At 70.5% G+C, this 57,671-nt stretch carries 45 protein-coding genes (1 of these 45 running past the window's edge); 25 read left to right on the top strand and 20 right to left on the bottom strand.

Annotation, left to right across the window (positions count from 1 at the left end; all coding sequences use genetic code 11):
• From ACFYMC_RS22365 to ACFYMC_RS22340, 6 genes are all read right to left on the bottom strand, one after another.
• A protein-coding gene (locus ACFYMC_RS22365; RefSeq protein WP_388528137.1) for an amino acid adenylation domain-containing protein crosses the window boundary here: on the bottom strand, nucleotides 1-246 show its 5' portion. 1,287 nt of this gene lie to the left of the window's left edge; only the first 246 of its 1,533 coding nucleotides appear in the window; the start codon lies at nucleotides 244-246; its stop codon lies beyond the left edge, outside the window.
• Between the two features lie 408 nt (nucleotides 247-654).
• Entirely contained in the window at nucleotides 655-1,728 is a 1,074-nt protein-coding gene (locus tag ACFYMC_RS22360) for a C40 family peptidase (protein ID WP_388528119.1), read from the bottom strand.
• 57 nt (nucleotides 1,729-1,785) lie between these two features.
• A complete protein-coding gene (locus ACFYMC_RS22355; protein ID WP_388528117.1) occupies nucleotides 1,786-2,268 on the bottom strand; it encodes a poly-gamma-glutamate biosynthesis protein PgsC/CapC in 483 nt (160 codons plus the stop codon).
• A complete protein-coding gene (pgsB, locus tag ACFYMC_RS22350) occupies nucleotides 2,265-3,812 on the bottom strand; it encodes a poly-gamma-glutamate synthase PgsB (protein ID WP_388528115.1) in 1,548 nt (515 codons plus the stop codon). Before pgsB ends, ACFYMC_RS22355 begins: the two co-directional genes overlap by 4 nt.
• 6 nt (nucleotides 3,813-3,818) lie before the next feature.
• Nucleotides 3,819-6,089, bottom strand: coding sequence for a cache and HAMP domain-containing protein (locus ACFYMC_RS22345; RefSeq protein ID WP_388528135.1), 2,271 nt, complete (start codon nucleotides 6,087-6,089; stop codon nucleotides 3,819-3,821).
• A gap of 180 nt (nucleotides 6,090-6,269) precedes the next feature.
• A complete protein-coding gene (locus ACFYMC_RS22340; protein WP_388528113.1) occupies nucleotides 6,270-7,553 on the bottom strand; it encodes a CapA family protein in 1,284 nt (427 codons plus the stop codon).
• 316 nt (nucleotides 7,554-7,869) lie between these two features.
• Here ACFYMC_RS22340 and ACFYMC_RS22335 point away from each other — a divergent pair, with 316 nt between their 5' ends.
• Entirely contained in the window at nucleotides 7,870-8,556 is a 687-nt protein-coding gene (locus ACFYMC_RS22335) for a hypothetical protein (protein ID WP_388528111.1), read from the top strand.
• 87 nt (nucleotides 8,557-8,643) lie between these two features.
• The gene (locus ACFYMC_RS22330) at nucleotides 8,644-8,844 is read left to right on the top strand and encodes a hypothetical protein (RefSeq protein WP_388528110.1); all 201 of its coding nucleotides are present in this window, start codon (nucleotides 8,644-8,646) and stop codon (nucleotides 8,842-8,844) included.
• A gap of 216 nt (nucleotides 8,845-9,060) precedes the next feature.
• Here the strand turns inward: ACFYMC_RS22330 and ACFYMC_RS22325 are convergent, their stop codons facing one another.
• The gene (locus ACFYMC_RS22325; RefSeq protein ID WP_388528109.1) at nucleotides 9,061-10,884 is read right to left on the bottom strand and encodes an MFS transporter; all 1,824 of its coding nucleotides are present in this window, start codon (nucleotides 10,882-10,884) and stop codon (nucleotides 9,061-9,063) included.
• Between the two features lie 113 nt (nucleotides 10,885-10,997).
• Nucleotides 10,998-13,466, bottom strand: coding sequence for a D-alanyl-D-alanine carboxypeptidase (locus ACFYMC_RS22320; protein WP_388528108.1), 2,469 nt, complete (start codon nucleotides 13,464-13,466; stop codon nucleotides 10,998-11,000).
• A 187-nt stretch (nucleotides 13,467-13,653) separates the two neighbouring features.
• Between ACFYMC_RS22320 and ACFYMC_RS22315 the strand changes: the two genes are divergently transcribed.
• From ACFYMC_RS22315 to ACFYMC_RS22305, 3 genes are all read left to right on the top strand, one after another.
• Nucleotides 13,654-14,418: a GPP34 family phosphoprotein gene (locus tag ACFYMC_RS22315; RefSeq protein ID WP_388528107.1), complete on the top strand. Its 765-nt coding sequence runs from the start codon at nucleotides 13,654-13,656 to the stop codon at nucleotides 14,416-14,418.
• 290 nt (nucleotides 14,419-14,708) lie between these two features.
• A complete protein-coding gene (locus ACFYMC_RS22310; protein WP_388528106.1) occupies nucleotides 14,709-15,611 on the top strand; it encodes a helix-turn-helix domain-containing protein in 903 nt (300 codons plus the stop codon).
• A gap of 228 nt (nucleotides 15,612-15,839) precedes the next feature.
• Nucleotides 15,840-16,052 (top strand): DUF397 domain-containing protein, encoded by a 213-nt coding sequence (locus ACFYMC_RS22305; protein WP_388528104.1) that lies wholly within the window; start codon nucleotides 15,840-15,842, stop codon nucleotides 16,050-16,052.
• 144 nt (nucleotides 16,053-16,196) lie between these two features.
• Here the strand turns inward: ACFYMC_RS22305 and ACFYMC_RS22300 are convergent, their stop codons facing one another.
• Nucleotides 16,197-17,042, bottom strand: a complete 846-nt coding sequence (locus tag ACFYMC_RS22300; RefSeq protein WP_388528102.1) for a hypothetical protein — start codon at nucleotides 17,040-17,042, stop codon at nucleotides 16,197-16,199.
• Nucleotides 17,043-17,228: 186 nt separating this feature from the next.
• Between ACFYMC_RS22300 and ACFYMC_RS22295 the strand changes: the two genes are divergently transcribed.
• The 3 genes from ACFYMC_RS22295 (at nucleotide 17,229) to ACFYMC_RS22285 (ending at nucleotide 22,242) form a co-directional block, all read left to right on the top strand.
• Nucleotides 17,229-18,413: a PLP-dependent aminotransferase family protein gene (locus ACFYMC_RS22295; protein ID WP_388528101.1), complete on the top strand. Its 1,185-nt coding sequence runs from the start codon at nucleotides 17,229-17,231 to the stop codon at nucleotides 18,411-18,413.
• Between the two features lie 162 nt (nucleotides 18,414-18,575).
• The gene (locus tag ACFYMC_RS22290) at nucleotides 18,576-19,358 is read left to right on the top strand and encodes an SDR family oxidoreductase (RefSeq protein ID WP_388528099.1); all 783 of its coding nucleotides are present in this window, start codon (nucleotides 18,576-18,578) and stop codon (nucleotides 19,356-19,358) included.
• Between the two features lie 283 nt (nucleotides 19,359-19,641).
• Complete coding sequence (locus ACFYMC_RS22285; RefSeq protein ID WP_388528097.1) at nucleotides 19,642-22,242, top strand: bifunctional FO biosynthesis protein CofGH; 2,601 nt, start codon at nucleotides 19,642-19,644, stop codon at nucleotides 22,240-22,242.
• Between the two features lie 172 nt (nucleotides 22,243-22,414).
• Here the strand turns inward: ACFYMC_RS22285 and ACFYMC_RS22280 are convergent, their stop codons facing one another.
• Nucleotides 22,415-23,062 carry a DUF5701 family protein gene (locus ACFYMC_RS22280; RefSeq protein ID WP_388528095.1) on the bottom strand — a complete coding sequence of 216 codons (648 nt, stop codon included), beginning with the start codon at nucleotides 23,060-23,062 and terminating at the stop codon, nucleotides 22,415-22,417.
• A gap of 213 nt (nucleotides 23,063-23,275) precedes the next feature.
• Between ACFYMC_RS22280 and ACFYMC_RS22275 the strand changes: the two genes are divergently transcribed.
• Nucleotides 23,276-24,403 (top strand): ADP-ribosylglycohydrolase family protein, encoded by a 1,128-nt coding sequence (locus ACFYMC_RS22275; RefSeq protein ID WP_388528093.1) that lies wholly within the window; start codon nucleotides 23,276-23,278, stop codon nucleotides 24,401-24,403.
• Between the two features lie 42 nt (nucleotides 24,404-24,445).
• Here the strand turns inward: ACFYMC_RS22275 and ACFYMC_RS22270 are convergent, their stop codons facing one another.
• A complete protein-coding gene (locus ACFYMC_RS22270; RefSeq protein ID WP_388528091.1) occupies nucleotides 24,446-24,952 on the bottom strand; it encodes an acyl-CoA carboxylase epsilon subunit in 507 nt (168 codons plus the stop codon).
• A 7-nt stretch (nucleotides 24,953-24,959) separates the two neighbouring features.
• Nucleotides 24,960-26,258, bottom strand: a complete 1,299-nt coding sequence (locus tag ACFYMC_RS22265) for a cytochrome P450 (protein WP_388528089.1) — start codon at nucleotides 26,256-26,258, stop codon at nucleotides 24,960-24,962.
• 253 nt (nucleotides 26,259-26,511) lie between these two features.
• Between ACFYMC_RS22265 and ACFYMC_RS22260 the strand changes: the two genes are divergently transcribed.
• The 4 genes from ACFYMC_RS22260 to ACFYMC_RS22245 all read left to right on the top strand — a co-directional run bounded on the left by ACFYMC_RS22260 (nucleotide 26,512) and on the right by ACFYMC_RS22245 (nucleotide 30,497).
• A complete protein-coding gene (locus ACFYMC_RS22260) occupies nucleotides 26,512-27,612 on the top strand; it encodes a type III polyketide synthase (protein WP_388528087.1) in 1,101 nt (366 codons plus the stop codon).
• Nucleotides 27,612-28,871 (top strand): cytochrome P450, encoded by a 1,260-nt coding sequence (locus tag ACFYMC_RS22255; RefSeq protein ID WP_388528133.1) that lies wholly within the window; start codon nucleotides 27,612-27,614, stop codon nucleotides 28,869-28,871. The genes ACFYMC_RS22260 and ACFYMC_RS22255 overlap by 1 nt, the downstream gene beginning before the upstream one ends.
• Nucleotides 28,868-29,467 carry a cupin domain-containing protein gene (locus tag ACFYMC_RS22250; RefSeq protein ID WP_388528131.1) on the top strand — a complete coding sequence of 200 codons (600 nt, stop codon included), beginning with the start codon at nucleotides 28,868-28,870 and terminating at the stop codon, nucleotides 29,465-29,467. Before ACFYMC_RS22255 ends, ACFYMC_RS22250 begins: the two co-directional genes overlap by 4 nt.
• A gap of 169 nt (nucleotides 29,468-29,636) precedes the next feature.
• Entirely contained in the window at nucleotides 29,637-30,497 is an 861-nt protein-coding gene (locus tag ACFYMC_RS22245) for an LLM class F420-dependent oxidoreductase (protein WP_388528085.1), read from the top strand.
• A gap of 73 nt (nucleotides 30,498-30,570) precedes the next feature.
• Here the strand turns inward: ACFYMC_RS22245 and ACFYMC_RS22240 are convergent, their stop codons facing one another.
• From ACFYMC_RS22240 to ACFYMC_RS22210, 7 genes are all read right to left on the bottom strand, one after another.
• On the bottom strand, nucleotides 30,571-32,829 hold the full coding sequence (locus ACFYMC_RS22240) for a LamG-like jellyroll fold domain-containing protein (protein WP_388528083.1): 2,259 nt from the start codon (nucleotides 32,827-32,829) through the stop codon (nucleotides 30,571-30,573).
• Nucleotides 32,830-33,143: 314 nt separating this feature from the next.
• Complete coding sequence (locus ACFYMC_RS22235; RefSeq protein ID WP_388528082.1) at nucleotides 33,144-33,635, bottom strand: VOC family protein; 492 nt, start codon at nucleotides 33,633-33,635, stop codon at nucleotides 33,144-33,146.
• Between the two features lie 166 nt (nucleotides 33,636-33,801).
• A complete protein-coding gene (locus tag ACFYMC_RS22230; protein WP_388528080.1) occupies nucleotides 33,802-34,092 on the bottom strand; it encodes a hypothetical protein in 291 nt (96 codons plus the stop codon).
• A gap of 164 nt (nucleotides 34,093-34,256) precedes the next feature.
• Nucleotides 34,257-35,738, bottom strand: coding sequence for an aldehyde dehydrogenase family protein (locus tag ACFYMC_RS22225; RefSeq protein ID WP_388528078.1), 1,482 nt, complete (start codon nucleotides 35,736-35,738; stop codon nucleotides 34,257-34,259).
• Nucleotides 35,735-37,474, bottom strand: coding sequence for an amidohydrolase family protein (locus ACFYMC_RS22220; protein ID WP_388528076.1), 1,740 nt, complete (start codon nucleotides 37,472-37,474; stop codon nucleotides 35,735-35,737). Before ACFYMC_RS22220 ends, ACFYMC_RS22225 begins: the two co-directional genes overlap by 4 nt.
• A gap of 240 nt (nucleotides 37,475-37,714) precedes the next feature.
• Nucleotides 37,715-38,836: an LLM class flavin-dependent oxidoreductase gene (locus tag ACFYMC_RS22215; protein ID WP_388528074.1), complete on the bottom strand. Its 1,122-nt coding sequence runs from the start codon at nucleotides 38,834-38,836 to the stop codon at nucleotides 37,715-37,717.
• A 252-nt stretch (nucleotides 38,837-39,088) separates the two neighbouring features.
• Nucleotides 39,089-40,036 carry an LLM class F420-dependent oxidoreductase gene (locus ACFYMC_RS22210; protein WP_388528073.1) on the bottom strand — a complete coding sequence of 316 codons (948 nt, stop codon included), beginning with the start codon at nucleotides 40,034-40,036 and terminating at the stop codon, nucleotides 39,089-39,091.
• 251 nt (nucleotides 40,037-40,287) lie between these two features.
• On the opposite strand from ACFYMC_RS22210, the gene ACFYMC_RS22205 reads away from it, so the two are divergent.
• The 9 genes from ACFYMC_RS22205 (at nucleotide 40,288) to ACFYMC_RS22165 (ending at nucleotide 53,268) form a co-directional block, all read left to right on the top strand.
• A complete protein-coding gene (locus tag ACFYMC_RS22205) occupies nucleotides 40,288-42,732 on the top strand; it encodes a BTAD domain-containing putative transcriptional regulator (RefSeq protein ID WP_388528071.1) in 2,445 nt (814 codons plus the stop codon).
• An 81-nt stretch (nucleotides 42,733-42,813) separates the two neighbouring features.
• The gene (locus tag ACFYMC_RS22200; RefSeq protein ID WP_388528069.1) at nucleotides 42,814-44,331 is read left to right on the top strand and encodes an IS701 family transposase; all 1,518 of its coding nucleotides are present in this window, start codon (nucleotides 42,814-42,816) and stop codon (nucleotides 44,329-44,331) included.
• A 112-nt stretch (nucleotides 44,332-44,443) separates the two neighbouring features.
• Complete coding sequence (locus ACFYMC_RS22195; protein WP_388528067.1) at nucleotides 44,444-45,073, top strand: NAD(P)H-dependent oxidoreductase; 630 nt, start codon at nucleotides 44,444-44,446, stop codon at nucleotides 45,071-45,073.
• 376 nt (nucleotides 45,074-45,449) lie between these two features.
• Nucleotides 45,450-46,622 carry a 3-deoxy-7-phosphoheptulonate synthase gene (locus ACFYMC_RS22190; RefSeq protein WP_388528065.1) on the top strand — a complete coding sequence of 391 codons (1,173 nt, stop codon included), beginning with the start codon at nucleotides 45,450-45,452 and terminating at the stop codon, nucleotides 46,620-46,622.
• Nucleotides 46,623-46,643: 21 nt separating this feature from the next.
• Entirely contained in the window at nucleotides 46,644-47,414 is a 771-nt protein-coding gene (locus ACFYMC_RS22185) for a 2,3-dihydro-2,3-dihydroxybenzoate dehydrogenase (protein WP_388528063.1), read from the top strand.
• Between the two features lie 96 nt (nucleotides 47,415-47,510).
• The gene (locus ACFYMC_RS22180) at nucleotides 47,511-48,134 is read left to right on the top strand and encodes an isochorismatase family protein (protein ID WP_388528061.1); all 624 of its coding nucleotides are present in this window, start codon (nucleotides 47,511-47,513) and stop codon (nucleotides 48,132-48,134) included.
• Entirely contained in the window at nucleotides 48,131-50,083 is a 1,953-nt protein-coding gene (locus ACFYMC_RS22175; RefSeq protein WP_388528060.1) for an anthranilate synthase family protein, read from the top strand. The genes ACFYMC_RS22180 and ACFYMC_RS22175 overlap by 4 nt, the downstream gene beginning before the upstream one ends.
• Nucleotides 50,084-50,132: 49 nt before the next feature.
• Entirely contained in the window at nucleotides 50,133-51,713 is a 1,581-nt protein-coding gene (locus tag ACFYMC_RS22170) for a class I adenylate-forming enzyme family protein (protein ID WP_388528058.1), read from the top strand.
• Nucleotides 51,706-53,268: an FAD-dependent monooxygenase gene (locus ACFYMC_RS22165; RefSeq protein ID WP_388528056.1), complete on the top strand. Its 1,563-nt coding sequence runs from the start codon at nucleotides 51,706-51,708 to the stop codon at nucleotides 53,266-53,268. Before ACFYMC_RS22170 ends, ACFYMC_RS22165 begins: the two co-directional genes overlap by 8 nt.
• A gap of 111 nt (nucleotides 53,269-53,379) precedes the next feature.
• Here ACFYMC_RS22165 and ACFYMC_RS22160 read toward each other — a convergent pair whose 3' ends face one another.
• Nucleotides 53,380-54,954 (bottom strand): PLP-dependent aminotransferase family protein, encoded by a 1,575-nt coding sequence (locus tag ACFYMC_RS22160; RefSeq protein ID WP_388528054.1) that lies wholly within the window; start codon nucleotides 54,952-54,954, stop codon nucleotides 53,380-53,382.
• A gap of 46 nt (nucleotides 54,955-55,000) precedes the next feature.
• On the opposite strand from ACFYMC_RS22160, the gene ACFYMC_RS22155 reads away from it, so the two are divergent.
• From ACFYMC_RS22155 to ACFYMC_RS22145, 3 genes are all read left to right on the top strand, one after another.
• A complete protein-coding gene (locus tag ACFYMC_RS22155; RefSeq protein WP_388528051.1) occupies nucleotides 55,001-55,453 on the top strand; it encodes a carboxymuconolactone decarboxylase family protein in 453 nt (150 codons plus the stop codon).
• A 136-nt stretch (nucleotides 55,454-55,589) separates the two neighbouring features.
• The gene (locus tag ACFYMC_RS22150) at nucleotides 55,590-56,822 is read left to right on the top strand and encodes an MFS transporter (protein ID WP_388528048.1); all 1,233 of its coding nucleotides are present in this window, start codon (nucleotides 55,590-55,592) and stop codon (nucleotides 56,820-56,822) included.
• Nucleotides 56,823-57,113: 291 nt separating this feature from the next.
• Complete coding sequence (locus ACFYMC_RS22145) at nucleotides 57,114-57,518, top strand: hypothetical protein (protein ID WP_388528045.1); 405 nt, start codon at nucleotides 57,114-57,116, stop codon at nucleotides 57,516-57,518.
• The last annotated feature ends 153 nt before the right edge of the window (nucleotides 57,519-57,671 follow it).

The raw sequence follows: 57,671 nt of genomic DNA, 5'->3' as shown, positions 1-57,671 counted from the left end.
GAACAGGCCCACCCGGTCTCCGGGTTTCACGCCGAGGGCGATGAGGTGGGTGGCGAGCCGGTTGGCCTGGCGGTCCAGCTCCCGGTAGGTGAGGGCATCGCCCCGGTGTTCGGCGGCTACGGCCTCGGGGTGCGCTGCTGCCTGCTCCTCGAAAGCCCGGTGGACGCTCTGATGGGACGGCGCCTGGGTGGGGCCCTGTCCGAACAGCTGCACCAGGCGGCGCTCCTGGTCCGAGAGGTGCGTCATCGGCTCGGTGTTCCAGCGTCTCGCCGGTGCCGGGGGCAGGACGGTCGCCGTGGTGGGGACGACACTCACCGGGCGGGGCGCGTCCGCGGCTGTGTCTCCCGGAGTTGGTGGCGTGAACAGCTGACGGGTCATCCTGGCTCCCAGACACTGAGGGGTGGCAGCGGCGGCCGTGCGGGGCCGCCTTCTTCCACTCCGAGCTAACCCCGGCGAGGGCGCATACGTGTGCGAAGACTCGACGGCGTCACAGTTCGGTAAGGAAACGGCGGGCGCCCACCGGCCTCACGGGCGGTGCTCCGCGCAGGGGGCGCGTGCGTCGGGGGCGGGCTGCGGAGGGCGTGTCCGGGCAAGCACGAAGCCCCTCAGGTCCACCTGAGGGGCTTCGTTGGGTAGGGGCCGGAGCCCTCCTGCTCAGAGTCGCTTGGCGCTGCGCAGGGTCGTCGCGTAGTAGCCGTTGCCGTCGAGTCGGGAGGTGCCGCCCTTGTCCCCGATGGTGGGGCCGTTGGCCTCTTCCCGGCTCGATATGAAGATCTTGTGGCCGTCGGTGTCGGCGCCCATGTAGATGCCGGTGTGGTCGAGACGCTCCTTGGTACGTGCGTCCAGCTTGAAGAACACCAGGTCGCCCGGCTGGAGAACGTCGATGTTGGTCGGCCGGTCGTCCGGGGTGATTCCCTTGAGCGGCAGGATGTCGGCTCCGACGTCGGAGCGGGCCATGCCGTTGGCGGTGCGCGGCAGGCCGTCGCCGGCGCCGTCCTTCGGCGCCAGGGGGTAGCGGGCGCGGTAACCGAAGACCGTGCGGACGAAACCGGAGCAGTCCATCGAGCGGTAGCGCATCTGCTCCGGCTGCAGCGTGGTGCCGTTGCGGAAGTTGTAGGGAATGCCCAGGTAGTCGAAGAAGTCGGACTCCTCCAGGCGGAGGTCGTTGCCGACACTGCCGTTCGGGTTCAACGGGCCGAAGTTGGCGTCACCGGCGTAGGGGACGCCGTCCGCGTCCTTCTTCACCGGTGCCTGGTCCCCGTATTGGAAGGCCATCGCGAAGATGTCGTCCTCTTCGCTGCCCTGGTACTCCTTGAACCAGTCCTTGAACCACTGCTCGCGTTCGGCACCCTCCCGCCACTCCTCCGGCATCAGGCGCACCCAGTTCTCCGTGACCACCCGGGCCTTGGTGTTGGCGGGCTCGGTGAACGTGCGGCTGGGGCCGGTGAGGGTGGCGGTGCGAGCGCCGTCGGTGAAGGTGGCCAGTACCTCGCCGCCACCACCACGGAGCACCGAACGCCCCGGGGAGTTCAGCCGCTCCCACTTCTGCTCGCCGCTCTGGGCTTTGGCCCCACCCTCGGCGGGCCGGTCGGTGATGGCCTGGATGGCCGGCGCCTTGGCCTGCTCATCTTTACGCAGCTCGACGGTGAAGTACGCGCTGCCGGCCAGCAGCGCGAGCACGGTGGCGGCGTGCAGGACGGGACGCTTGCGTTTGGGCGAGGCGGTCATCGGATGCTCCGGACGGTGGCGGGACTGGCGGGTCGGTGTCAGGGGGTTGTGGCGGGATCAGGCCTGCGGCATGACGCCGAGCAGGATGCCGGCGGTCAGCACGACATAGGTCATGAGCGTCGCGGAACCAGTGGCGATCAAGGTCGCGCCCTTGGGCTGGCGGACCAGCTGGTAGGCGATCAGGCCGGGGACGATGAAGCCGAGCGTCTGGTTCGCGTACAGCAGCGGGAACTCCATCTGGAGGACGATGACGAGCGTGCCCTGCAACAGGACGCCGATGAGTACGACGGCGGCGAACAGCCGCTTGCCGTAGAGGATCACGAACCGCTGGACGAGCAGCGTCGACACGTAGGTCAGGACGGTGACGCCCACGACCATCGCGGCGCGCTGAAGGTCCTCGACCAGGGTCAGCGCGAGCCAACCGGGGGTGATCATGCCGCCCGGCGAAAGGTTGGTGGTCAGGTAGCAAATCAGCGAGAAGAGCAGGCCGAGCGCGATGCCGATCGCGGCGATCTCAGGGGTGAGGACGGCGGGGATCAACGGGGCTCTCCTGGGTTCTGCCACTGTTGCGGGTACGGGTCTTGTGCGTACTGCTCGTTGGGGTGCTGCTCGTTGGGGTACGGGGCGTTCGGGTGCTGCTGCGGCTGCCCCTGCTGGAACGGCGGCCACGGGGCGGGCGGACGCTGCTGCGGCACCTGGGCCTGCGGGTACCCCGGCTGCCGCGGGGGCAGCTGCTGGGCGTACTGCTGCTGTGGTGCGTACTGCTGCTGGACCATCGGGATGCCGGCGGTGGTGAGCATCCGCTCCCGCGCCGCCGGGATGTTCGCGTACGGGTCGACGTGCCTGACGTACAGGGCCATCGTCTGGTCGTGGCGCGGGTGGTCGGCAGCGTTGGGCTCCTCCTCGAAGGAGGGGAGCTCGGCGAGGTGCTCCAGCAGGATCTCGCCCTGGCCGTGGATGTTGCCGATCGCCACCAGGGAGGAGTCGGCACCGAGGTGGCCGAGCAGTTCGTGCATGAACTCCTCGCCGTCGCGGCCGTCACCGCCGAGGTCCACGGCCCGGTCACGCCATTCGGCGGGGATGGCGTCGATGGCGCTCTTGGCCGGGTGGCCGATGACGAACACCTTGTCCGGCTTGAGGTCGGGCACGATCTGGCCCATCTGGCCGTTGCGCTCCACCCGGTCGGGGCGGCAGTTGATCACCACGTTCAGCGGGCGGTTGATCGCGCCGAGGTCGAGCAGCTGGTTGATGTTCATCAGCGTCGACTCGGGGTCGTTGGCGGCGAAGACGTTGGCGAATCGCAGTCGCTTCTCACCGGGGGCGATGTAGCGCTCGACGGAGAGCACGCCGGGGTCCGGCGGAGCGTCGTACATGCCCTGCATGGCGGTTTTGCGGTCCACCCCGAGGAGCTCGGCCACCACCAGGGCGATCGCCACGTTCTCCTTGAAGGTGAACCAGCTGAAGCCACGCAGTTCCTCGTCGGTGACCATGTCGGGGTCCGCGTAGATCAGCTTGCAGTCCCGGGCGTCCGCCTCCTGCTGGAGGATGTGGAAACGGTCCTTCTCGGCGGTGACGCAGATGCCCCCGTGCGGCATCGAGCGGGACAGCGAACGGCCGATGTCATCCAGGGTCGGCCCCATTTCGGCGACGTGGTCCTCACGGACGTTGCACAGCACGCCGATGGTCGACTGGATCAGCTTGGACTGGTTGATCTCCTGGAGCGCCGGCATCACGGCCATGCACTCCATCACCAACGCGTCCGGGTGGTAGGCGGCGGCCCGGCGCACGATGCCGATCTGTTCCACCACGTTGGCGATGCCGAACTTGCGGTAGACCGGCTCCTCGGTGGCGTCCGGGTGGATGAAGCGGGCCGCGGTGCCGGTGGTCTTGGCCACCGTCACGAGCCCGCCACCGCGCAGGGCGCCCGCGCACAGGCGCGTGATGGAGCTCTTGCCGCGGATCCCGTTGACCAGCACCCGGGTCGGGATCTCTTCGAGGTTGGCGAAGTGCCGTCGCTGTTCCACGATGCCCGCGGTCAGCAGGATCACGCAGCAGACGACCAGCACGGAATAGAGGAAGAGCACGGCGGTTCAGTTCCTTCCGGCCGTGGAGCGGGCAGCGCCACCTGCGCCGGGGCCCGGGGCACCGGCGGCGGCTTCCTTCTTGCGCTGCTCCTGCAACTGCTGGCGGATGATCTCAAGGCTTCGGGTGACGGCGCCGACCTCGTCGTGGTGGGTCGGGAACAGGACCGTGCGGCGGTCTCCGTCGGCCAGCGCCTCGGCCCGGCGGGCGAGCTCCCGCAGCGGGCGGACCACGATGATGTAGAGCCATCCCAGGCAGGCCGCGCCGGCCGCGAGGCCGAGCAGACCGGCGAGCATGGTGCGGTTCTGCAGCCGGTACTCGGGGATCGCGAGCCCTCTGGCGGACTGCCAGCTGACCACCGTCCAGGACAAGGGCTTGGCGGCGCCGCCGCCGATGAAGGGCGCAGCCGCGGCGATGATGTTGTCATCGCCCTTGCGGAACAGGATGCTGCCCGGGTGCGGGTTCTGACCCACCTTGAGGGCGGATCCGTCGACCAGCGCGGTCAACCGGTCGTCGTCGAGCTTCTCGAAGGCCTGGTACCCGTTGTTGGCTGCGATGACCCGGTGTTCGGAGTCCACGACCCGGACTTCACCGAGGCCGGGGCGCTTGAGAAGAGCGTTGAGGAAGTCGATCCGGAACTCTCCCACCACCGCGGCGCCGGGACGGCCGGAGATCTCAGCGGTGCCGACGACCACCGGCTCCTTGCTGTTGGTGGACAACAGCCGCACCGGAACCTGGCTGGGCCCCTTGCCGTTGGCGGATTCGGGTTTGGTCCCGGCCTTGGCCAGCACCTCGCCGTCCTTGGCCTGGACGTACAGCGACTGGTATCGGGAGTGCTCCGTGGCGGTGCGCTCCAACACGGCCTGCATCTGCTCCGCCGAGGTGTCCTTCCCGATCGCGGAGGCGACGGACTGAAGGTCCGCGTGCCCCTCGTTGAGGGCGCGCCGGATGCGGTCGTTGAGCGTGTCGGTGCGTTCACGCTGGTCGTTGACGAGTTGCTGGGGCACCAGTACGTCGGAGCCGGCACGGTTGACGAACAGGCCGAGCGGCAGGCACCAGCACAGCAGCAGCACGGCACAGACGGCGAGCAGGCTACGGGCGCCCGCGCGGCTGAGGCCGCGGGCGGTGGGCGCGTCGGCGGTGCTGTGCGGGCCGCCGAGGAGCTGGCCGCGCAGGCGTTCCAGCGCGTATCCGATGCGGGCGGCTTCTCCGCTGCGGGGGACGGACACCGGACGGTGCAGATCGCCGCGGGTCAGGCGGCGGCTCTCCAGGAAAAGGGCCAGGAGCGGGCGCTGCACGGTCCCCATGAGGAGGGCGACCACCAGGGCGCCCAGCAGCAGGAGCGCTCCGGCGGCGACGAGGCCGAAGAAGGCGTCAGAGGCCGCCCGGCCGTCCTCGGCCACGTTGACCATCGCGACGACGGTCAGTCCGAGGCTGGTGGCCGTGGTGCCGACACCGGGTTCGGGTCCGGCGAGCGTGGCGTAGCCCGCGGCGGCCCGTTCGCCGGCGTGGGAGTTCCCGAACAGGCTGCCGCTGACGCCGGGGAAGCCTCCGGCCCCGGGTTCCTTGACCTTCAGGGGGTGGCTCTTGCCCTTCTGGGCGGCGGTCTTGGCGAAGGAGTTGAGCTGCTTGGTGTCGCGGGCCACGTCCGAGCGCTCGGCGTCGGACTTGACCTGCTCCGGCTCGGGGATGCCGTCGCTGCTGAGTACGTTGCCTTCGGGGTCGACGACCGCGATGGCACGGAACTCACCGAGGCTAATGCCGGGGAAGCGCAGGGAGCTGGAGGCGACGAGTAGTTGCTGTGGCTTGCCCGGCCAGGACAGCAGGGCGAAGGAGAGCAGTCGGGTCTCGCCGTTCTGCAGCCGGATCATGCGGGGGGCGAGGCCTTCCTCGCCCGACAGCTTGGTGCGGTCGATGGCCTTCAGGGGAAGGTTCTCACCGCGGGCGGCAAGTAGCGATCCGGAGCTGATCTCGATGATCGCGGTACCGCGCCACTTCTGGTAGACGCGTCCGACCTTGTCGAGCACGGCGTCGGGAGCGACGGGGTCGCCGGCGGAGAACAGCGCGGCGGCCCGGCTCAGGTCGGTGACGCTCTCGTCGAGGGAAGCGCGCAAAGCTATCGCGCCGTCCTCTGCGAAGTGCTGTTGCGAGGTCATCACGGCCTCGGGAAGCTTGTCCTCACGGACGCTGCCCAGGCTGAGTGCGGTGATGCCGGCTAGACACAACAGCAGGGCCGACAAGATGGCTATCGGCGGACGTATGCCACCGAGTAGTGACATGTCGGCCCTTCGGCGGACCTTGTGCCGCCGCTTCGTGCGCGAAGCGGCCACAACGGCGCTCCTCTCCTGGATCGGATCCCGGCTTCCCGGGGTGGTACAGGTCGTGCGTCAGGTCGATTCGATCGACCTTGCGAATGCTACGGGGGCGAGCAGGACCGTGGTCGACGGCGCCCGCGGCGCTCAGCCCGGAAGTCCCTGGAGTGGCTGAAGACCGTCCTTGGCGGCTCCGCGGTTGAGCACCGTGCCCTGGGTGCGTTCGAACGCGACTTGGTAGCGCGAGCGCAACTCGGGGCTGAGCCCGGACTGGCGAAGTGCGGTTGCGACGTCCACCACGCGGTATTCCCTGACGGGGGTCGCCTGTTCCACGGTGGCGCCCTCGACGGCGTCCGGCTCGTTCGTCAGGTCCGGGGGGATCTCGACCAGGGTGGGCGCGAAGCGGGCCCTTACGTCCCAGGTGCCGCCCTTCTCGGTGAAGTCGAACCAGCCGATGGCGCCCTCCTCGGTCAACCCGTTGGGAACCTCATGGCGGGCCAGGTGGTTGCCGAGCCCGTAGGCGACCCAGGTCCCCGCGATCTTCTCCATCGGCTGGACCACGTGCGCATGGTGACCGATGACGAGGTTGACGCCGGTCTCGGTGGCGATCCTGTGGGCCATGCTGATCTGCCACTTGCTGGCGTTGGACTGCTGTTCGCGCCCCCAGTGCAGGGACAGCACCACGACGTCGGCACCTGCCTTGCGGGCGGCCTTCTCAGCAGCGGCGATCTTGTCGAAGTCGAGCTTGTTGACCAGCCACGGCTTGCTCTTGGGCGCGTCCCGGCCGTTGAAGGAGGAAGAGAAGGAGAGTTGGGCAACCTTGACGCCCTTGACGTCCAGGATCAGGGGCTTCCCCGCCTCCGCCTGGTCGCGGGCGGAACCGGTGTGTTTGATACCGGCCGAATCCAGGGTGTCCAGGGTTCGTTTCACACCGCCCACACCGTGATCGAGGGTGTGGGTCGAGGCGGTGGAGCAGCTGTCGTACCCGACCTTCTTGAGGGCCGTGGTGATTTGCGGCGGCACCAGGAAGTCCGGGTGACCTTGGAAGGGCCCATCCGGTTTGCCCAGAACCGGGTCGAGATGGCAGATTCCGAGGTCCGCCTTGCTGATCACCGGCTTGACGCCCGCCATGATCTTGTCGAAGTCGTACCCCTTTGTCCCTGCCACCCTGGCGTCCTTCGCCGCCTGATCGACGAGCTGGGGTTGGACGAGGATGTCCCCACTGGCGGCGAGGCTGAAGTGGCGTCCACCACCGGCACCGGAGGCCGTGTCGCCGTCGCCACCGAGCAGCCCGCACCCTGCGAGCGAGCCGGTCAGAGCCAGCGTGAGGGCAGTGGAGGGTATGACGCCGGGCCGGGTGCGGGAGCGAGCACCTCGGCGTGCGCCGGATCGGGGGGCGATCTTCTTCCTCCTGTATTTTCGTCGGACCATGAGCGCATCCTCCGTGAAACGAATACCTGCCAAGACGGCCCTGGGGGCCGTCATGGCAATCGTCACCCTGACGGCGGGGATTGCCCTCTGGTGGACCTGGCCGCGTACGGAGCAGCCGCCCGTGGCCCAACCCTCCACACCCACGGGGATCGACCTCGAGGCGCGGATCATCCAATTCACAACAGGGTTCAGTGAACGATCAGGGTATCGGCCACCAACCCGAGAAGAACGTTTTGCAGTCGCTCAGGGTATCTCCTCGCTCCTTGAGGGAGATACCGCCCTCGCTCAACGAGAGCTCGCCCAGGTCGACTACGCAGTGGGAACGGTCACCGACCGGATCAGCGGGCGCAGGTTCGCGGAGGTCAGGGATGCCGCGGTGGGCCACGGCGGAGGGGCCCGCGGGTGGGGGCGGATCTACCTGGACCTGGACGCCCACCCGCGCTGGTCGGTCCAGGTGCCGCACCCGGTGGCCGACGAGGACACCGAACGGCTGGGAGTACGCATCCTCCGGGCCTCGCCCGGCGGGGTCATGGTGCTGGCCGGGGCTCACCGGGCCGCTGGTCGCGGCAACGCCGCGGACATGGCTCACCGCACGGACACCGTCTTCCACGCCGTCATCAAGGAGCTGATGGGGCGCGGACTGCCCGGAATCCAGGTCCACGGGTTCGCCAACTCCTCCGTACCCATGTACGACGCCGTGGCGTCGACCGGGGAGGGTGAGGTCGCGGTGAAGGAGGGCCGCAGGCTGGCGAAGGAGCTGAGGGCGAACGGCCTGGCCGTGTGTTCCGCCTGGGCCCGCCCCTGCAAGCTGGCAGGACGGGAGAACAAGCAGGGCACCGTCGCAGCCGACCACGACCTCCCCTTCCTGCACCTGGAGCTGAGCCGTGAGGTTCGCCTCGATCAGGAGCGGCAGGACGAGGTGGCGAAGGCGGTGTCGGCGGTGACTCGGCACTGGTCCTCCCTGCCGGAGGGCACTGCCCGGCTTCCATCCGTGGCGCAGTAAGGGGACTCTCGCCAATCCGCCAGCAGGGGTATGTTGCCTAGTATCCGTTTTGTCCAGAAGGATGCTTCCCCAGGGAGTGAGGACGGGATGAGCAAAGACCGCAAGCAGGACCTCTTGGCCGCCGCGGCGGCCCAGCCCCACCCCAAGGCCCCGGAAGGGCCCCGGCACGGCTACGCCGGCCCCCTGCACAGCAAGGTCAAGGGCGGCGCCCACACCAAGGCGGACCTCAAGCGCGCCGGCTCCCCCCAGGGAGATCGGATCGGCGAGCGAACCAAGGGGCTCAGCTGAGGACCGTCCCGCGATCCTCGACGGACCGTCGCGCGGCGCGCGGCGCCGCGCACCGCGCGACGAGGTGGCCCTCGAATCCGGCCGATCCGCACGGCCCGGCGAGGAATCGGGCGGGACGCCGCTCCACCCGGAGCACCACGGCCTGACCGCGGACCCGCCCCGGTCCCGGGCACGGCCGGGGTCCACCCACGGTCACGGAGCGGGCGCCCGCGGTCGTCACGGGCTCAGTTCGTCCGGGCAGGGCGTTCCGCGCGGCACCTGGTAAGGGGCGGCCAGCCGGTACCGGCCGGGTCGCGGAGCCAGGAGTTCCGTCCAGTGGTCCCCTGCCTCGTCCGGGTGGGCCCGCAGGCAGCCGTTCTCGTTGACGAAGGAGCGGGGCTCGTCCTCGTCCCGGTCCTTGGACTCCTGCGTCTCACGCGGTGCCTCCACCCCCTCACCCTGCTCGTCGACGAGCCCGAGCCAGGGAGAGTAGGGGATCCGGATCAGCACCCGCCCGGGCCGCGGCACCTCCACCACGAGCTCTCCCGCTCCCGCTCGGGTGACGCTCGCCGGCGGCGCGGCCAGCGGGGTCGGCTGCCGCACCTCGAACAGGCGCCAGTTGGCGTCCGCCCACACCTGCTGTAGGTAGGGCAGTCCGGCGGCCACCAGCTTCGCTTCCCCACCCGCTCCGGAATCCGGGGTGTCACCAACGGGCAGCACCACGTAGTGCACCGCCCAACGGTCGAGCCACTGTCGGTAGCTGGCTGCGTCCAGGCCCTCCTCGTAGAAGAGCGGGTTGCGTTCCATGTCAGCCTGGCGGTTCCAACCGCGGGCGAGGTTGACGTACGGGGCGAGCGCGGAGGACTCCCGGTGGCTCTTGGCCGGCACCACCTCCACCCGGCCCCGCTCGGCGCCCACCCGCTGGAGCTGGTCGACCAGCGGTGCCAGTTCCCGGGTCCACGCGGCGACGGGCGTGGTCCGCACCACGTCGTCCACACCCTTGAAGCCGATCCAGAAGTTCAGCCCCGCGAAAGCCAGCACCAGCGCGTACCAGCGGCGCGAACGCGGCACCGTGTACGGGAGGGCCGCGATCAGGACCACTCCAGCGAACAGCATCGCCATCCGCGTGACGTTGGACCCGATCTGCGAATCGACGAGCCAGGTCAGCAGTACGCCCAGCCCGTAGACGGCGGCGGCGATCCGGACCGTCTTCCACTTCTTCGGGACGAGGAAGAAGACGAGGACGGCGAAGAGGAAGGGCAGCGAGGCCGACCCGACCGAGATCGGCTGTGTGCCGGAGAAGGGGAAGAGCCATGCGGACAGCGCCACCACCGCCACCGGTGCGAGCCCCAGGGCATAGGCGCCCGGACGTCGCTGGCTGAGGAACAACGCGGCGGCGACCACCCCGAGGAAGAGCCCGGCGACCGGACTCGCGGCAGTCGCCAGGCCCGCCAGCGGGGCTGCCGCGGCGGCTTTGGCCCAGCGTATCCGGGTGCTCGCCCGCGGCCAGGCGAAGACGGCGGCGACCGCTCCGAGCGCGAACATGGTGCCGAGCCCGAAGGTGACCCGGCCGGAAAGGGCGTTGCACAGCAGCGCGAAGACCCCGGCGAGGGACGGCACCAGCGGATCGCGCACCGCACCGCGGCAGCGACACAGGATGAAGGCGAGCAAGCCCGCCGAAACCGTGCCGGCGACCATCATGGTGGTGCGGACACCGAGGACGTGCATGAGATAGGGCGAGACGACGCTGTACGAGACCGGGTGCATCCCGCCGTACCAGGCGAGGTTGTACGCGGAATCGGGGTGGCGTCCGGCGAATTCGGCCCAGGCGTCCTGGGCCGCGAGGTCACCACCGCTGTTCGCGAAGAGGAAGAACCACACGAGGTGCGCCACCCCGGCGACGGCCGTCGAGACCGCGATGGGATGCCTTCGTACGAAATCGAGCGCCCCGACAGCCGAACGCACCTTCACCCGGGCGGGAGCGGGCGGGGGCGGCACCGAGCCCGATGGCACGGCGCCGGCCGCGGACCCGTCCGACGGCTTGCGCTCGGTGGTCGTCACAACGGCTCTCCCCGTCTCCTGCTGGGCGACTGCGGCGCATCACGCCCGCATCGTGCTGGACGCGCCCCGGCGCCCCGGAGTTGACCGGAGTGCCGGGGCACATCGGATGTGGATCAGGCGATCCGCGTCAACTTGCTACCGAAGGAGGGCTCCAGCAGGTCGGCCTGGAGGGCCACCGGCACCTTCACCTGGCTCGTTCCCTCGCCGACCGTGAGCACCCCGACCTCGGTGCCCGCCCCGGCCGTGTGCGGCAGGGCTGCTCCGTTGCCCTTCAGCTCGATGTCCACCTTCAGGGACGGCCAGCCGACGACCTCCACGTCCTCGGTCGCTACGACCGGCACCCGGGTGCCCAGGCCGTCGTCGACGAACCCGACGACATCGCCCTTCTTGACCGCCTTGGCACCGGTGAGGTTGTCCTTCGCCTCGTCCAGCATCTTCTTGCTGGCCGCGATGGCGGATCCGAGAATCGGCACGCTGTGCTGGGCGAGTACGGCGCCCACCACGAACTGGTCGGTGTCACCGATCATCTTGTGGGCAGCGAAGAGCAGGTTGCCACCGGCCTTGGTGGTGCTGCCGGTCTTGATGCCCAGGACGGTCGGGTCGGCCGTGAGGGTGTTCCAGTTGTCCCACCTCGTGCCGGACGGGTCGGTCCAGCGCTGCATCCGCGTGATGTCCCTGAGGACCGGGATCTCCACGAGCTCCAGCCCCAGCTTGACCTGGTCCTCCGCCGTGCTGACCGTGGTCGCGTCCAGACCCGACGGGTCCGTGTACGTGGTGTTGGTCATGCCGAGTTCCTTGGCGGTGTCGTTCATCTTCTTGACGAACGCCTCCTGACTACCGGAATCCCAGCGGGCAAGCAGCCGCGCGATGTTGTTCGCGGACGGGATCATCAGGGCGGCGATCGCGTCGTACTCGCTGATCCGATCGCCCTCCTTGACCGTGTTGAGCGTCGACTCCTTGTCCGTCTTGTCGAACTGGCCTTCGGTCTCGGCGGTCTTGTCGACCTCAATCATGGCGCCCTTCTGCCCCCGCTTGAAGGGGTGGTCGCGCAGGATCACATAGGCGGTCATCGCCTTGGTGACGCTGGCGATGGGCACCGGCTTCTGCTCGCCGTAGGAATCCACCATCCCCAGCCCGGTGGCGGCCACATAGGACTGGCCCATCACGGGATCGGACAGCTCGGGCTTCTCACCTGCGAACACATAACTGGAGTCACCGGTCATCGTGAGCGTCGGCGCCGGCAGCGGGCGCACCATCTGCACCACGACGAAGACGATCGCGAGGAGCGCCACGAGGGGGGTCCAGATCTTGATCCGGCGCGCGGTGGTGCGCAGGGCGCTGGGCGGCGGAGGCGGATTGTTGGTCAGTTCCGCCAGCATGTCGAGCGGCGGACGCGGTGGCAGTGGCTGCTGCCGGGTGCGTTCCGTGCCGTCGAGGGCGGCTGCTGGCCGCCCGGTCGCGGGCCCCTCCTGCGCGGTGCCGGCAGCGGCTGCCGGGCGGGGGGTCGCGGCGGGGGCCGCGGACTTCGGCGCGGCGCCCGAGCCCTCCTCGCGCAGGGGGACGAAGGTGCTCTCCTTCGGTACCGCCGGCGGCGTCGGCGCGCGGAACACCGCGGTCGTCTCGGCTGCGTCAGGCTTCGCTTCACCAGGGGGTTTGGGCAGTTTGAACACGGCGGTGGGCTCATCCACCGCGGGCTCCGCCGGGCCCGGCCGCACCGTCCGCAAGACGGTGGTCTCATCGACGGAGGGACGCTTCGGCGTCGTGCGCAGTACCGCGGTGCGATCCGACTCCGGCCGGTCGCCCTTCGCACCCGCATCGTCTGCGAGGGCGGGCTTCGCCCTGCCCGGGCGGGCGAACCAGTCCTCCTCGGCGGCCTCGCTCGGCCCTCGGCCCCCGACCTCGGGGGTTTCGGCGCCGGTGCCGTCCGTGGCGGGGCCGTCGGCCGGCGCCGCGTCGGCCACGCGCCGGGGGTCGCCGACGCTCTTCGCGCCGCCCTCTCCCGCGCGCCGGAGCTGTACCCCGGATCCGCCCGTGGCGGACCTGCCCGCAGCGCTCCCCGCGTCCCGCGCCGCCCGCGAGGGCGGGTCCGCACCCGCCGGGGGCGTCTCGCGGTCCTCGCCCTCGGGTGCGTCCGCCTGCGCGGGTCGTACCCCGGGGCCCTCCTCGCCGGCGCCGGCCCCGCGAACGCGAGGGCGGGGTTCGGCATCGACGGAGCCGGCGTCGGGCTCCGCCTCCGGGGAACCATCGGCGTCGCTGGAACCGCCTGCGTCGTCAGATCCGGTGTCGGTGCCCGTGCCGGTGTCGCCGTCCGGGTCGGCAGCCGCATCCGTCGCGGCTTCGGTGTCGGCCTCGTCGGCTTCCTCCCCCGCGACCGGGGCGGCCTCCCCGCGGGCGACGGTGGACACCGTGCTCGCGGGGGTCGTGGCGTCGTCGGCTGCCCCGGTACCGCGCTCTTCGGGCTGATCACCTGAGGAGCCCGAGGACGCCCGGAAGACCGAAAGGCGCGGATCCCGCTCTCGTGAGGTCGTCGCCGCCCCCGACGATTCCTGCTGTTCCGACTTGTCGGGGGACTCGCCCGCCACCGTTCCTCCTCGATCGACGTACAGCACTAGCTGTCCGAACCGTCTCCAGTGTCCCGTCTCGGGGGCATCGCCCCCGTGCTAGACGAGAACGACATAGCAGCTGGTTCCCCCACAAAGCGTTCAGGCACCCTCGACAGATGAATGTGAGAGGGGTCACCCTGTCATTCATCCACGCGGGGAGGCATGGATGGGCAGGAGCCGCAGAACACTTCCGGAAGAGCTTCTGTTGCTCGCCTTGGACCCGACGACGGGAACCACGGCGCAGCCGCAGTCGCTCGACCTCGGCCTTGCCGGGGCCCAGCTAGTAGAGCTGGCCCTGGCGGGACGGATAGCCCCAGATGGGGATCGTATCGCCGTGGTGATGCCACGGCCGACAGGAGATCCGACCTTGGACTCCGCATTGGAGTTGTTGCGTCGACGCGGCAGCCCGGTGCGCGCCGTCCACTGGATCGGTGGACCCCGACTGGGGCTCCGCCAGACGTATCTCTCGCATCTCGAACGGTGCGGCATGGTCCATGCCGTGGAGGGACAGATGTGCGGGGTGCTGCCGACGACTCGCTACCAGGCGACGGACACGGCCATCAGTCGGGAGATCAGAACCCGGCTGGACAACGCGATCCGCACCGGCGTACCGCCGGACCCGCGGACCGCGGCGCTCGCCGCGCTGGCCCATGCGGTCGGTCTCGGCAAGCACCTCTACCCGGGCAACGAGGGGCGGTCCTCCCGCTCTCGTCTCCGGGACCTGATCAGGCACGACCCGATGGGCGGACTCGTGGCGCACGCCGTGATGGACGTCCAGAACGGGGTAGCGGCACAGCCGCGCCGCGCCACGGCTCCCAGCGGACGCCCGTCCGCTTCCCGGGCCGCGGTTCCGGCGACCGCCGGGCCACCCGTGAACGCGGTCCCGATGCAGCCCCGCCGGGGCGGCATGGTCCGCGCCGCGGCGCACTGATCCCTGGCGTTCCGGCGGTTTCGGGCGTTCCACGTGCGAACGCCCGACCAGCGGACCGCTTGGCACCGCACGCACCCGCCGCGGCGCCGCCGTCCCACGGGACGCGGCCCGGGAGCCACTGGCGCGCGGGGCGGTGAACCGGTCGTCCGGTTCACCGCCCCGCGCGTTCGCATGTGCGCCCCGGTGGGTTTCACCTCGGTTTTCCGGCGCCGTCCGGCCCTTCGGTGGCAGTCTGCTGACCAGTAGATACACAGAGGGATCACAAATGAGCAGCCGGAGGTGCCGTTCACGTGGCGTCCAATGTCAATCCCACCGTCCGACGCCGCCGTTTGGGCATGGAGCTGCGCAGGCTCCGCGAGGAGAAGAGCATGACGGCCGAGCAGGTCGCCGAACGACTCCTGGTGTCCCAGTCCAAGATCAGCCGTCTGGAGAACGGCCGTCGCTCCATCAGTCAGCGCGACGTCCGCGACCTGTGCGAGGTCTACGAGGTCGAGGACCGGCGCCTGGTCGACTCGCTGATGCAGATGGCCAAGGATTCCCGCCAGCAGGGCTGGTGGCACGCCTTCGGGGACATCCCGTACAGCGTGTACATCGGTCTGGAGACCGACGCCGCATCGCTTCGGGTCTACGAGCCCCAGGTGGTGCCCGGACTGCTCCAGACTCCGGACTACGCGGCGGCCCTGATCCGCGGCGCGCTGCCGGAAACGGCCGCGCAGGACATCGACAAGCGCGTCCAGGTGCGGTTGCGCCGCCAGGAGCGCATCGCCGCGCCCGAACAGCCCCTGCGCCTGTGGGTGGTCATCGACGAAGCGGCACTGCGCCGGCGCGTGGGTGACGAGCGGTTGATGGTCCGGCAGTTGGAACATCTGATAGCTCAGTCGGAGATGCCCCACGTGACTGTCCAGGTGATGCCGTTCGAGATGGGCGCTCACCCGGGGGTGAACGGGCAGTACGCCATTTTGGAGTTCCCGGACGCCTCCGACTCGACGGTCGTCTACATCGAGGGCGTAACCAGCGACCTGTATCTGGAAAAGGCCAACGACGTCCAGAAGTACAGCGTCATGTACGAGCACCTGCGAGCCCAGGCATTGAATGTGGACGACACTCGGCGGTTCATTTCCCGCATTGCAGAGGAGTACTCAAACAACGCAGACAACACAGGCAGGGCGGACAAAGCCGACAAGGGCTACTAATTCACCACCAGGAACCCTGCCGTTCATGTGGGTTGCGCACCGTACACCGTGACCGCATGACTGCGGAAGACTCTCATGGAATATGCCATCCAGTTGAGTGAACGACTACTCCACCCCGGGAAGTTGGCGAGTAGCGTCGATCAGGCCAGCAAGGAATTGGCCGGCGCTAGCAGAAAAGCACCCGCCACACCGGGATCCAAGGGTCCCACCAACTGAACCGGAGTCATCATGGCCATTCACCAGGGCGCCACCGAAGCGTGGACCAAGTCCTCCTATTCCACGGGCAACGGGGCTTGCGTGGAGGTGAAGTCCCCTCTCGTGGCCGCCATCGCCGTTCGCGACTCCAAGGTCCCGGACGGCCCGTCACTCACCTTCGTGCCCGCCGCATGGACCTCCTTCGTCACTCAGGTGAGCCGGGGTCCGCTTGGCCTGGACGGCTGACCCCTCACTACCGCGCCCGCGCAAGCTGGGACAAGGCCGGACGCACTCCCCCTGGCCAAGGGAGGGCGCTCCGCCGGGGCAGCGACGCGAGCCCTCTCGACTGGACGCCGTCACAGCCGAGGGGGCTCCTTCGCGTGCCGCGGCTCAGCGCAGTTGGTCTACGTACCGGTCGGTGCCGGGAACCGTAGGGACGAACGGAGCGACAAGCTCCACACGCCCCAGCCCCGATCCGGCGAGTTCCTCGCCCAACCCCTCGAAGCCCGCGGCATCCCAACAGGAGCGCGGATCCTCCTCCAGGAACCACAACAGCGTGAGCCGGGAGTCGACCCCCTCGACCTGTTTGACGTAGCTCATCCGGTCCCCCGGCAGCGGTGTCGGCCGGAAGAGCGTGACCAGGGCCGCTGCCGAGGCATCCAGCCGCTTCGGCAGATGCTGTCCCAGCAGCCACGCCAACAGCCGTGAGCGTGACTCGGGGCCGTCGGTCTCGATGACCTCGACCACCAGGCCCGCGTAGGGGTGGTCAAGGGCGTGGAAGTCCCTCGGCCCGGCGGCCCCGTCACGGTAGACCGTTCCCACGTGGTCCTGGAAGGCGGTGAACACGTGCGTCCGCTCCTTGAAGACCCGACCGTCCCGGTTCAGCCTCTGATTGATGGCGACGGTCCACTTCATGTGCTCCTCGTAGCGGCCGTCGGCGATCCAGTACGTCGAGAGGTAGCAACCGGCGGTGACCGGGCTGGCGATCGCGGAGTCCTGCGGGTAGCGCAGGAGTTGCAGGTCCCGGGTGGAGACCCAACGCCTTCCGGCGTACATCCAGGGCATCGCCATGGCCCCGGCGATGTAGTGGTCGTCCTCGTACCAGCGGTTGTAGGCCCGCTCGTGGCCGTGGTGCGGTTCGACCATGGTGATCAGCGCATGCCCGGGGTGCACCCCGTAGGGACCGACGGCAGCGAGCCGCGCGTAGGCGGCGGGGGAACTCTCGCCAGATGTCATGCCCCCGGTCTAGCTGATGGAGCATCAGTTGTGGAGGGGTGCGTAACCACCGCACACCCGCCCCGCATCCCGGTCGGGCCGCCCCGCAGGTCACCCGGTCGAGATAGGTGGCATGTGCATGTTTTCGCGCTAGGGTTTCGGCCAACCGCCCCGCCCCGGTACGGATCCGGCCGAAGGAGCCCCGCCATGCCCGCCCAGCCACCAGCGTTCGCCGCCCGCGCCCACACGGTGGGCGGCTCACCCGTACGCGAGATCCTGGCCCTCACCGAACGCCCCGGCGTGATCTCCTTCGCCGGCGGGCTGCCCGCACCCGAACTGTTCGACGCCGAGGGCCTCCGGGCCGCCTACGCCGAGGCACTCAGCCACAGCGCGAGCCGCGCCCTCCAGTACTCGACCACCGAAGGCGCGCCGGAACTGCGCGAGATAGTCGCCGCCCGGGTCACCGCCCGGGGTCTGGAGACGACCGCGGACGACCTCCTCATCACCACCGGATCCCAACAGGCCCTCACACTGGTGGCCACCACCCTCCTCGACCCCGGGGACACCGTCCTGGTGGAGAACCCCACCTACCTGGCGGCCCTCCAGTGCTTCGGCCACGCGGGCGCCCGGGTGGTGGCGGTGCCCTGCGACGAGAACGGAATCATCCCGCAGGCTCTGGAAGAGGCCGTGCGCACCGAGCGACCCAAACTGCTCTACTGCGTGCCCACCTTCCAGAACCCCACCGGCCGGACCCTGCCGGCCGCCCGGCGCGCCGCGGTCGCCGAGATCGCCGAACGCCTCGGGATCTGGCTGATCGAGGACGACCCCTACGGCGAACTGCGCTACGAGGGCGGATCCGTCCCCTGGCTGGCCGCGCACCCCGGAGCCCAGGACCGCACCGCCCTCCTCGGAAGCTTCTCCAAGACCATGGCTCCGGGTCTGCGCCTGGGGTGGCTGCGTGCGCCGGCGGCCCTGCGTCGGGCCGCCGGCATCGCCAAGCAGGCCGCCGACCTGCACACCTCGACCGTGGACCAGATCGCGGCGGCCCGCTACCTCGACCGCACCGACCTCGACGCCCACCTGCACAAGATCCGCGGTGCCTACCGCGAGCGCCGCGACGCCCTCCTCTCGGGGCTCGGCGAGGCCCTTCCCACCGGATCGACCTGGAACCGGCCCGAAGGCGGGATGTTCATCTGGGCCCGGCTACCGCAAGGTCTCGATTCGCAGGACCTACTGAAGTCCGCGGTCGCCCAGGACGTCGCCTACGTCCCCGGCGCCCCCTTCTTCACCGGGACGCCCGACCACGCGACCCTGCGGCTTTCCTTCACCACCCATACACCGCAGGAGATTTCCGAGGGGCTGCGCCGCCTGGCCCGGGCGGTACGCGGCTGAAGGACCTCCCACTTCCGGGGCGCGCTCACGGCGCGGCCCGGACGGAACGCGTGGGCACGGCCCACCCCTTCCCTCCTGGCCGCGCCACCCCTACCCTGCCCTCCCTGACGCTGCGTCAGAACCAATGCCCCGTGCGGGCACGGGACGCCACCGGGAGGACGCATGCTGCTTCGGGAGAAGACCGTGATCGTCTCCGGGGTCGGTGCAGGCCTCGGGCACCAGGTCGCCGCCACCGTGGTGCGCGACGGTGGCTGCGCCGTCCTCGGCGCCCGTACCGCATCCAACCTGGCCGCAACGGCCAGGGCCGTCGACCCCACCGGCAGTCGCACCGCCTACCGCTCCTGCGACATCACCGACGAATCCCAGTGCGAGGAGCTGGCCGCCCTCGCCCGCACCCGCTTCGGCGGCATCGACGCCGTCGTGCACGTCGCCGCCTGGGACAGCTACTTCGGGGGTCTGGAAGACGCCGACTTCGGCACCTGGCAGGAGGTCATCGACGTCAACCTGCTGGGCACCCTGCGGATGACCAGGGCCTGCCTGCCCCTGCTGAAGAAGCACGGAGGCTCGGTGGTGATCATCGGCACCCAGTCCGCCGTCGCCGCGCCCTCCCAGGTCCAACAGGCCGCCTATGCCGCTTCCAAAGGCGCGCTGACCTCCGCCATGTACTCACTGGCCCGCGAACTGGGACCGCACCGCATCCGGGTCAACACCGTGCTGCCCGGCTGGATGTGGGGGCCGCCCGTCCAGGCCTTCGTCCGCTTCACCGCGCACACCGAGGGTCTGCCCGAGGCGACCGTACAAGCCCGCCTGACCGAGCGCATGGCCCTGCCCGAACTCGCCACCGACGCGGACGTCGCCGACGCGGCCGTCTTCCTCGCCTCCGACCGGGCCCGCGCCATCACCGGACAGTCGCTCCTGGTCAACGCGGGCGAAGTGATGCGGTGAACGCGTTGGCAGACCCCCTCGCGCCGCAGTCGAAGAGGCGCCGGCCGCACGTCGCCCGGACCGGTACGGGAACGCGCCACGGGCAGTCCGGCCAGGGCTGTCTCGTAGTCCCGGTGGATCGGCGCGCGGCGTCAGACGCGGTGCATCGCAAGGCGCTGGGGCCTCCCCGTCCCAGGCGCATTCGGGCGCTCGGACAACGCGGTAAGGTGCCGCAGCTGTCGTCGTGCGCCCGCCGGGGATTACGGGACAGCCCTCAGGGAACACCAGATCGTATGCTCGCCCCATGACGAGCTCCCCGACCGGCTCCGGTACCACGACCGACCAGCCACCGACCGCCAATTCCATGCGGCGTGCACTGCGCAGGGCCCGGGACGGCGTGACCCTGGACCTCAACGAAGCCACCGTGCTGCTCCAAGCCCGAGGTGAGGACCTCACGGACCTGTGCGCCTCCGCGGCCCGGGTCCGTGACGCCGGGCTGGAGGCAGCCGGGCGGGCGGGCGTCATCACCTACTCCAAGAGCGTGTTCATCCCGCTGACCCGACTGTGCCGGGACACCTGCCACTACTGCACCTTCGCCACCGCACCGAGCAAGCTACGCCGGGCCGGGCACGGCATGTACCTGTCCCCCGATGAGGTGCTCGACATCGCCCGCCGCGGCGCCGAACTGGGATGCAAGGAAGCCCTGATCACCCTCGGCGACAAACCGGAGGACCGCTGGCCACAAGCCCGCGAGTGGCTCGACGCGCACGGCTACGACGACACACTCGCCTATGTGCGGGCCATGTCGATCCGCATCCTGGAGGAGACCGGGCTCCTCCCGCACCTCAACCCGGGCGTACTGTCCTGGAGCGACTTCCAACGCCTGAAGCCGGTGGCGCCGAGCATGGGCATGATGTTGGAGACGACCGCCACCCGACTGTGGAGCGAGCCGGGCGGACCCCACTACGGCTCCCCCGACAAGGACCCGGCGGTACGCCTGCGCGTCCTGGAGGACGCCGGACGCAGCTCCGTTCCGTTCACCAGCGGGCTCCTCATCGGCATCGGTGAGACCTTCGAGGAACGAGCGGAGTCCCTGTTCGCACTGCGCCGGGTCGCCCGTGCCTATCACGGCCTCCAAGAGCTGATCATCCAGAACTTCCGCGCCAAACCGGACACGGCCATGCGGGCGATGCCGGACGCCGAACTCGACGACCTGATCGCCACGGTGGCGGTCGCCCGGCACATCATGGGCCCGGCAGGGTGCATCCAGGCGCCGCCGAACCTCGTCGACAGCGAGTACGGACGCCTCATCGCCGCTGGTATCGACGACTGGGGAGGGGTGTCCCCGCTCACCCCCGACCACGTGAACCCCGAACGCCCCTGGCCACAGATCGACCTGCTGGCTCGCAAGTCCACCGAGGCCGGCTTCAGCCTGCGCGAACGGCTCTGCGTGTACCCGGAGTTCGTGCAGCGCGGCGAGCCCTGGCTCGATCCGCGGGTACTCCCCCATGTCAACGCGCTCGCCGACCCCCGCTCCGGCCTGGCCCGCGAGGACGCGGTGGTGACGGGTCTGCCCTGGCAGGAGCCGGACGAGGCCTTCTCAGCCACCGGGCGCACCGACCTGCACCAGGCCATCGACACCGAGGGTCGTACCGGCGACCGCCGCACCGACTTCGACGCGGTCTACGGCGACTGGGAAGCCCTCCGGGAGGCCGCCGCACCCGGAATGGTCCCGTCCAGGATCGACTCCGACCTGCGTGCGGCGCTCTCCCGGGCCGCCGACGACCCCACCCGGCTGACGGACCCGCAGGCACTGGCCCTCTTCCACGCGGAGGGCCCCGCCCTGGACGCCCTGTGTCGCATCGCGGACCAGCTACGCCGAGACGTCGTGGGCGAGGACGTGACCTACGTCGTCACGCGGAACATCAACTTCACCAACGTCTGTTACACGGGCTGCCGGTTCTGTGCGTTCGCCCAGCGCCGCACCGACGCCGACGCCTACACCCTCTCCCTCTCGCAGGTCGCCGACCGCGCCGAACAGGCCTGGAACGTGGGCGCGGTCGAGGTGTGCATGCAGGGCGGCATCCACCCCGACCTGCCCGGCACCGCCTACTTCGACATCGCGCGGGCCGTCAAGGAGCGGGTGCCCGACATCCACGTACACGCCTTCTCGCCGATGGAGGTCGTCAACGGAGCTTCGAGGACCGGTCTTTCGCTTCACGAGTGGCTGACCGCCGCCAAGGAAGCAGGCTTGGACTCCCTCCCGGGAACGGCCGCTGAGATCCTCGACGACGAGGTCCGCTGGATCCTCACCAAGGGCAAACTGCCGGCCTCGGAGTGGATCGAGGTGATCCGAACGGCACACTCCCTGGGCCTGCGTTCCTCCTCGACCATGATGTACGGGCACGTGGACCAGCCCCGGCACTGGTTGGGGCACCTGCGCACCCTGGCCGAGATCCAGCAGGAGACCGGCGGCTTCACCGAGTTCGTCACCCTGCCCTTCATCCACACGAACGCGCCGGTGTACCTGGCGGGCATCGCCCGGCCGGGCCCCACAGTCAGGGACAACAGGGCGGTGACGGCCATGGCCCGCCTGCTGCTGCACCCGCACATCACCAACATCCAGACCAGTTGGGTGAAGCTGGGCGCCGAGGGGGCCGCGGAGATGCTCCGCTCGGGCGCCAACGACCTGGGCGGCACCTTGATGGAGGAGACCATCTCCCGTATGGCGGGCTCCAGTTACGGCTCCTACCGTTCCATCGGCGATCTGGTGGCGATCGCCGAGTCCGCCGGCCGCCCGGCCAGGCCGCGCACCACCTTGTACGGGGAGGTCGCGCCGGGCCGCCACGAGGTGGCGCTGGGCTCGGACGGCCACCTGCCCCGATTGCTGCCGCTGACGGACTGAACCGGGACGGCGAGGACCGCACCTCGGCCCACGGCGACCACGCGTCGTCGCCGTGGGGCGGGCGGGAGCCGTACGCCGCGTGGGGCACCTCGAAGGGTGCCCGGATGCCGGAGACGGGGGGCGGGGCGGGATCATCCTGGGCGCCCCGGCCCCGCCGGCCCCGGATGGGGGCCTATCGACTTCGTCCGCCGCCGGATGCCAACCCCAGCCAGGTGTGCGGGTTGCCCTCCCAGCACCAGCCGAGCTTGGGCGCCCCCTTGCTGATCCACAACGCGGGAACGCGCCGGTCCCCGATTCTGCTGCCGGCCAGGGAGAAGCACTTGTTCTTCGCCAGCGCCCGTGGGTGGTGGGTGAGGTAGGCGATGCCCTCCTCGATGGTCAGCGGGGTGCGGTCACGCTCCGCGACCGCGGCGAGGGCGTCCCGCGGGACTGCGCCGCAGAACTCCTCACCGCGCTCCACGTCGAACAGGAGGTACGCCCCACCCTCCGGAAGCCCAAGTTCCGCGAGCGCGACGAACCGCTCCAGCTCGCCTGGGGCGTAGAAGCGTTCGATGACCCCGGGGGCCTCCTTGCCGGCCAGCGTGGTCAGCGGCACGGTGGCCTCCAGCGGCGCCAGCGTGCGGGTCAGGACGAGCAGGAACGGGGCCGACCCCTCCGTGGGAGGACGCATGAGGGGCGCCCGTTCCAGGACGGTCGTGCGCAACGGCAGCAGCAGATCCCGGAAGGCCTGCCCGGACATGCCCGCGAGGGCCGGGTAGCCGAGACCCGTGAGGGTGCACAGTTGCCGGTCGAACTCCTGGGCCGCGTTGAACTGCGTCATGTGCTCCCCTTCTGACTCTCCGTAGGGCTGCGAGAATCCCATGCGTCTAAATCTGTCAGAAACTGACGCGAACAGTGACCCGAATGTTCAGCACTTGTGCATTCCTCCGCAGTTCACGAAGGCATCGCCCCTCCGACGCATACCGAACGCTCAACGGCAGATCCCACACGAGGTCCACTACAGTGCAGGCCGATGCCAGTTGGGGGGGTTGCCATGGGCTCAGCAGTGGAAGGGAAAACCGCCTGGGGGCGGGTCGAACAACAGGACTTCCGCAGCCGGGTACGCGGGACGCTGCTCGGAGGAGCCATCGGTGACGCGCTGGGCACCCCCGTGCGCGGCCTCTCCCTCGACGCGATCCGGGAGGAACACGGCCCGAACGGGCTCACCGGCCCGGCCCTCGCCCACGGTCGGCGCGGCGCCATCAGCTCCGCCACCCAGCTGACCCTGTTCACGGTGGACGGGCTCATCCGGGCGCAGGTACGCAAGGACACCGGGGTCTGGCACCCACCAACGGACCTGCACCACGCCTACCGGCGCTGGTCGGCCACCCAGCACGAATGGGGACCGGACGAACGGCGCACCGACAACGGCTGGCTGGCCCAACAGGAGTGGCTCTACGCCCGGCGTGACCCCGACCGGGCCAGCCTGACCGGCCTGCGCGACGAGGCCCGCGGAACCCTGCAGTCACCCAAGAACCCGCATGCCCGGGACGCCGGCGCCGCGGTGCGCTCGGCTCCCTTCGGGCTCCTGGTGGGCTGGGAGCCCGACCTGGTGCTCCAGCTCGCGGTGGAGTGCGCGGTGCACAGCCACGGCCATCCCGAAGCCATGCTGACGGCCGGCGCCTTCGCCGTGGTGCTCCACGGCCTGGCCCGCGGCGATGACATGGACGTGTCCGTGCAGCGAGCCCTGGGGGCGTTGGGACGACGGCCCGGCCACCAGCCGGTGACCGACGCGCTCCAGCAAGCCCTCGGAGCGGTGCGAGCGGGCATGCCCTCGGCTGCCCGGGTCGAGGCCCTGCGCGACAGCAGCGCCGAAGCGGCGCCCGGCGCCCTGGCCGTCGCCGTGTACTGCGCCCTGGTCAGCGAGGACGTCCGGCAGGGCCTTCGGCTCGCGGTCAACCACAGTGGGAACTCGGCGGCCACCGGCGCCCTGTGCGGGGCACTGCTCGGGGCACTGCACGGCGAAACGGCCCTCCCGCCCGCGTGGCTCGCGGAGCTGGAGGGCCGTGGAACGGTGCTGGAGATCGCCGACGACTTCGCCATGGAGATGACCCAGGGCCCGTCGCTACACGGCCCGGCCCGGTCCTCGCCCGGCTGGCTGGCCCGCTACCCACGAGGGTGAGCCGCTCGGGGCGCCACGGCCCGGCGGTTCGGCGGCGCCGCTCTACCCGTACGGCGGGGCGCCGTCCGGTCGGGACCGCCAGGAGGCACAGGGGAGGAAGCCGCCTCCGTGGGTGCGGTCCCAGTGGGCCCGACGGGGCCGACGCTCACCCGGCAGGGCCCCCTCATCGTCGTGGCAGACCGCGACCGCTGAGAGCACGGCCAGCAGGGCGGCCAGTTCCTCCGCGTCCGGTCGGCCGCGCACGATCCTGACGTCCACCGCGTCGAGGCACTCGGACAGCTGCTCGCCCTCATCGGTCAGCAGCCCGGCCGGCGGTCTGTCGCCCCGTTCCTCTTGCGAGGTGGGGGGAGGACCCGGATCCGCCGGCTCCGGCGAGTGGTCCGAAGTCCGGGGCCGGGCCCGCTGCGACTCGTGGATCCGCACCTCGGTCAGGTGCCGAGCGCTGGTCGCGTCCGGGGCGCCCGTGGCGAGCAGGGGTTCGCCGGAGGCCAGCGGATCGATCGGAACCCGGGTGTCCGGACTTATCAGAGGTTCGGCGTGCGTGGCCACGGGCACCTCACCAGACCACCGGCAGCGTTTCGGGCCCACGGATCAGCGCGCCCTTCTGCCAGGTGAGTTCCTCGGCGGGAACAGCGAGCCGTAGCTTGGGGAAGCGGTCCAGCAGCGTCGCGACGATGATCTCCGACTCCATGCGCGCCAGCATCGAGCCCACGCAGTGGTGCGGCCCGTTGCCGAAGGAGACGTGGGCGATAGGGCCGCGGTCGAAGTCGATGGTGTCGGGGTGGGGGAACATCTCGGGGTCGCGGTTGGCGGCGATGTACGAGGCGAAGACGGCCTCACCCTCCCGGATGACGACGCCTCCGATCGCCACATCCTCCAGGGCGATCCGAGGGATGCCCACCCCGCTGCGGTGCGGGATGTAACGCAGCAGCTCGTCGACGGCCTGCGGCAACAGCTCCGGTTCCGCCCGGAGCCGGGACAGCTGCTCCGGATGGGTGAGCAGCGCGTACACCATGTTGGCGCTGTTGTTGCGCACCGCGTGCGCACCGCTGACCAGCACCGCGGTGGCCAGCGAAACGGACTCCGGCTCGCTGATCTCGCCGGCGACGACCGCGGCGGCCAGCACCCCGGCGAGGTCGTCGGTGGGATCCGTGCGGCGGCGCACCAGCAAGGAGGCGATGAGCTCCCGTACGGTCGCCAGCCCCGCCTTGCTCCGTTCGGGCAACTGCCCAGGAGCCATGATCACGTTCGCCCAGTCGGTGAGGGCACCGCGTTCCTCCTCGGGCAGTCCCAGCAGATCGGCGACCACCGTCAGCGGGAACGGGCCGTGCAGGTGCTCCATCAGATCGGCCGGCGGTCCCTTGAGTTCCATCTCGTCCAGCAGGGCGTTCGCGGTGCGCTGGGCCATCGGACGCAGCCGCTGCATGCTCTTCCCGGTGAACGCCCGGGCGATCACGCTGCGCATCTGCGTCAGCCGCGGCGGATCGGTGTAGTTCAGCGCCGCGTGCTTGGCGGCGATGGGGTGGGGGGAGGAACTGGTGACCTCCGGCCGGTCCACCAGTGCCTGGCGGCTGAAGCGGGGGTCGGAGGTGGCCGTCTTCACGTCCTCGTAGCGGGTGACGAGCCAGCCGCTGTCCGTCCCGAAGGGCATCCGGATACGGGCGATGCGCGTCTCCTTCAGGCGCGCGTCCAAGAACGGGTCGAAGTCCTGCGCCGGCAGGTCCTCAAGGTCCCAGAAGTGCACGGGCTCGCCCTCCGTGTGCTCCGGGCCGGACATGCCGGCCATGCCGGTACACGGATGGGCGTGCGGTCCCCCGGTGTCCGTGGCGGCCATGGTTTCGGGTTCTGAGGTCATCGGGCTCTCTCCCAGAGTGTCGACGGTCCCCTCGGCCGGTCCGCACCCCGTGGCCATGCCGTTCGGGGGCCCGGTGGGGGCTCTCGGCATCCCTTCCCGATGTCCAGCGCCCACGCCCGCTGCTCGGCGGCGATCACACCTTCGGCGCAGCCGAGTGGCCCAACTCGGCGCGCGCGACAGAAGGTCGACTCAGATCCTTTGATCAGACGCGGGATCCAAAGCGGGATCAAACGCGAGAGAAAGGCGCACCGCCATGGCCACTCTGTGCAGACCCACCATCGCCGTGCCCGAGCACACGATCACCCTCCAGGACACCCTCGACCTCGCCCGGGAGGTCCACCAGGACCACCCCCAGCTGGAGCTGGCCCTCCGACTGATCCGGAACACCGGGGTCGAGAAGAGGCACCTGTTGCGGCCCATCGAGGAGACCCTCAAGCACCCGGGATTCGCGGAACGAAACGCGGTCTACGAGGTCGAGGCCAAGGCGCGTGTCCCCGCAGTAGTGCGGCAGGCACTGGAGGACGCGGAGCTCCGGCCCAAGGACATCGACGTCATCATCTACGTGTCCTGCACTGGCTTCATGATGCCGTCGCTGACGGCCTGGCTCATCAACTCCATGGGCTTTCGGACCGACTGCCGACAGATCCCCATCGCTCAGCTGGGATGTGCGGCGGGGGGCGCGGCGATCAACCGTGCCCACGACTTCTGCACCGCCTACCCGGAGGCCAATGCGCTGATCGTGGCCTGTGAGTTCTGCTCACTGTGCTACCAGCCCACCGACCTGACGGTCGGCAACCTTCTGTCCAACGGCCTGTTCGGCGACGGTCTGGCAGCTGCAGTGGTCCGTGGCCGCGGGGGCACCGGCGTGGAGCTGGAGCGCAACGGCGCGTACATCGTCCCCAACACCGAGGACTGGATTGCCTACGACATCAAGGCGACCGGGTTCCACTTCAAACTGGACAAGCGGGTCCCCGGGACCATGGAGCCACTGGCGCCAGCTCTGAAGCAGCTGGCCGGAAGCCATGGCTGGGACGCCGCAGGCCTGGACTTCTACATCATCCACGCGGGTGGTCCACGCATTCTGGATGACCTCAGCAAGTTCCTCGGTGTGCCTCCGGAGGCCTTCCGCTTCAGCCGAGCCACACTCACCGAGTACGGAAACATCGCCAGCGCCGTAGTGCTGGACGCACTGTGCCGGATGTTCGACGAGGGCGGTGCCGAGGAGTCTGCACGCGGACTCCTGGCGGGCTTCGGGCCGGGCATCACCGCGGAGATCACACTGGGGCGGTGGCGTACCGCCGGCCTGGACCCCCTTGCCGTTCCCGTCCTGACCTCCGTCACCGAAGGCGCATGATGCTGAACGAAGGCACCGCCACCGCATCACCCGCGGCGGCCCCGTCCCCACCTCTGGAACCGCCGCCCGTCAGGTTCTGGCCCGCCATGGACCTGACCGGCGTGGACTTCGACCCGGTCCTGTCGGAACTGATGGCCGAGGGCCCCGTCACCCGGATCCAGCTTCCCAACGGCTCCGGCTGGGCCTGGCTGCTGACCCGCTACGACGACGTGCGGATGGTGACCAACGATCCCCGGTTCAGCCGCAAGCTGGTCGCCGAGCACGACGTCACCCGGTTGGCACCGCACTTCATCCCCGTCCCCGGGGCGATCGGCTTCGAGGACCCGCCCGACCACACCCGACTGCGTCGGGCCGTGGCTGCGGCCTTCACCTCACGGGGGGTGGAACGGTTGCGGGCACATGCGGCGGAGACCCTGGACGAGATGGTCACGGGCCTGCTCCGCGAGGGCCCACCGGCGGACCTGACCGAGCGGCTGCTGGCCCCCTTCCCGCTCGCGGTGGTCTGCGAACTGATGGGCGTTCCAGCAGCCGACCGACCCCGCCTGCACGAATGGACCACGCTGATCCTGTCCAGTGCGCAGGGGGCAGAGCGCAGCGAAGAGGCCAAGACGCAGATGTGCGCGTACTTCGCGGCGGCGCTGAGGGAGCGGCGCGGCACCGGCGGTCAGGACGGTGAGCACGTCCTCGGTCTGCTGGCCACGGCGGTGGCCGAGGGCCAGGTCGCGCAGGAGGAGGCGGTCGGTCTGGCGCTGCTCATCCAGATCGGCGGCGAGGCCGTCACCAACAACACCGGCAACATGGCCTACATCCTGCTGAGCAACCCGCAGCACGTGGCGCGGCTGCGCGAGGAACCGGCGCTGCGCGCGTCCGCGCTGGACGAGCTGCTGCGCTTCATCCCGCACCGCAGCGCGGTCGGGCTCTCACGGATCGCCTTGGAGGACATCACCATCCGCGGGCACCTCATCCGTGCCGGTGAAGCGGTCTACGTCTCCTACCTCGCGGCCAACCGGGACCCGGAGGTCTTCCGCGACCCCGACCGCCTGGTGTTGGACCGCAGCCCGAACCCGCACGTGTCCTTCGGCTACGGGCCGCACTACTGCGTGGGCGGGATGCTGGCCCGTCTGGAGTCGGAGCTGCTGTTGGACGCTCTCCTCGACCGTTTCGAGGACCTGCGGTTCGCCGTGCCGCCGCAGGAGCTGCGATGGCGACCAGGCGCGCTGATCCGCGGGCCCGAGGGGCTTTTGGTGACCTGGTCATGACGGCGCACCTGGCGCTCCCCGCGGCGTTGCCGGCGGAGGAGGGGCTGTTGGTTCCCCCGGGGCAGGGCCGAATCCTCACCACCGACGCGCAGCAGGTCACCTTCAAGGTGACGGGTGAACACTCCTCCTTCGCGTCGAGCTTCGAGGTGGTGGTCCCGCCGGGTTTCGACGTCGGGGCGCACCGGCACACCCACAGCGAGGAGCTGTTCTACGTGCTGGAAGGGGAGCTGGAGGTGCTCGCCTTCGAACCGCGGGTGCGCACCGCCGATGACTGGCGGCACTGGGTCTCCCCGAGCGGGCGGACCACGGTACGGGCGGAGCCCGGCACGGTGATCGTGGTCCCGCCCGGGTGTCCGCACGCGTTCGCGAACCGCAGCGACCGCCCGGCCCGGATGTTCTTCCAAGCCTCGCCGCCACCGGACCACGAGCGCTACTTCGAGGAGTTGTTGGAGATCCTGCGGGACGGTGGACCACCGGACCCGGCCGCCATCGCCGCGCTGCGGGCGCGCTACGACATCGAACAGCTGACCCCGTTGCGGCATGGCGCGCCGCCGGGCGGACGGCCGTGGGCGGAGGCCAAGACGGTCGGGGGATGAAGGCCCGGTAGCCGGTGACCGCGGCCGTCCCCCACCGGGGCGGCCGTGCCCGGGCCCGAGCGCCGCGCCGGCCACGTCGGGAGCGGTCTTCTGGCCGACGGTGTGCTCGGCATCTGGTCCGGTAGGACGTACGTTGGCTGCCCCCGATGTGACGGAGGTGCCACGCGCGATGCGGATCTCGACGACGATCTTCTTGACGGACCAGACGATCACCCCGGTACGACTGGCCCGCGAGCTTGAACAGCGCGGATTTTGGGGGTTGTTCCTACCCGAGCACACCCATATCCCGATCAGCCGCACCTCCCCCTACCCGGCGGGCGGCGAGCTGCCCGAGGAGTACGGTCGCACCCTCGATCCCTTCGTGGCCCTGGCGCAGGCGGCGGCCGTCACCGAGCGGCTGAGGCTGGGCACCGGCATCACGCTGGTCGCCCAGCACGATCCGATCGACCTGGCCAAGCAGGTCGCCACGCTCGACCACCTGTCGGGGGGTCGGTTCACACTGGGGGTCGGGTACGGCTGGAACGTCGAGGAGGCCGCCGACCACGGCGTGGCGTGGCGCAGTCGCCGGGAGTTGGTTCGCGACCGGCTGGCTGTGATGCGGGCCCTGTGGGCTCCGGAGCCGACGGGCCACCGGGGGAGCTTCGGCTCCGTCAGCGCCAGCCACGCCCATCCCAAACCGGCTCAGCCGCCGCGCGAGCTGAAGAACGGCGCCGCCCTGTACGGGCCTTCCACTCTGCTCGGCGGCGCGGCCGGGCCCAAACTGTTCGAGCACATCGCCGAGTTCACGGACGGCTGGCTGCCCATCGGCGGGCGCGGGCTCGGCGAGGCGCTGCCGGTGCTGCGCGGAGTGTGGGAGGGGGCCGGGCGGGATCCCGAGGCGCTGCGGATCGTCCCCTACGCGGTCCTCCCGAGCCCCGGCAAGCTGGCCCACTACGCGGAGCTGGGCATCGAGGAGGTGGTCCTGCAACTCCCGCCGGCGGCGGAGCCGGAGGTGCTGCGCGTGCTGGACTCCTTCGCGGAGCACCTGTGAGCTGAGGGGACCCGGGCCATGGGTCCGGGCCGGGGCTTGCGCGCCCCGGCCCGGGAGGCCCCGTGGTAGCGGTCTACCGCAGGCGGTAGTGCCGGGCGACCTGGTTGGCCGTGAGCGCCTTGGAGTAGACGGCGGTCTCGTCGATCTGGCCGGCGAAGAAGTCGCTCGTCGGCCGCATCGGCCAGCCGTACAGGTTGTCACCGCCGACGTGCCAGAAGCCGGCGATGTCACGGTGCTTGGTGACGGAACGGCTTGCCACCTTCTTGCCGTCCACGTACAGGGCCATCCCGGAGGAGGAGCCCTGGGCGGCGACGACGTGGTGCCACTTGCCGTCGTTGTAGCTGGTGCCGGAGGGGCTGCTGACCGTGCGCTTGGACCCGTCGTCCGCGCCGAAAACGAGCCGACCCGAGTCGGTCATGTAGAGCTGCTTGTCGTACTTGCTGCTCTTGCGGGTGGTGTTGTTACCGAAACCGATCAGCTTGCCGCCCAGCTCGGTGGTGGTCTTGAACCAGGTCTCCAGCGTGTACGAACGACTGACCGTGGTCCGGTGATCGCTGTACACCTGCTCGTCCCTGCCGTTGAAGCCGATGGCGGTGCCGCTGCCCCGGACCGCGTCCGGGGACTGCCGCAGCGAGGGCCCGCCCGCGTGCAACCCACTGGTGTTGCCCGAAACCGAGGAGTCGGCGACGAAGGGGACCACCTCGTCGTCGTAGCGCCAGTACAGGCGGGCGCCGTCGGCCCGCACCTGCTTCTGGTAGGCGCCCTCGGAGGTCGGGACGGTCACCGAGGCGATACGCGACAGGGCACTGCTGTTGCCGGCGGCGTCGACGGCCCGCACCCGGTAGGTGTACTTCTTGCCCGCCTCGACGGTGGTGTCCGTCCAGGAGGCCTGGCGCCGCAGGAAGAACAGGGAGTTCGCCTTGACGGTGGCGATGGACTTCGTCGAGCCGTTGCGGTAGATCCGGTAGGTCAGCCGGCTGTCGTCGAGGTCGAGGCTGGTACGCCAGCGGACCTGGACCGCGTCCGGCTTGATGCCCTCGGCACTGATCAACGGCGTGGTGGGGGCGCCCACGTCACCGGTGGAGGCGAAGCGGGTCAGACCCACCTGGTCCGAGCCGTTGACCTTGGTGAACTCCCCGCCTACCCAGAGGTACTTGGTGGTTCCCTTGGCCGCCACCGAGAGCACCCGCGGGCCGACCTGTTCGCCCATGCCGTCGTTGGTGTCCGGCGCCCAACCGATCTTGCCGGGGCTGGTGACGCGCTGCGCCAGCAGGTGGTGGCGACGGCCGTCGGGGTACTCCCCGGACCCGGCGCAGTCATGTGCGTGCGACGCGCTGTAGAGCACCTTCTCGTAGGCCAGGACGGCCTGGGTGGCTCCGAAGCAGAAGTCGCGCCAACGCTGGCCGTAGTCGTCGAGGTCGAAGGCGATACGACCGTCGAAGGACCCCCGGCCGGTGCCCTCGTTCGCGGTGTAGAAGCCGGTGTCGTCGGTGGCGATGCCCTTGACCGCCGAGTTGAGCGGAATGAAGTTGTCCGGGAAGGACTTGGCCACCGCTCCGGTGGTGGCGTCGACCACGGCGAGGGCGTGGCTGTCCTTGCCGTTGACGGTGAAGAACTCGCCGCCGAGGATCAGCTTCTTGCCGTCCGGGGTGAACTCCAGGGCCCGCCCGGGCTCGTCGGCGTCCGCCCGGAAGGAACGCAGCGCGCCGGTGGCCGCGTTGAGGGCGGCGAAGCGCTCCCGCTTCTGCCCGCTGACCTGGTGGAAGTCGCCGGCCGCGTACACGGTCCCGGAGTTGACGGCCAAGGCCCTTACGGTGGCCGGGAAACCGGGACGGAAGGCGGCTTTCGGGGTGCAGCTCGCCACGTCCACCGCGGCCAGGCTACTGACCTGCTGCCCGTTCACCGCCCCGAAGTACCCGCCCGCGTAGAGGGTCTTCTTGTCGGGGGAGAGGGCGAGCGCGCGAACCGTCGCACTTCCACTACGGACGGTGAAGGAAAGCTTGCACGAGGTGGGAGCCCCGGTGGCGGCGTCGAAGACGGCGAAGTTGACGGCGGACCGCTCGCTGCCGCTGGCGCCCTCGGGCGGACGCACCGACGAGAAGGTACCGCCGACGAACACCTTGTCCCCCGCACTGGCCATCGCCCACACGATGCCGTTGGTCTGCCACGTCGGCAGGGCATCGGCGGTGAAGGAGACCGGCGGGGTGATCGCGGACGCCTGCGGCATGACGACGAGGCCGATTCCGGCACCGCCTCCGGCGAGGGTGAGGGCGACTATCGCGGCCGTCGACTTCGAGCGTCGGGACCTGTTGGACCTTCTGGATCTACGCATGAACCCCCCCAGGGCAGAGCCCGCGGACATGACGGACAGTGAGTGCGGCGGCCTACTGTAGACGGTCTCGGCAACAGGCCGGAGGCAGGACCTCCGGATGAGCCGGTCCAGCGATGGACAAGATCCCCGCGCTGACGAACTACGCGCCTCTCACGGCCCGTTTGACCTGCCCCGCCGCGTCCGCACGCGCTTCGGCGGGCGAGGGGCGAACGCGATGCCGGATCGACCCCGTCCACGGACGCCTCCGCCCGACCGCGCGCGTACGCCCTCGGGTTGCGGACACCCGGCCCACCGCGGACACCGGGAGCGGGGGGTCAGGCCGCGAGGGACTCGCCATCGCGGCCAGCCGGCTGGCCGGCTGGCGCCCCGGACCGGTTGGCCCGAAGGACCCAGGTGTGGCCTTTGGGGTCGCGCAGCACGGACGTCCGCTCCCCGTAGAACATGTCGGCAGGCGCTTGGAGCAGCTCGGCGCCGGCGGCCACGGCCCGCTCCGTGAGGGCGTCCACGTCCGGGACGAACACGCGCAGCGCTTCCCCGGAGCCGACCCCGCTCCACGCGTCGGTGACGGGGGTGCGCAGGAGCCCGTCGCCTTCGATGGCGTCGCACACGATGACGACCGAACCGCCCAGGCGGAGCTCCGCATGGAGCACCTCGCCCCCGGCGCCCTGCACCCGGACCTCCGGGCGGGCGCCAAAGGCCTCCCCACAGAACCGGATCATGGCGTCCGCATCGTCCAGCACCAGGTGTGCGACGGCGGCGTAGAGATGGCGGTCCGGAATGGTTCCGCTGGTCACCTGGCTGGTCATCGGGGCCTCCTGCCGTCAGCTTTCGGTTCCGAGGCCCAACGTAGAACCTCAAGAAAGGACGAGGTCAAGTCTCTTGACCTCAAGACAGCTTTTTCCAGCCGTTTACCAAAACCAGGACCGGGCGTCCGGCGACGCGGGGCGGACGCCCGGTCCAGAACGCGGCTCGTCAGCCGCCGATCGGCAGACGGGCGGGGGTGCCGTTCTCCAAACCCCCTCCGGCGCCTGCCAGTGCCGTATCGGTGCCCTCAGCTGACTGGTTGAGCGCGGTGGTCGCCACACCCAGCGCGTACTGGGTGTCCTGGACGACCGCCTGCGGGTCCTTGAGCTTCTCCCCCGTGTTGGCCACGGCGTCCTTGACGGTAGGCACGACGTCGGCGGGGCCGTCGGCCAGGGCCGGGACCGGACAGAGGGCGAGGGCGGCGCCGGCGAGGCCGAGGGCGGTAAGGGTGCGCTTCATCGTCATGCGCTGCCCAACGAGCCCCCTCCGGCGGGGTCACCACGGAGCACCGGGCCGGGCCCCGAACGCCCGAAACCATGAGGTCGGTCCGCGACGTTCAGGACCGGTCCCCTACCCGGCCGCCGCGTTCAGCCGGTACTCGCACGAGCCTGGCCCCGAGGAGCTCACCCCGGCCAGACGATGGACTGCGTCTCGCTGTAGGCGAGCAGCGCGTGCGAACCCACGTCACGCCCCACCCCACTGCGCTTGAACCCGCCGAACGGCGCCTCCATGTTGCGCCCGACCGTATTGACCCCGACGCCCCCGGCGCGGAGCCTGCGGGCCACCCGGAAGGCGCGAGCGACATCGCCGGACCAGACGTAGTCGATCAGCCCGTACTCGCTGTCGTTCGCCAGGGCGACGCCCTCCTCCTCGTCCTCGAAGGGGACGACCACCACGACCGGACCGAAGATCTCCTCCCGGACCACCCGCATCTGCGCAGTGCAGTCCACCAGGAGCGTCGGCGCCACGTAGGAGCCCCTCCCGTCCCCGACCACCGGCCGGGCGCCGCCCACCAGCACCCGAGCCCCCTCCTTGCGCCCCAGCTCCACATAGGACTCGATGCGGTCCCGGTGCGCGGCGGAGATCACCGGACCGACCACAGTGGCGGGGTCCGCCGGGTCTCCCACCTTCAGCGACCCGGCGTAGCCGCCCAGCCGCTCCACGAGCGCGTCGTGGACGGAGCGGTGCGCCAGCACCCGCGTCGGGGCGGTGCAGATCTGCCCGCTGTAGAAGGAGAAGGTCGTCCCGATCCCGCGCACCGCGGCATCGAGGTCGGCATCCTCGAAGACCAGCGCCGCGCCCTTGCCTCCGAGTTCCATCAGTTGCCGCTTCATCCCGCGGCCACACACCTGAGCGATTCGGCAACCCACCTCGGTGGACCCGGTGAAGGACACCATGTCCACGTCCGCGCTGTCCACGGCCGCCTCGCCGAGCGCTGCCGACCTCCCGGTGACGAGGTTCACCACACCGGGCGGGGCGCCCGCCCGCGCCAAAGCGGCCACCATCTTGCACACCGACAGCGGATCCTGCGGAGCGGGCTTCACCACGACCGTGTTGCCCATGGCCAGCGCCGGCGCCACCTTCCCGGCCGGATTCGCCCACGGGTTGTTGTACGAGGTGATGCAGGAGACCACACCCACCGGCTGGCGCACCTCCAACGCGCCGGTCACCTGGGCACGCCCCATCGGGCCGGCTGGGGTGACCTGCGGCGGCAGCCCGCGCTCCACCGGCTCCAGTGCCCCACGCGCATAGCGCCGGAACCGCCCCACCCCCACCGCCACCTGCATTCCCCGCGCTGTCGCCGTGGTGGCCCCGGTCTCCGCGCGGGCCAACAACGCAAGGGCTCCGGCGTCGCGTTGCAGCAGGTCCGCCGCCCGATCGAGGATCGCCGCCCGCTCCTCGGGGGCCGTACGGGACCACCCCTCGAAGGCCTCGCGGGCAGCCGCCGCGGCTTGGTGGACCTGGTCTACCGACGCCTCCGGGGCCAGTGCGACCACCGAACCGTCCGCCGGGTTTAGTACCTCGTAGTAGCCGTGCGCCGGCTCCACCCAGTGCCCCGCGATGTGGAGTCGCGGTGTGGCGCCGCCGCGCCCCGCCGCGTTCATCGGGTGCTCACCGTCCGGGTGTCGCGCCCCGACCGCAGGACCCGGCCGGGGACGGCCCCGGTCACCTGGTCGTCCCTGATCGTCTCCACGCCGTTGACCCGCACCGAGACGATGCCGGACGCCTGCGAGTGGAGTCGTGGGCTGTGGCCCGGTAGGTCGTGCACCAGCTTCGCGGGGCCCGCGTCGATCCGCTGCGGATCGAAGAGCACCAGGTCCGCGTGGTAGCCACGAGCGATGCGGCCACGCCCCCGAAGGCCGAAGAGACGCGCTGGATCGGCGGTGAGCATCCGTACCGCCGCCTCCAGTTCGAGCAGCCGGCGCCCGCGCAGGCAGTCCCCGAGGAACCGGGTGGTGTAGGGCGCACCACACATCCGATCCAGGTGTGCGCCGGCGTCGGAACCGCCGAGCAACACGTCCTCGTGCTGCCAGGTTTCCTGCCGCAGGGCCCAACTGGCCGGATCGTTGTCGGTGGGCATCGGCCACAGGACGGTCCGCAGGTCGTCCGCGGCACAGATCTCCACCAGGCAGGCGAACGGGTCCAGTCCGCGTTCCGCGGCGATCTCGCCGACGACCCGTCCGGAGAGCCGCTGGTTCACGGGGGCGTAGGTGTCCCCGATGACGTAGCGCTCGAAGCGGGCCAGGCGACGGAAGACGCCCGCTTCCTTGCTGGCCGCCCGACGGAGCATCTCGGCCCGTACCTGCGGATCACGGAGCCTTCGGATCCGCTCCGGTACGGGCAGCGCGAGGACCTCGCCCCAGCCCGGGATCAGGTTGAGCGCGCAGAAGGTGCCCAGCGACATGTTCATCGGCGTGAGGATCGGCATGGTCAGGGCGACGATCCGGCCGCCCGCCTTGCGTGCGCGTTCACTCGGCAGCAGTTGGCGCGGCACCCGCTCGGGCACCGCGGCGTCGATGGTCAGCACGTTCCAGTTCAGTGGGCGCCCGGCTGCTGCACTCATCTCGACCAGCAGGTCGACCTCCTCGTCGGAGAACTGGTCGAGGCAGCCCGCGACGATGGCCTCCAACTGGGTGCCTTCGTGCGCGCCTACCGCCCGGGCGAGCTCCAGGAGTTCCTCGGGCTGGGCGTACCGGGAGGCTACGGGCGCTCCTGCGCCGTCCGAGTGCGTCGCGGACTGCGTGGTGGAAAGACCCCAGGCGCCGGCGTCCATCGCCTCGTGGAGGAGGCGGACCATCTCGTCCAGTTGCTCGGCGGTGGGGCGTCCGCCGGTCGCGGCCTCTGCCATGACGTACCGGCGGAGCGCGCAGTGTCCCACCATGAAGCCCGCGTTGACGGCAATGCGGCCCTCCAACTGGTCGAGGTAGTCACCGAAGCCGTGCCAGCCCCAGTCCACGCCCTCTTCGAGCGCCGCAAGTGCCATACCCTCGACCTTGCTCATCATGCGCCGCGTGTAGTCGGCGTCCTCGGGGCGGTCGGGATGCAGCGGGGCCAGGGTGAAACCGCAGTTGCCCCCGACCACGGTGGTGACTCCGTGGTTCATCGAGGGGGTCGCGTACGGGTCCCAGAACAGTTGGGCGTCGTAGTGCGTGTGCGGGTCCACGAAACCGGGGCACAGGACGAGCCCGCCGGCGTCCTCGATGGTTCGGGCTGCTTCCGCGGCGGTGCCCGGCTCCCCGAGGAAGGCGATCCGGCCCTCCCGCAGGCCCACGTCGGCGATGTGGCCGGGGGCACCGGTGCCGTCTACGAGGGTGGCTCCGCGGATCAGGTGGTCGAGCATGGCCGTTCCCCTTCTTCCAGGGCTGAGCGGGAGGCTGGTTCGGGCTGCGGGCGCAGGTCCGGCCGGGGTCCGCGCGGCAGGCCGCTGCCGTGCGCACCCCGGCCGGGACCCCTTCCGGCCGGCGGTCCGGGAAACCGCCGTCCGCCCTGTGGGTGGTGCGGCCGAGCCGCGGGAGTCCTCGGGGACGCCTCGGGTCGGCGGCGCGTTGCTGCTTCGGTGCGGCCGGGGCCGGCCGTTGCCTCAGGTGGACTGCCGGAACCGGGTGGTGCGGTGCACCGGATCAGTGTCGATCTTCGGGATCACGTGCTCCCCGATGAGCTTGATCGTGTTCATGGTGGCCTCGTACGGGACGCCGATCGGCAGCCCGAAGCACAGTTGGTCGGCGCCGGCCTGCTCCCAGCGACGGCACTGACGGGTGACCTCGTCGGGGTCGCCGCAGATCATCAGCTCCTCGCTGATGAGGAGCTCGATGATCTCTTCGTTGTAGGCGGGCAGCGTTTCGGGCCACTCCGGGATGCCTTCGGGGCGCGGGAAGGTGTCGTGGTACCGGAAGACGAGGGACTGCAGGCGGTTAAGGCCGCCTGCGACAGCGATCCGAACAGCTTCCTCGTGCGTTTCGGCGCAGATCGCGGTGGTGGTCACCATCACGTTGTCGTTGACGAAGGCGCCTATCGGCTCGGCCTGTTGGACCGCCGTCTTGTACTGCTCCAGCACCCAACTCATGTCGGAGACCTTCTGGACGCTGAAGCCGAGCACGCCCAGGCCCTTCTTGGCGGCCATCGCGTAGGAGGAGGGCGATCCGGCGGCGTACCACATGGCCGGGTGGGACTTCCCGTACGGCTTGGGGAACACCTTCCGCGGGGGCAGGGACCAGTGTTTGCCCTGGAAGCCCTCGTACTCGTCCTGGAGGAACATCTTGGGGAACTCGGCGATGGTCTCCTCCCAGATCTCCTTCGTGTGGTTCATGTCGGTGATGCCGGGCAGGAAGCCGAGTATTTCGTGGCTGCCCGCACCTCGGCCGGTACCGAACTCGAAGCGCCCCTGGGAGAGATGGTCGAGCATGGTGACCTTCTCAGCCACCTTGACGGGGTGGTTGACGGCGGACAACGGGTTGAAGATGCCCGAACCGAGGTGGATGCGATCGGTGGCGTGGGCGAGGTAGCCGAGGAAGACCTCGTTCGCCGACAGGTGGGAGTACTCCTCCAGGAAGTGGTGCTCCGAGGCCCAGGCGTACTTGAAGCCGGAGCGGTCGGCCTGGATGACGTACTCGGTCTCCTCCACCAACGCCTTGTGTTCCGCCTCCGGGTCGACCTGAGAGCGCGCCTGGGGAACGTATCCCTGCACAAAGAGCCCGAATTCCAAGGGGATTCACCATCCTTTTGTTTCTGACGCTCCGTCAGATCGATGGGTTGACTGTTCCACCGCCGACTTGAGGCGTCAAGAGCCGACGAGCCGTCGGCGGCAGCGGAAGCACCCGTCCACGACGCCGGCCCGGCCGACCGGCCGCCGCCATGGACGACCGGTCCGCCCCGCGACCGACATCGAGGCACACCGGCCGGAGTCATCGAGCACCTCCGCCGGCACCACCCGCGCCCGTGGCTCCCACACCCACCCTCACGTGGCGAGCAGAGGACCCACCTCCCGCCCGAAGGCGGTTACCTGGTCGATCAGCTCCTCCCGACTGCGGCTGCGAAAGCGGACCTGGATCTGATCGACCCCCATGTCCGCGTAGGCACGGAGCGAGGCGGCCAGTTCCTCGGCCGGTCCGGTCAGGGTGCGCGGGCCGGTGTCCCAGCCCGGTCGGCCGACGTAGAGCGGCTCGGTGATCGCACCGACCTCCAAGGGTTCCGCCACCCCGGCCCGCTCCCGCAAGCCGCGCAGCCGAGCGATCTGGGCCGGGAGTTCCTCGCGGGGGTCGCCCTGCGGCAGCCAACCGTCGCCCCGCACCGCAGCTCGGCGCAGAGCAGCCGGCGAAGAGCCGCCGACCCAGATCGGAACCCGCGACTGGAGGGGGCGCGGAAGCTGCCCCAGCCCCTGGAACGCGAACCGCTCGCCGCGGAAGGACGGGTACTCCTGCGGCCCGAGAGCGACCCGCAGGGCATCGATCGACTCGTCGAGGACGGCTCCGCGTTCGGCGAAGGGCACCCCCAGAGCCTCGAACTCCTCCGGTACGTGGCCGGCGCCGACCCCCAGGACCAGCCGGCCACCGCACAGCTGGTCCACGGTGGCGTACTGCTTGGCTGTGACCAGCGGGTGCCTCAGCCCCACGATCGCGACATGGCTGAGCAGTCGCAGGTTTTCGGTCACCGCGCCGAGATGGGCGAGGGTGGCCACCGGGTCGTACCAGACCGCGCTCATCGCCGTCGCCAGTCGACGCGGGATGGCGACGTGATCACAGGTGGCCAGATAGCCGAAGCCGGACCGGTCTGCCGCGCGGGCGACGGCGACGAGGTCCTCGGGGCCCGCCGCCGCCTCCCAGCGCTCGGCGTACAGGCCGCTCTGCGACTGAACCGGGAGCTGCATCCCGTAGGCCAACCGCCCTTCGGGGAACACGCGCGCCATGACTGCCTCACCCTCTGCCGGCACCACCGTGCCGTGCGGCCTCCACCTGCGGTGACCGCCCCATGCTTCTATCTGACACCTCGTCAGGCAAGGGGGCGGAGGCGGGCAATGACCGAACAGAAACCGCCATGCCGGTATGTTTTTTCCCTGGTTCAGCCGGGGGCCGACCCACCAGAGCGGCACCGACTCGAACGGGCCCATCACCAAGCGGTGGGCTCCCCATCGGCGGCCAAGCCTCGAAGGAAGGTCTGATGGACACCACAGCGTGGCAGCAGCCGAGGTTGCGGGTCGGGGTGCTCGGCCCGCTGGAACTCCACCTCGACGGAGAGGACCGCACCCCCACCGCCCCGCAGGTCAGGCGGGTCCTCGCCATGCTCGCCCTACGCGCCGACCGCCAGGTATCACTGACCACCCTGATCGCCGAACTATGGGAAGGGGACCCGCCCAGACTGGCCCGCAAAACCGTCCAGACCTACGTGTACCAGCTGCGCCGCGCCCTCACCCGCGCCCCCGGACCGGGCGGCGTCGAACGCCTACAGACCCGACCCAGCGGCTACCTGATGCGCCTGCTCCCGGAGGAGGTCGACCTGTGGGAGTTCGAGGGCCTCGTCACCCGGGCCCGAGCCGCGCTCGACGAAGGACAGCCCGAACAAGCCGCCCAGGACCTGCGCAAGGCCCTCGCGCTCTGGCGCGGCGACGCGTTCGCCGACATCTCCTTCGGACCCGAACTCTGCGTCCGCGCGCCCCGGATAGAAGCCGCCCGGATCACCGCCTTGGAACTGCGCGTCAAAGCCGACCTCCAGCTCGGCCGGCACCGTGAGCTCCTCGACGAACTCCGCCAACTGGCCGCGGACCACCCGCTGAACGAACGCTTCGCCGCCGACCTCATGATCGCCGCACAGTCGGCCGGACAGCGCGCCACCGCGCTGGATGCTTACACGCGCCTGAGGCGCGCCCTCGTCCAAGAACTCGGAATCGAGCCCTCCGACTGGCTGCGCGACCTCCAACGCGAGGTCCTGACCGCCGGCGCCCCCCGCGACCTTCCAAGGCAACGCGCCCGCGTGCCCGCCGCACCCCCCGCTCAGGCGCCCTCCTCCGGCACCCCGCACCGGACCCCTTCCCGGGGCACCCCCGTCGCGGCACCGACCAGAACCGGGCCCCGCCCGGCCATCGCACCCGAGGCCCCCGGCGCGATCCCCTCACAGGAGGCAGGTCCGCACTCCTCCACCGCCTCGGCGACAACCTGCCCTCCGCCGAACGTCGCCCGGACCGAGAGCCGTGGCGAGGGCCCCGCGGAGCGCCGCTCCGCCGGCCGATCCGCCCCGACGCCGGACGAGGACCACCGCCACACGGCCCTGCCCGTCCTCGAAGAGCCCACCGAAGAAGCACACCACGGGACCGTCGGCCAGGGACAGCCACCGCAGTACGCAGTCGGCCCCACGGACGAGGTGGTACCCGTACACCGCTCCCCCGCCGGCGCCTTCACCTACGGACCGGCCCGCCACGGCCCACCGCCCGGATTCGGCTACCGACCCCCAGCACGACCGGCGCCGCTGACACAACTGCCGCCCGACACACCTGACTTCGTGGGTCGCCGACGCGAGCTGGACCGGCTGCTGGCGCTTGCCGGGCACGGGCCGGGGCCCGGACGGAGCAACTCTCCACGGGTAGTCACCGTCCTCGGCGGGATCGGGGCGGGAAAGAGCACCCTCGCGGTCCGCGCCGCCCACCTGCTCAGTGCCCGGTTCCCCGACGGCCAGTTGTACGCGCGGCTGCACGGGGAAGGCGACGCTCCCGTCAACCCCGCCCTCGTCCTGCGCTCCTTCCTGCGCGACCTACAGCTGGACTCGGGGCACAGCTCCGCCGGCGGCGTGGACGAACTCGCCCGGCGGTTCCGACACCACACGGCCGGCCAGGCCGTTTTGTTGCTGGTCGAGGACGCCGCCTCGGCCGGCCAGATCCTGCCGCTGCTACCGGGCGGCAGCGACAGCACGGTGCTGGTCACCTCACGGGTCCGGCTACCCGGCCTACCGGGCGCCAGCCATCTCGGCCTACCGCCGATGACCACGGAGGACGGGGCGGCACTGTTCGCCTCAGTCCTCGGCCCGGGGCGCGCCGCCGAAGACCCCGCAGCGGTCCGTCAGATCGTCCGACTGATGGGCGGACTCCCGCTCGGCGTACGGGCCGCGGCCGAGAAGCTCGCCGGTCGCCCCATGTGGTCAGTGGCCGATTTCGCACTTCGGCTGGCGGACGGACGCCGCCGCCGGGTAGAACTGCGCACAGGTGCCTGGGACGTACTGGCGCACGTGGCCTCGGCCGGGGCCAGGCTGCCCCGTTCCGCCCAGCAGGCACTGGCGCTGCTCAGCCGGTCCGGGCCCCGGTCCTTCGCCCTACCTGACATGGCCCAGCTCCTGGGCATGCCCGCCAGCGCCGCCGAGCAGATACTCGGCAGCCTGATGGACCACCACGCGGTGGAGCTGGACAGCCCCCACCCACCTGGGGTGAGCGGCACGGTGACCACGGCCGCGGCCTTCCGGATACCGGAGCTGGTCCGCCTCGCACACGCAGGTGAACCGGGCGAGACGGTGGAACTGACCCCGTACTCGGGAGCCGCCACCCGCACCGTGTTCACCACGCGTCCGCCCGTGGAACGTCCTCTTCCCGATCCTTGGCCTCCCCTTGGTCGATCCCGATGAGGCTGCATACCTGCATCGGCCATTCGGCCGACACAGGCAGTCAGCTGGCAGGGCGACCACCCGGCCGGAGGGGAGACTTCCATGAGGAGCACGATCCTGCGACACGAACGGTCGGGGCAGGACGGCCACGGCTGGGGCGAGCCCTCGGACCGGCCACGCCCAACCGGACCGGGCCGCCTGCACGGCACCACTGCCGGTACCGCGGGCGGGAACAGCGCCGACCCCGGCCCGGAGGACACCATCACCTTCGAGCTCTTCTCCGGGCTCTTCTCATCCATGCCCCGCAGTGACCAGCGGCGCAAGGCCATGCACTACGTCCGTGGCCTGCTCGGCGCCGAAGGACGCAAGTCCATTCGCAACATCGCCGCCCTCATCGGCGGTGACGCCGCCGAACAGAGCCTGCACCACTTCATCTCCAGCTCCACATGGGACTGGGCTCCGGTGAGACGCGCGCTGGCCCAGCACATCGAACGGGTGGCGCCCCCGCAGGCCTACGTCGTCCACCCGATGATCATCCCGAAGGCCGGCGAGACCTCGGTCGGTGTGGAACGCCGCTTCGTGCCGGAACTGGGCCAGGTCATCAACGCCCAGCAAGCCGTCGGAGTATGGGCGGCAGCGCCGGACTGGAGCAGCCCGCTCAGCTGGCGACTGCACCTGTCCAGCCGTTGGCTGGAGGATCAGCGCCGACGCAACCTGGCCGCGATCCCCGAGAGCACCCTGCCCGAAAGCCTCGAACAATGCTCGGTCGAGGCCTACTTGGGGATGATCCGCGGGTCCGGCCTGCCGATCCGGCCCCTGGTCATGGACGCCCGGGAAGCCGACGTCCTGGCCACCGTGCACCGACTGCGCGCCGCCGGCACACCCATGCTGCTACGGGTGTCCGGTTCCGTCCGGCTGACCGTCACCGAAGCCGTATTCCCCAGGCGGGGAGCGAGCATGACGGCGCAGCAGATCATGTCGACCGTCTGGCACATGCGCCATCTCGATCCGCGCCGTCCCCCCGCACCGGAAGACGCAGAGAGCGACCGGACGGCCTCACTGGTCGCCGTCGGAGCGACCCTGACCGCCGACACCCGCCGCCCCGGGCCCGCTGGGCAGGCCGTCCGGACCGCCCCCGCCCTCTCCTCCCCACCCGGCCGGGCCCCCGAGCTCCTGCTGCTGGGAGTGGCCGTCGGCGGACAGTGGCCCGCCGAGCTGTGGCTCACCGACCTCACCTCGCTGCGCCCCGCCGAGCTGCTCCAACTCATCCGCCTCACCCACCGGGTGGACCGGGACCTGACCGAAATAGCGGACCAGGTGGGAATCCGGGACTTCTCCGGGCGCTCCTTCACCGGATGGCACCGGCACGCCACGCTCGCCTCCGCCGCCCACGCCATCGCCGTGCTCAGCGGGCGCCCCAACAACCACCACGCACACCCCACCGTGGCACCGGCCGCGACCGCGCACCTGCGTTCCCCACTGGCCCCCTACGCTCCGCCACCGGCCCCGTCCTACGGGTCCTCGGCGGCCCGGACCGTGGTGGCCGGACCCGACGCACCATCGAGGTACCGCCTGCACCGGGACGCCGATCGACCTGACGGACCATGGCAACGAACCTGACGTATGGGGCACGGCAATTGACGGATCGTGGCGGTGCCCGTTGGCCGGGGTGGCAGCTTCGGCACAGGATCGGGCCACCCGATTCGAACATTTCCGGAGGAGCACCCCCGACATGACCAAGGTCGCCGTCATCTACTACTCGTCCCAGGGCAATGTGCACCAGCTCGCCGTGGCCGCCGCCCAGGCGGCCGAGAAGGCGGGAGCCGAGGTGCGGCTGCGCCGCACCGCGGAGCTCAGCACCGAAACCATCGTGCCGGGCAACGACACCTGGAACGCGGCCTGGGCCGAGCACCTGGACGCCGTCGCGGACATCCCCGAGGCCACCCTCGACGACCTGGAGTGGGCCGACGCGGTGATCTGGGGAACCCCGGGCCGCTACGGGCTTCCCGCAGCCTCCCTCAAGCAGTTCATCGACCAGACACTCCCGCTCCATTCGAAGCGCGGGCTGCTGAACAAGGTGATGTCCTCGTTCACCTCGACCGCCACCCTGCACGGCGGCCAAGAGAGCACCCTGCTGTCCCTGAACAACGCCTTCTACCACTGGGGCGCCATCATCGTGCCGCCCGGTGTGGCGGACCCGATCCAGCTTGCCCCGACCAACGGCAACCCCTACGGCGTCAGCAGCGTCTCCCGCAACGAGGCCAACAACGTCGACGGTGACAACCTCGCGGCCATCGAGTACCAGGCCCGCCGCACCGTGGAGATCGCCTCCGCCCTGGTCCGCGGCCTGGCATCGGCCTGACCGACCGCGTCCGGCGCCGGGGACCTTGCTCCCGGTGCCGGGCCCGACCGGTGGGAGCTCCCACCCGTTGAGGGCCTGCGCCCCGGACCCTCGCCCTGCCCGGTGGCCGCCAGGGGCCCGTGCCGCGCCGGCACCGAGCTGGGCCCACGAGGCGGAGCGGTGGACCTCGACGCCTTCTCGCACCACCCACTCGTGGCCGGTGGCGGTCCGAGCCGCTCACCTCCACCTGCCCGATGCAGCCCTTGCCTCCACTGGGCGCTTCGTGCTGGGCAGCCACGGCCACCGGGCGCGGGCCGCCGGTGGGCTCCACGGATCCGATCCAGGGATTCGCTTCCCCCACCGGCGACTGCCGGTGGCCCCCTCGAAAGAAGGTCTGATGGACAACAGCCTGCTCGACGTCCGGCTCAAACCCGCACTGCAACAGCCGGACTGGGACGACCCCGCGCAACTCAGCCGGGTCAGGAAGGAACTCCTCGCCCGCCCACCGCTGGTGGACGGGGCGGACGTCCACGCACTGCGCCGGCTCCTGGCGCGGGTGGCCGAGGGCGAGGCCCACGTGGTCCAGGCCGGAGACTGCGCCGAAGACCCCGACGAGTGCACGAGCGAGCACGTCGCCCGCAAGGCGGCCGTCCTGGACCTTCTGGCCGGCACCCTGCGACTGATCACCAACAAGCCGGTGCTGCGGGTGGGCCGGATAGCCGGCCAGTACGCCAAGCCCCGCTCCAACCCGACCGAAACCATCGACGGAGCCGAACTTCCGGTGTTCCGCGGCCATATGGTCAACGGGCCCGAAGCAGATCCGGACAGCCGTCGCCCTGACCCGCTGCGCCTGCTCACCGGGTACATGGCCGCCGAGGACGTCATGCGCAACCTGGGTTGGCGGGGTGGCCACGCCGGCGCCGACATCGACCCCCGGGTGTGGACCAGCCACGAGGCCCTACTCCTGGACTACGAAGTCCCCATGGTCCGCCGGGACGAGCGCGGCGAGCTCGTCCTGACCTCCACCCACTGGCCGTGGCTGGGTGAACGAACCCGCCAACTCGGCGGAGCACACCTGGAGTTGCTATCACAGATCGCCAACCCGGTTGCCTGCAAGGTCGGGCCGAGCATGACCCCAGGTGAACTGCTCGCGCTCTGCGAGCGGTTGGATCCCGAGCGGACTCCCGGCCGGCTGACGCTGATCGCCCGAATGGGCGCCGACAAGGTACCCGAGGTGTTGCCGCCGCTGGTGACCGCGGTCCGGGAGGCAGGGCACCCGGTGATCTGGCTGACCGACCCGATGCACGGCAACACCATCACCACGCCCGAAGGACTCAAGACCCGCCTGGTGGAGACCGTCGAAAGGGAAGCGGTCGCCTTCCACTACGCGGTGACGGCAGCCGGCGGAACGGCCGGCGGCTTCCACCTGGAGACCACCGCGGACGCCGTCACCGAGTGTGCCGCCGACCCCTCCGGAATGGACCGGGTGGGCCACTTCTACACCAGCTTCTGCGACCCGCGGCTCAATCCGGGCCAGGCCATCTCCGTCGTATCGAGCTGGAGTTACTGAACCCAAGGAGGTGCACGACCCATGGACGACTCCATCGCCCTGGTGACCGGCGCGGCGGGCGGCATCGGAATCGCCGTCGCCCGCGCCCTGGGCCAGCGCGGGGTCCGGGTGGCCGCCGTCGACCGTGACCCCGAGCAGCTCGGCCGGGCCGTCGAGGAGCTCACCGCCGAAGGCGTCAAGGCGGCGGCCTTCCCCATCGACGTCACCCGCAGCGCCGACGTCGAGGAGACGGTGGCGACGGTGGAGCGGGAGTTCGGCCCACTGGACCACCTCGTGAACGCAGCCGGCGTGCTCCGGCTCGGCGAGGCACGCGAACTGTCCGACGAGGACTGGAACGCGACCTTCGCGGTCAACGCCACCGGCGTCTTCCACGTCTCCCGCGCCGTGGTGAACCGGATGGCCGCCCGGGGACGCGGCGCACTGGTGACGGTCGCCTCCAACGCCGCCACCACTCCACGTACCGGGATGTCCGCGTACGCCGCCTCCAAGGCCGCGGCCACCATGTTCACCAAGAGCCTCGGCCTGGAAGTGGCCCGGCACGGAATCCGCTGCAACGTCGTTGCCCCCGGTTCCACCGACACCCCGATGTTGCACTCCATGTGGGAGGACGACTCAGGGCCCCGGGGCACCATCGAGGGGCGGGCCGACGCCTTCCGGGTCGGCATACCCCTCGGCCGGCTCGCCCAGCCCACGCAGATCGCCGAGGCCGTGGTCTTCCTGCTGTCCGACGAGGCCTCTCACATCACGCTGCACACCCTCACCGTCGACGGGGGCGCGTCTCTGGGCGGCTGACGGAGCCGCATCCGCCTGCGCCCGGAGCCCCGAGGGACATCTGGCAGGGCCAGAGCGCCACATTCCATCGAACACTTCGAGCAACGAGAGGACGTCATGGCCGGCATCCCGACCATCGAGCCCTACCCGATGCCGACATCGGGAGATCTGCCCGTCAACACCGCTGCCTGGAAAGTAGACCCGGCCCGCGCGGTGCTGCTGGTCCACGACATGCAGCGCTACTTCCTGGCGCCGCTGCCGAGCACCTTGCGCACCGACCTGGTGCGCAACGCCGCCCTGCTGCGCGAGCGTGCCGTCGAACTCGGCATCCCGGTCGCCTACACCGCCCAGCCCGGTGGCATGACCGAGAGCCAGCGGGGGCTGCTCAAGGACTTCTGGGGACCGGGCATGCGTACCGCACCCGCCGACCGCGAGGTCGTCGAACCGCTGGCCCCCCGCCCCGAGGACTGGCTGTTGACGAAGTGGCGCTACAGCGCCTTCCACAAGACCGACCTGCTGGCCCGGATGCGCGCATCCGGACGGGACCAACTCCTCATCTGCGGGGTGTACGCGCACGTCGGCGTGCTCGCCACCGCGGTGGAGTCCTTCACCCACGACATCGAGACCTTCCTCGTCGCCGACGCCCTCGCCGACTTCAGCGAGGAAGACCACCGCATGACACTCTCCTACGGCGCACAGCGCTGCGCCGTGGTGACCACCGCCAAGGAGGCGCTGGTATGACCGCAGTCGCTCCCGCGGGGCACCCCGCCTCCGAGGGCCGCCCCACCGGCAGTGAGCTCCTCTCACGGATCCTGCTCCCGAAACCGCCGCCGTTCGCACTGCTGCACCGCCCGGCCGTAACCGGTCCGGGAGTGCTGGAGGTGCTCCTCGGGGACATCAGCACGCCCCGCACGCTGGCCGAGGTGCCCCTCGACCCGCCGGCGGCGCACGGCGAGGCGACGACGGCGGGTGGGGCCCGCCACGAGTCCCTCGTGGTGGTGCCCTTCCGGCAGATCGGCGAACGCGGTTACGCCTGCGCCGACGACGGCTCCCCGCTGATCGCGCTCACCGTCACCGAGCAGGGCCACGTACCGCTGTCCGAGGCGGCGGACCTGATCGGCGACCAGCCGATCCGGTTGAGCGGCGGCGAGTTCGACATCAGCGACGAGGACTACGCCGACATCGTCCGCCGGGTCATCGCCGATGAGATCGGCACCGGCGAAGGAGCCAACTTCGTCATCAAGCGCTCGTACACGACCGAAATCAGCGCCTACGAGCCACGCTCCGCCCTGACCCTGTTCCGCCGCCTGCTGGAGCAGGAGTCCGGCGGGTACTGGACCTTCATCGTCCACACCGGGGAGCGCACCTTCGTCGGGGCCACGCCCGAGCGGCACATCAGTGTGCACGAGGGCACCGCGGTGATGAACCCGATCAGCGGTACCTACCGTTACCCCGCCACTGGGCCCACCCTGCCGGAGGTGATGGACTTCCTCGCCGACCGCAAGGAGACCGACGAGCTCTACATGGTCGTCGACGAGGAACTGAAGATGATGGCCCGGGTCTGTGAGGGTGGTGGGCGAGTCGTGGGCCCCTACCTCAAGGAGATGGCACGTCTGGCCCACACCGAGTACCTCATCGAGGGCCAGACGGATCGGGACCCGCGACAGATCCTGCACGAGACGCTGTTCGCTCCGACGGTCACCGGCAGCCCGCTGGAGAGCGCCTGCAAGGTCATCAACAGGTACGAGCCGCACGGCCGCGGCTACTACAGCGGAGTCCTCGCACTGATCGGCCGGGACGAGCGCGGCGCCCGCGAGATGGACTCCGCGATCCTCATCCGCACCGCGGACATCGACCGCGCGGGATGCGTCCGCATCGGCGTCGGCGCCACCCTGGTCCGCCACTCCGACCCGCTGTCCGAGGTCGCCGAGACCCGGGCCAAGGCGGCCGGCCTGATCGCAGCACTGGAGTCGGGAGGTCCGACCCGCTTCTCCGGTCACCCCGAAGTGCAAAGCGCCCTGGCCCGCCGCAACGAGACGATCGCCGGCTTCTGGTTGGCCGGCGAGGGCCAGCGGGTGCGGCCCGAACCGACCCTGGCCGGGCGACGGGCGCTCGTCGTCGACGCCGAGGACACCTTCACCGCCATGATCGCCCACCAGTTGCGTTCCTTGGGCCTGGAAGTCGCGGTGCGGCGCTTCGACGAACCCTATGCCTTCGAGGACTGGGACCTGGTCGTCATGGGCCCCGGCCCCGGGGACCCGCGCGAGGAGGCGCACCCGAAGATCGCCCACCTGACGGGAGCGATACGCCGCTTGCTGGCCGAGCGTCGGCCGTTCCTCTCGGTCTGCCTCAGCCACCAGGTCCTGTCACGGCAGTTGGGCTTCGAACTGGCCCGCCGGGAGGTGCCCAACCAGGGCGTGCAACGGGAGATCGACCTGTTCGGCTCGCCCGCCCGTGTCGGCTTCTACAACACCTTCGCCGCGCGATGGGACGAGGAGAAGGCCGAGTGCGAGGGCGTCGGCGTGGTCGAGGTGAGCCGCGACCCGGCCAGCGCAGAGGTCCACGCACTACGCGGACCGCACTTCGCCTCCCTCCAGTTCCACCCCGAGTCGGTGCTCACGCAGGACGGGCCGCGGATCGTCGCCGGCCTCCTGCGCGACGTACTGGCCTCGGTCTCGGTACCCGTCTGACCGGGCGCACGCCTCCTCTCCCCTTCCACCCGTCACAAGGAGTTTCCCGATGCTTCCCGTCCAGTCCAGCGACAAGGGCCTCTACATGGGCCTGGTGGCCGAGCGCGCCGCGCAGACCCACGGCGACCAACTGATCGTCCTCGACCACGACATGGACCTGCTCCCGGACGCCGGCCGCAAGCTGACCTTCGCCGAACTCGCCGAACACATCGACGACATGGCGGCCCGGTTGTACGCGGCGGGGGTGCGCCGCGGTGAGCACGTCGCCCTCCACAAGTCCAACGGCTTCGACATCAACATCCTCTCCTCGGCCGTGGCCAGGCTCGGCGCGGTACCCGTGCAGCTCTCCCCGTACCTGGACGCGGCCAGCGTGCTGGCGCTGCTGGAACGGCTGGGTGGTCCGTACCTGGTCACCGACACCGCGAAACTGGACGGCTCCTTCGCCGACGCCCCGCTGGCCGAACTGACCGCCGAGGTGATCCTGGTGGCGGGTTCACGTCCGGGCACCGTCAGTCTGACGGACCTGGCCGGCGCCCCCCGGCAGGAACCGGTCGTCCCCCACCCGGACCTGCCGGCGCTGATGACACACACCTCCGGAACCACCGGTCTGCCGAAGCTGGTCGTGCACTCTGCCCGCACCCTGCACGGCCGTTACCGTCCGCAGGCCAAGCTCTTCGACATGATCCGCGAGACGGAGACGGTCGCCCTGCACGTCTCCTACGTACACTCGCGGATGCCCCTCGCCCTCGCCGTTCTGCTGCCCCGGGGCAACCGGATGGTCATCATGAACGACGCCGAACCGGAAGCCGTGGCCCGCCTGTGGGCCGAGACCCGCCCCGGCTTCATCGAATCGCACCCCAACTCCTTCATGGAGTGGGAGGTACTCACCGAGCACCCGCTGCGGCCCCTGTCGAACGTGAAGTACTTCAGCACCACCTTCGACGCCATCCACCCCAGCACCATGGACAAGTTGCTGCACGCCACCGACCGCAGCTCGCCGCTCTTCTACCAGATCTACGGCCAGAGCGAGACCGGACCCCTGGTCGGCCGCGGCTTCACCCGTAAGACGGCGGCCGGTGCCGACGGGCGCTGCCAGGGCTACGCCTTCCCCAGCGACACCAAGTTCCGGCTCGTGAGCCGCAACGGGCAGCCGGTGACCCGGGAGAACCCCGGCTACATCGACGTGCAGGCCGCCGGGCGGGCGCTCGGCTACTTCGGCGAGCGGGAGCGTTACGACACCCAGGTGCACGGCGGCTGGTGGCGCGGCATGGACCTCGGCTACCGGACCGAGGAGGGCTGCCTGCACCTGCTGGACCGCGAGGTGGACTCGATCCCCGGCATCGCCTCCACCCTGGAGATCGAGGACACCGTCCTGGGCCGGCTCGATGAGCTCACCGAACTCGTCGTCGTCCCGGGACCGGCCAAGGAGGGCGTGCCGGTGCTCTGCACCCGCGAGGACCTGCCGCTGGACCTGGCCCGCTGGAAGACCGCGACCGCCGAGTGGCCGCAGCTGGCGGACCCCGTGCAGATGAAGCTGTCCGAACTTCCCCGCACGGCCACCATGAAGGTGCAGCGGATCGAGCTCTCCGCCCGGCTGGCCGCCGCGGCCCTGCGAGGCCTCGATGGGTGACCGGGTCCCCGGGGATCCGGGCCGTGACGTGGACGTACTGATCGTCGGAGCGGGACCGACGGGCCTTCTGGCCGCCTGCGAACTACTCCGCCAGGGCGTCCGCGTCCGGATCGTCGACCAAAACGAACGGCCCGCCACCGTGCCCAAGGCCCTCTCCCTGTGGCCACGGGTCCGGGACATCCTCACCGACCTCGGTGTGGGCGAGGAGGTCGAACGTGCCTCCCTCCCCATCCGGGCCTTCCGCTACCTCTCCGATCGCCGCCCGGTCGCCTCGCTGACCTTCACGGACGATCTGGCGGCCCGGCAACTGCCCCAGTACGAAACCGAACGGATCCTCACCGAACGGTTGCACTCCCTGGGCGGCAAGGTGGAACGCGGGGTGCGGCTACTGTGCCTGGACGACGTGGACTTCTCCGACCGGATCGAGTCCACCAGCCCGGTCACCGCCGTGCTCGAACACGGGGACGGCCTGGTGGAGCATTTCGCGGCGCCGTTCGTCATCGGTGCCGACGGCGCCGGGAGCGCCGTCCGCCGGCAGTTGGGCATCGGCTTCGAAGGCTCGACCTACGAGCTGGCCTTCGCCCTGCTGGACACCCACATCGAAGGTCACCTGCCCGCCGACGAGATCTCCTACTACCAGAGCACCTCCGGCACTCTGGTGGTGGTGCCACAACGAGAGGGCGTCTTCCGGTTCCTGACGGTCATGCCGCAGAGCACCACCATGAGCCGGGGCGCCATGCAGCGCCTGATCGACACCCGTGGCCCCCGCGGGGTGCGGATCACCGAACCGGTGTGGGAGACCGTTTTCAGAGTGCACGCACGGCGGGCCACGGAGTTCCGACGCGGCCGGGTCTTCCTCGCCGGCGACTCCGCCCACGTCCACAGCCCCGCCGGCGGACAGGGCATGAACAACGGCCTTCAGGACGCGCACAACCTGGCGTGGAAGCTGGCGGCGGTCATCCAGGGCAGGTCGCCGGTCGGCCTGCTATCCACCTACAGCCCGGAGCGGGTGGAGGCCACCAGCCGCATCGTGCGGGACACCGACATCCACACCCGCGCGCTGACCGCCCGCACCCCGCGCCGGGTCGCCCTCCGCGACCGCACCTTCCAGTTCCTGGACCGCACCGGCGCGGCGGCACGGCTCTACGCCCCGGTGATGGCCGGCCGGCGCCTGGCCTACTCCCCGCAGCGGGCCACCCAACGGCCAACCGGCGGACCCTGCCTGCTCCCGGGTACGGCGCGGCCAGGAGCGGTCCTGCCCCGCCCGGCCGCGCTGGACCTGGGCCTGGCCGGGCCCGATGCGGGAGTCCCCGGCTGGACCTTGCTGCTGCGGGCCCCCACCGGGGACTCCCGGTGGGCCGCGGAGGCCCGCCGCGCCGCCGTCCGCTGGCCGCAGCTACGCGTCCGCCACCTCGGGCGCACCCGCGGACTGTGTGCCCGCCCCGGCTACCACCTGATCCGCCCCGACGCCCATATCGCGGCCCATGGCCACCCCGGTGACCTGTCCCGCCTGACCGCCGAACTCGACGCCTTCCTCGTCCCCGACGCCCTCTGACCCCGCGCACCCGCACCATCACGCCAGCCGAGCCCGCCCCTTTCGAGGTGGCGGGCTCGCGGCGTCCGGTGACCGCCGACGGCCCGCGGCGGATCGGGCGACGGGACCCGTTCACCGCCTGCCCGGCGCCGGCCTGCGGGTGGGACGGGCCGCTTCGGGGTCCGGTGCGCGCGGCGGTTCGGGCAGGGCGATCAGCAGGGCGTCCAGGGCTGCGGAGAAGGCGTGGTCCGGCGGGGTGCCGTAGCCGATGACCAGACCGTCCCGCGCGGGCATGGCGGTGTTCGGATGCCGGTAGGCCCCGAGTCCGTCCAGGGCCAGGCCCTGGCGGCGGGCGGCGCGCAGCGCCGCTTCCTCGGTGTGCTCGGGCAGTTCGAGCACCGCGTGCAGCCCGGCGGCGATGCCGCTCACCTTGATGTGTGGGGCCTGTTCGGCCAGCCGCCGGGCCAACAGGTCCCGGCGGCGACGGTAGATCTGCCGCATCTTGCGCAGGTGCCGGTCGTAGGCACCGCAGGCGATGAAGTCGGCGAGGGTCAGCTGGTCCACCACCCCCGACCACATCTCCCGGTCGCCCTTGACCGCGAGGACCTCGTCGACCAGCCATCCGGGCAGGACCATCCACCCCAGGCGCAGCGCCGGAGAGAGGCTCTTGCTGGCGGAACCGAGGTAGACGGTGTGCTCCGGATCGAGGCCCTGCACCGCACCGACCGGCTGCCGGTCGTAGCGGAACTCCCCGTCGTAGTCGTCCTCGATCAGCAGCCCGCCGGTGGAGCGCGCCCAGTCGATGACGGCCGCACGCCGTTCGGGGTGCAGAGGCCCACCGGTGGGGAACTGGTGGGCGGGGGTGAGCAGTGCCGCCGACACTCCCGAGCGGGGCAACTCCTCGATGACCGCGCCGTGCCCGTCCACGGTCAGCGGGATGGTGCCCCGGCCCGCCTCCGCCAAGATGCCGCGGTGGAACCCCAGGCCGTAGGACTCCACGGCGACCGAACCCTCCAGCACCGCCCCGAGCAGGCGCAGGCCGTGTGCGAACCCGGCGCAGATGATGATCCGGTCCGGTTCGGTCCGTACCCCGCGCACCCGCGCCAGATACTCGGTGAGAGTGCGCCGCAGCTCCACCCGCCCACGCGGGTCACCGACGCCGAAGGCCTCGTTCGGAGCGGCGGCCAGTGCCTTGCGGGCCGAACTCAGCCATGCCGTACGGGGGAAGGCCGCCGCGTCCGGCGAACTCGCCTGGAGATCATGCACCTTGCGCCGGGCCGTCGGCCGGGCTGGGCCGCCGCGCCGCCCGTCCGGTTGGAGGGGTGCGGCCCGCCGGGCCACGCGGGTACCGGAGCCCTGACGAGCCGCCAGCCAGCCTTCCTCGACCAGTTCGGCGTAGGCCTCGGCGACCGTGTTGCGGGCGAGGTGAAGGTCGGTGGCCAAGGTCCGGTAGGGCGGCAGTCGGGTGCCTGGGGCGAGGCGACCGGAGCGGATGGCTTCGCGCAGCGCATGCATCAGCTGGGTGCGCCTGCTGCCTTCGCCACTCAGCTCCAGATGGAGATCGCTGCCTCCCGTGGAGCCCTCCGGGGCGGCGGGCTCACTGGCCGATCCGGGCAGGTCAGAGCGGTCTGGCCCGGAAGCGGGGCGACTGCGGTCGGATGAGGGCCGCGGTCCTCCGCGTCGAGAATTGACCCATGTTTCTGCCATAGAAATGCACCCTACTCCGGGCCGATTCGGCGCATACATTTTTGGCATGACAACTTTTCAGGTGCCTGAGCGCATGAACTTCGCAGCCGTCGCCCCCAAGGTCTTCAAGGCCGTCCTCTCCCTCGACGCCGCCGCCCGCGAGGGCCTCGACCCGGTGCTGCTGGAGCTGGTCCAGATCCGCGCCTCGCAGATCAACCGCTGCGCATACTGCATCGACTACCACACCAACGACGCCCGCAAGGCCGGCGAGTCCGAGGAACGCATCTACCAGCTCGTCGCCTGGGAGGAGTCCTCGCTCTTCACCGCCAAGGAGCGCGCGGCCCTGGCCCTCACCGAGGCCGTCACCCACCTCCCCGAGGGCGTGACCGACGCGGTGTACGCCGAGGCGGCCGAGCACTTCGAGGAGAAGGAACTGGCGCAGCTGATCGCGCTGATCTTCACCACCAACGCCTGGAACCGGATGAACGTCGCCACCCGCAAGACCCCCGGCACCGAGTAGAGCGAACGGGCGAGCACCACCCGCTTCCCCTCCCGAACAGCAGCGACCACACGGGCGGTGGCCATCGAGCGCTGGGCCACCGCCCGTGGCATGCCCACACGCCACGCAACGCCACTTCTGACGAAGGACTGAAGTCGTGACCACCCTCGAAACCCCGGCGCCCACCACCACCAGCAATGAGCCCTCCCCCCTCAAGGGCTGGCTCGCCGTCCTGGCCGTGACCTTGGGCATCTTCTCCCTGATGACCTCCGAGCTGCTGCCCGTCGGCCTGCTCACCCCGGTCGGCACCGCCCTGGACGTATCGGAGGGCACCGCTGGCCTGATGGTGACCGTTCCGGGTCTGGTGGCCGCGATCTCCGCCCCCCTCGTGACCGTCGCCACCGGCAAGATCGACCGGCGCATCGTGCTGGCCGTGCTCATCGCCCTGGTCGGTCTGGCCAATCTGGCCTCCGCCTTCGCCACCAGCTTCGCCGTGGTCCTGGTGGCCCGCTTCCTGATCGGCATCAGCGTCGGCGGCTTCTGGTCCTTGGCGGGCGGCATCGCCCTGCGCCTGGTACCCGAGAAGCACGTGCCGCGCGCCACGGCGGTGATCTTCGGCGGTGTCGAGACCGCATCCGTGCTCGGCGTGCCCACCGGCACCTTCATCGGCGACCTCAGCAACTGGCGCACCGCCTTCGCCGCCGTCGGCATCCTCGGCCTGGTGTCGCTGGCCTGCATGCTCTTCCTGCTGCCCAAGCTGCCCGCCGAGCGCACCATCGGCTTCTCGGACCTGCCCAAGGTCTTCAAGGGCAACGCCGGTGTCCGGGTGGGCCTGGCCATGACCTTCCTGGTCATCACCGGCCACTTCCTCGCCTACACCTTCGTCCGCCCGATCCTCCAGGGCGACGGCGTCAGCGACGGCATGATCGGCGTACTGCTCCTGACCTTCGGAATCGCCGGAATCACCGGCAACTTCATCGCCGGCGCCCTGATCGGCAAGCGGCTGCGCCAGACCGTTCTCGGTATCGCCGTCGTCCTCACCACCGCCATGGTGCTGCTGGCGACCCTCGGCGAGGGCACCGTCTCCGCCGCACTGATCCTGGTCCTGTGGGGGCTCGGCTACGGGGCGGTTCCGGTGACCTTCCAGACCTGGATCCTCGACGCGGCCCCGGAGGCCACCGAGGCGGCTTCCTCCCTGTACGTCTCCGCCTTCAACCTCTCCATCGCCCTGGGTGCCCTCTTCGGCGGACTCGCGGTCGACGGGATCTCCACCACCAGCGTGCTCTGGATCGGTGGTGGCATGGCGATCCTGACCCTCCTGGTGGTGGCCGGCAAGGGCGGCCGGTCCGCCGGCCAGAACATCGGCAAGGAAAGCCACGCGGCCCAGTAGCCAACCCCCCAGCTCCCGCTCCACACCCAATTCCCCCGCGGGTGGGGTGGGAAGCCGGGCGGGGCTCCGAACCCTCGGAGCCCCGCCCGGTGTTTGTCGTTTCCGCCGGGGTCCCGACCGCCCGCGCCTTCGTTGGCGCCGTACAGCAACCGTTCATCAGCTGTTGATGACCAAGCCCTTTGATAGCAACCAACGAGGGGCGAGCAGGGCAACAGCCCCTCACCACCAGGGCCCCCGGCAGAGCCGAGAACCTCCCGCCGGAGGCCACTCACGGCAGAGAAGGGACACACCATGTCGATCGTCAGCTACGCGAACTTCACCAGCGACCGCCAGAAGTCCGCCGAGGCCTACGTCCTCAAGAGCATCGACAACGACAAGACCAGGGAAGCCAGCGCCAAGCAGGCCCTCAACGACGTCTTCTTAGACCGCGGCAAGGCCTGTCTCACCACCACCGTGGACGGCAAGGCCAACATCCAGATCAAACACGCGAGCGCCGGAGCCAAGGGCAAGGACAACAGCGTGACGGTGTTCTACTACGTCGAGAAGAACGCCAAGCAGGAGATCACCATGGTCTACCTGCTGGCCCTGGGCAGCCACAAGTCGGACTCGACCTACGCCATCCACAAGCAGTTCGGGCAGACCGAGTTCCCGTTCAAGCGCGGCACCGTCGTGAACGTCGACGGCAGCAAGGTCTAAGGACCGTCCCTCGCCCCGGGACCGGCCAGGTGCGGGGCGTCGCCGCCGCCGCAGGCGACTAGTACTGCAACCGCATGTGATGTGACTGGTCGTCGCCTTGGTCGTTGGGCTGACTGTGTGATGAATCGCTGACGGTCGCGCAGATCGAGGACT

This window comes from Streptomyces sp. NPDC006879 (assembly GCF_042869595.1).
In the GTDB taxonomy this organism is placed as follows: Bacteria; Actinomycetota; Actinomycetes; order Streptomycetales; family Streptomycetaceae; genus Streptomyces.
This window is presented reverse-complemented; position numbering and strand designations above follow the sequence as displayed.

What these genes read in the sequence shown, in the direction of transcription:
- ACFYMC_RS22360 (WP_388528119.1), bottom strand. Translation starts at nt 1,728, where the DNA reads ATGACCGCCTCGCCCAAACGCAAGCGTCCCGTCCTGCACGCCGCCACC.
- ACFYMC_RS22345 (WP_388528135.1), bottom strand. Translation starts at nt 6,089, where the DNA reads ATGTCACTACTCGGTGGCATACGTCCGCCGATAGCCATCTTGTCGGCC.
- ACFYMC_RS22340 (WP_388528113.1), bottom strand. Translation starts at nt 7,553, where the DNA reads ATGGTCCGACGAAAATACAGGAGGAAGAAGATCGCCCCCCGATCCGGC.
- ACFYMC_RS22330 (WP_388528110.1), top strand. Translation starts at nt 8,644, where the DNA reads ATGAGCAAAGACCGCAAGCAGGACCTCTTGGCCGCCGCGGCGGCCCAG.
- ACFYMC_RS22315 (WP_388528107.1), top strand. Translation starts at nt 13,654, where the DNA reads ATGGGCAGGAGCCGCAGAACACTTCCGGAAGAGCTTCTGTTGCTCGCC.
- ACFYMC_RS22305 (WP_388528104.1), top strand. Translation starts at nt 15,840, where the DNA reads ATGGCCATTCACCAGGGCGCCACCGAAGCGTGGACCAAGTCCTCCTAT.
- ACFYMC_RS22300 (WP_388528102.1), bottom strand. Translation starts at nt 17,042, where the DNA reads ATGACATCTGGCGAGAGTTCCCCCGCCGCCTACGCGCGGCTCGCTGCC.
- ACFYMC_RS22295 (WP_388528101.1), top strand. Translation starts at nt 17,229, where the DNA reads ATGCCCGCCCAGCCACCAGCGTTCGCCGCCCGCGCCCACACGGTGGGC.
- ACFYMC_RS22290 (WP_388528099.1), top strand. Translation starts at nt 18,576, where the DNA reads ATGCTGCTTCGGGAGAAGACCGTGATCGTCTCCGGGGTCGGTGCAGGC.
- ACFYMC_RS22285 (WP_388528097.1), top strand. Translation starts at nt 19,642, where the DNA reads ATGACGAGCTCCCCGACCGGCTCCGGTACCACGACCGACCAGCCACCG.
- ACFYMC_RS22280 (WP_388528095.1), bottom strand. Translation starts at nt 23,062, where the DNA reads ATGACGCAGTTCAACGCGGCCCAGGAGTTCGACCGGCAACTGTGCACC.
- ACFYMC_RS22275 (WP_388528093.1), top strand. Translation starts at nt 23,276, where the DNA reads ATGGGCTCAGCAGTGGAAGGGAAAACCGCCTGGGGGCGGGTCGAACAA.
- ACFYMC_RS22265 (WP_388528089.1), bottom strand. Translation starts at nt 26,258, where the DNA reads ATGACCTCAGAACCCGAAACCATGGCCGCCACGGACACCGGGGGACCG.
- ACFYMC_RS22260 (WP_388528087.1), top strand. Translation starts at nt 26,512, where the DNA reads ATGGCCACTCTGTGCAGACCCACCATCGCCGTGCCCGAGCACACGATC.
- ACFYMC_RS22255 (WP_388528133.1), top strand. Translation starts at nt 27,612, where the DNA reads ATGCTGAACGAAGGCACCGCCACCGCATCACCCGCGGCGGCCCCGTCC.
- ACFYMC_RS22250 (WP_388528131.1), top strand. Translation starts at nt 28,868, where the DNA reads ATGACGGCGCACCTGGCGCTCCCCGCGGCGTTGCCGGCGGAGGAGGGG.
- ACFYMC_RS22245 (WP_388528085.1), top strand. Translation starts at nt 29,637, where the DNA reads ATGCGGATCTCGACGACGATCTTCTTGACGGACCAGACGATCACCCCG.
- ACFYMC_RS22240 (WP_388528083.1), bottom strand. Translation starts at nt 32,829, where the DNA reads ATGCGTAGATCCAGAAGGTCCAACAGGTCCCGACGCTCGAAGTCGACG.
- ACFYMC_RS22235 (WP_388528082.1), bottom strand. Translation starts at nt 33,635, where the DNA reads ATGACCAGCCAGGTGACCAGCGGAACCATTCCGGACCGCCATCTCTAC.
- ACFYMC_RS22230 (WP_388528080.1), bottom strand. Translation starts at nt 34,092, where the DNA reads ATGAAGCGCACCCTTACCGCCCTCGGCCTCGCCGGCGCCGCCCTCGCC.
- ACFYMC_RS22225 (WP_388528078.1), bottom strand. Translation starts at nt 35,738, where the DNA reads ATGAACGCGGCGGGGCGCGGCGGCGCCACACCGCGACTCCACATCGCG.
- ACFYMC_RS22220 (WP_388528076.1), bottom strand. Translation starts at nt 37,474, where the DNA reads ATGCTCGACCACCTGATCCGCGGAGCCACCCTCGTAGACGGCACCGGT.
- ACFYMC_RS22210 (WP_388528073.1), bottom strand. Translation starts at nt 40,036, where the DNA reads ATGGCGCGCGTGTTCCCCGAAGGGCGGTTGGCCTACGGGATGCAGCTC.
- ACFYMC_RS22205 (WP_388528071.1), top strand. Translation starts at nt 40,288, where the DNA reads ATGGACACCACAGCGTGGCAGCAGCCGAGGTTGCGGGTCGGGGTGCTC.
- ACFYMC_RS22200 (WP_388528069.1), top strand. Translation starts at nt 42,814, where the DNA reads ATGAGGAGCACGATCCTGCGACACGAACGGTCGGGGCAGGACGGCCAC.
- ACFYMC_RS22195 (WP_388528067.1), top strand. Translation starts at nt 44,444, where the DNA reads ATGACCAAGGTCGCCGTCATCTACTACTCGTCCCAGGGCAATGTGCAC.
- ACFYMC_RS22190 (WP_388528065.1), top strand. Translation starts at nt 45,450, where the DNA reads ATGGACAACAGCCTGCTCGACGTCCGGCTCAAACCCGCACTGCAACAG.
- ACFYMC_RS22185 (WP_388528063.1), top strand. Translation starts at nt 46,644, where the DNA reads ATGGACGACTCCATCGCCCTGGTGACCGGCGCGGCGGGCGGCATCGGA.
- ACFYMC_RS22180 (WP_388528061.1), top strand. Translation starts at nt 47,511, where the DNA reads ATGGCCGGCATCCCGACCATCGAGCCCTACCCGATGCCGACATCGGGA.
- ACFYMC_RS22175 (WP_388528060.1), top strand. Translation starts at nt 48,131, where the DNA reads ATGACCGCAGTCGCTCCCGCGGGGCACCCCGCCTCCGAGGGCCGCCCC.
- ACFYMC_RS22170 (WP_388528058.1), top strand. Translation starts at nt 50,133, where the DNA reads ATGCTTCCCGTCCAGTCCAGCGACAAGGGCCTCTACATGGGCCTGGTG.
- ACFYMC_RS22165 (WP_388528056.1), top strand. Translation starts at nt 51,706, where the DNA reads ATGGGTGACCGGGTCCCCGGGGATCCGGGCCGTGACGTGGACGTACTG.
- ACFYMC_RS22160 (WP_388528054.1), bottom strand. Translation starts at nt 54,954, where the DNA reads ATGGCAGAAACATGGGTCAATTCTCGACGCGGAGGACCGCGGCCCTCA.
- ACFYMC_RS22155 (WP_388528051.1), top strand. Translation starts at nt 55,001, where the DNA reads ATGACAACTTTTCAGGTGCCTGAGCGCATGAACTTCGCAGCCGTCGCC.
- ACFYMC_RS22145 (WP_388528045.1), top strand. Translation starts at nt 57,114, where the DNA reads ATGTCGATCGTCAGCTACGCGAACTTCACCAGCGACCGCCAGAAGTCC.